This is a genomic window from Streptomyces sp. NPDC032721 (assembly GCF_055579625.1).
Window position 1 is genome coordinate 1 of record NZ_JBVIMX010000034.1, and the last position, 54,164, is coordinate 54,164.

The window sequence follows — 54,164 nt, forward strand, 5'->3', positions numbered from 1 at the left end:
CGCCGCCGGGACCGTTGCCGCCGCGTTCGCGCACCACCTTCACCAGCTTCACGAACCGGTCCATCCGCAGCCCGGTGAAGGTCTCCACCCACAACGCCTCAGCCCGCAACACCCCACGCATACACGGGAGATGCCCGCTAAGGAAGCTTGTGCAACAACTTTTAGCAGGGAGGCGAACTCGGGGGCAACGGCTTTGAGGAGTTCGGCGTGGAGCCGGGAGCCGATGACTTCCAGAAGCAGCTGTCGGGTGGTGTATACGGCGAACCGGCCGACCATGGGCTTGGATGCTCCAGGGGCGGCTTGCCTGATCACTCCGAGCTCCGGAACTGTGCGGGTAAATGGCTTACCTTCCCGCACAGTTCGGCAGGAGCCAGCAGGGATCAGAAATGCGGGTCAAGCAGCGAACCGAAGCTGTACGAGCCAGCGCTCCAGCGGTGATGGAAGTCGTCGTTCAGGTAGGCGGTTGCCGAACCGGGCTTGTTAAGCGATGACTTCTGCTGGTAGTAGCCGTTGTAGGCCTGGATGCAGTCCCTCCAGGTATACGTGCCGGCCGCCAAGTAGATGTCGCGGGTCGGTGCGTGCACGGAGCCGAAGATCTGCGTCCAGGTGTACGTGCCCGTTGCCAGGTATATGGTCCTGGTGGTGCACGCAGGAGCGTCGGTTGCCGCGGGGATGCCATCCAGATACACGTTGCGAGTGTTGTAGGCGACATCCGCTGCACTCGCCGGGCCGCTGCCCAGCGCCACGATCGCTGCCGCCGTCGTGATGACCGTGGTTAACTTACCGAGCGTTGCAGTCATGTTCATACTCCTTCAGTTCGCGCATGTGATGCCAGTGGCCGATACCTGATCAGACTGTTTGATCTCTTTGCCGATGCACTTTCGCTGAAATTACGCTTGAGGTCGGCAGAAACCGTAATTGCCGCCGAATTGCACCTGGTGAGACGGCAGTAGGAGCGGTTGTTGCGGGAGTCGTACGCCTTGGTCCGAGTCCGCCACCGTATGCGGTCTATCGGCTAGCGCCGCGTCCACACCGGCGGACGGTCCGGCTTGATTCCCTGAGGCAGTAGCGATTCCAGCCGGGCCCACTGGCCGTTCGTCAGATCACCACGTTCCACAACGCGTGATCACCCACGGCCAAGATCCACTTTCGCACCAGGCCCTAGATCAGGCCCTGGTGCCGGTGGGCCGGTTACGGCCAGTCGACCCAGCCGGAACAGCCCTTGTGGTCCTCGCAGACGCGGAATGTCTTGATCCGGCTGGAGAAGTCGGTCCACGGGCCCCAGGTGCCGTCGTTGCCGTTGCCGTCCCAGATGTAGGAGTGGCCGCCGGCCTCGGTGTATACCTCGGTGTACACCCCGTTGCCGTCGCTCTCGCCGTCGTAGGCGCGTGCCCCGTACGCCCATGCCTCGCCCTTGTCGTCCCCGTGGGAGATGGTCGCGGCCGATGCGGATGTCGCTGAAGTGATGGCGATCAACGCTGCTGCGGCGACCACGGTCATGGATCTTGCGATTCCTCGGATCTGCTTCATGAGCTTTCTCCTTATTCTTCGCCGATGGAGTCCTGCTGTGCTGGGGTCCTGCCTGCGCCGGGCGGCACGGACACTGTGACCGCTGACTGCCGCCCAGGACGACGGGATTCGGGCTACACCGAACCCGTGCGGTACGTGAAGGTGTCCTCATAGATCAACGACGGGGGACTTGCGATGTTCAGGATCCACTTCACGTTGCAGGACCTGGCGCGTACCAGGGCGATAGCGGACCCGCTCGCGATGATCGAACTCAGCGGAGTGATAAGACGGTTCAGAAGCGACGCTCGGCAGGCAGCGCTCACAGGCGCTACGCCCGCACGGGAACGCGCCGGCCTGCGTGCCGAAGCACAGATGATCTTCGACCTCGTCCCCTCGCACGGCTGGACACCCCGTTTCCTGAGCCAGCCGGCGCCGGGGGAGCCAGCAGAAGTACTGGACAGGGTGCGGGCCACCTCCCGTACAGACCTGCGTCAGTCGCTGCTCGACAGCCGAATCGACCGCCGCCTGCCCTCATGGGTGCGTGGGCTGTGGGACAACCCGGACCTCTTCCAGCAGCTCTGCGACAGCCTGGAGCACGTCCACGATCGGCTGCTGACCCCGCACTGGACGGACATCGCCGACTGGTCGGTCGCCGACGCGGCCCTGCGCGGCCGCCACTTCGCGAGCGGGGGACTCGACGCGCTGCTGAGCACGCTGGCCCCGCGGTACATCCGGTGGAAAGCTCCCGTACTGGAGGTCGATTGCGCATCGGGGGGCGACCAGGACCTGCACCTGGAGGGGCGCGGCCTGCTCCTCGCTCCCTACGCTTCCAGTGCCCGGCCCGCGCTCTCGCCCGACGCACAGCCCCAGCCGCAACTGTTCTACCCGATGGGTCACCCCTCCTCCGCCGACACCGGCTCGGCTGGCTCTTCGTGTACGGCGGCCGGCTGTCGCAGTGCCCTGGAGTCTCTGATGGGACCCACCCGCGCGGCGGTCCTCACCGCAATCAGGGACCACCCGGGACGCTCTACCCAGCAACTGGCCTTGCTCGTCGGCATTTCCAAGTCCAGCGCCAGCGAACACGGCACCGCCCTCCGCAACGCAGGGCTGATCAACACCCTCCGCCATCGGGCAGCCGTCTCCCACACGATCACGACGGCCGGAATCACGCTTCTCCATGCCCCGCACTCCTCCGGAACACGGACCAGCGCGCGCAGCGGTCCATGAGCTGCTCCGACACGGTGTCCTGCTGCTGGGGGGCAGGGAGATAACGGTGCTGGTGGCAGGACCCGCGCGTGGCGCGAACCGGGAAGCGTCATTCTCCCGCCAAAGTCCCCTTCGACACGTGCCGGGCTTGTGCCGCCCGCCGCGCCGGCCGCACGCGGTGGTGGCGGAGCTCACCGACGGCAGCCGGCTGACGACCACGGTGCGCCTGGATGCGGTCGCGGCCGCACAGGTCGCCGCGGCCATCGCTGGTCATCTTGCCCCTGGCGGGCGTACCAACGGCGGGCGGGCGGTTCACCGGCAGTCCGACGGGCCAGCGCCGAATTTCAACTCCCTCACTGGACGCCGCCGTACGATGGGTTTCCCCGCTTCAAGCGTCGTGGCCGCACCCGCGAGTCCTTCCGCATCGTCCACTCACTGGCGAAGCCCGACATCCGCATCAAGGGCAGCAGGCGCCCTCGGATACCCGGCGGGAGCGGCCAGCCGGCCTTCACCGTCCGGAAGCGTGCCAGAACAACGCAGTGGAGGTAGAGGGTTCCGCCCTGCATACTCGCCCGATGAGCGACAGCACACAGCCGGGCTGCTGGGACAGCCCCTGGTACCGCATCCGCACGGAGCAGTTCGAGGCCGCGTTCCTGCCGGATGCCGGTGAGGACCTGGAGTCGGTGGACGACATCGACGTCGAAGTGAGGCTGCCCGACGGTTCGAGGTGGAGCGCGACCATATGCACGGTTGCCCGGGTCGAGGTCCTGATGAAGCGGTGGGCCGAGAGCGGAGAGGCCCTGGAGGGCCGCTACTACTGGTGCTCGGACGGTCTCATCGTCCGCGATGCCGGGGTCAGCAACATGGCCCAAGTCCTCGCCGGTCTCATCGAGAACGGCGAATACAGGCAGATCCTTCAGCGTCTGAAGGACTGAAGGCAAACACCCGGGTCTCCACACCGCATTCTGAAACGATCAGTACGACTCAAGCTAACTGGAACTGGTGTCGCTCGTTCGTTACGAACCAGCGTATGGCGGTTGCCGTTCGCCCGGGTTGCCGACGGAAGCGACGGCGCCTGCTGGGTGTTCTGCGGTGTCCGGCATGCTGGCGGGATGACCGCGCCAACAGAGCCCTGCCTCACTCTCAGGCCCTCCGATGAGGACGAATCCTGGTCGCCGGCCTGGGGGGGTCCTGCGCCCCTTCCACAAGCCGACGGTGCTCGCGCTCACCCAGGACCACTTCCTCCGGCACTACTTCAAGGTGGACATCAACTGCACCATGGGCGATGCCGTCTTCTCCGAATCAGACGTCTGCGTGCTGGACTTCGTCCTGATGCTGAAGACGGCGAGGACGGCTTTGCGGACCGAAGACCTTGCTGTGCTCAGCCTGTCCGACCGGCAGGGTGAATGGCGCTTCACGAAGCGCGGCCGCATGGTCGCCCTGCACACCCAGCGCGGTGCTCGGGAGAGCCGGCGTTCCGGTCCGGGCGAAGGGCTGTGCCACGTCACACAGTTCGACACGCTCGTGGACGAGGCGCTGACCGACGCCCTTGCTCTGATCTTCTCCTACCAGCCCGACACCGAGCAGAACTCCTACCTGCGGGACCTGGCCTCGACAGCTTCTTCGCAGCCTGCGCCGGGCCCCTCCTGCTTTAGGTTCCGGAACACTGCCCAGGCGTTGTAAGTGTTGCGTCACCCTGGTGGGGCCGAAAGATCGGTCAGCACGTTAAAACTCCAGCCGGCCTGACTCCGCCCGCCCCAGTGGGCCAATCCATAGACCCGTGTAAACAATTGTTTACAGCCTTCGGGCGCCGTTCGGTCCGTATGCATTGAGAGCGACCGGGCAGTCCACCGCGCCCCTGGCGCTGGCGGGGGTTCGATCCGTAATGAGCATGGGGGTTCGGTCCGGGCTGTACGCGTAGGGGGTAACCGTGCCGGAGGTCGGTGTGCCTCGGCTGTCGCCGGTAGGCCTCCGCCGAAGCTGGGGGCGTGGACACCGAACCCCAGCCCCTGCGCCCGCCTCTGGAGGTGATGCGTCCGAGCGTGGCCCCGGAGATTCCTGCGCAGGGCGCGCTGCCCGGAGGGGCGCAGTTTTCGATCAAGCTCGATGGTTCTCCAGACACTTCAAGGGTGTCTCACACGGCAGGTGTAGCAGCATCCCTGTAGCTGAGTTTCCTCTGTGACGTGGAGCTTCGGCTGTTCTCCTTGCTGGCTGCTAGTGGGGCTGGTCCGGTGAGAGGGACAGCACGGCTGGTTGGCCTTGCTGGCTTCGGAGGCCGCCCAGTGCTGCTGTTCTTTTCGGATACGCGCAAGGTGTGGAAGGTCGGCCAGGTCGCGGGCCTGGAACACGACGAGCTGACCACCCTGCTGGAACGGCGTCGTCTTCCTCAGGGCACGCCGATTCTGCTGGATGAGGTCATGCGCCCCGTTGAGCCGTTGACGTCGTGGTTTCGCTCGATGGCCCTGGACCGTACGCATGCGAAGACGATGCGCTCGTACGCCTACACCGCGTTGATGCTGCTGAACTTCCTGATCGCGAGAGGACTCGACCTGCGCTCTGCCGCTGAGCCGGACCTGCTGGAGTTCCGGCTGTGGCGGCGGGTGGAAGGGCGGCAGGTGGTGGGTGAGGCGGCCTGGGACCGAGACGCGGCCGCGCTGGGAAACCTCTTCCGGTACCTGGTCGGCGTCGGGTACCTGGAGGCACGGCCGTGGCGGCTGGCGGGCCGCGGGGCTTCGCTGGGCAGTGGGATGTCGCGTGATCTGCGCGTGCGGCACATGGAGTTGGACCAGTACGTGTACCTGCGGGACGTGGGCTTCGGCGGGCTAGCGCCGGACGCCGGCCTGGACGAGACGTTCGGCGGGTGGAGCCCGCACCGCAACCGTGCCGCGTGCGAACTCGCGCTGCTGACGGGGATGCGTATCCAGGAGTGGTCGACGCTGCTGTTGTGCGAACTGGGGCTGCTGGACGGCGGGCGGCCGCTGTACGCGGACGTCGAACTGGCGGCCTGCGCGAAGTACGGGCGGCCCCGCCTCGCCTACGTTCCCGGCGGGGCCATGGACCTCTGCGCCCCGTACCTGCTGATCGAGCGCCCGGAGATCGTGGCGGCCTCCCAGCGGACGCTGCGCCGCCGGTCTCGGGAGCTCTTCGTGATCGATCGCATGGAGGCCGACGGCACCCGAGTCCGTGGAGTGTTGGAGGGGCGCACGGTGGTGCGGGTGGTGAAGGACATGAAGCCGGAGCTGCGGGCCATCGCGGTGCGGGAGACCGGCGGCGGTCTGGACCCGCTGGCGTTGTTCGTCGGCCGGGGCGGGCGGATGCTGAGCTTCTCTGGGTGGGACCGGGTGCGTTGGCGGGCATGGGACCGGCTGCAGGCATGGTCGGCGGATGCCGACGCCCCGCAGCTGCCGCGCCGCTGCTGGGTCTATCACGATCTGCGGCACACGTTCGCGCTGAGGCTGCTGATCTTCCTCACCCGTCAGGCGCTCGCGGACATCGAGGCCCAGCAGCTGCCGATGACGACGCTTCTGGACCACATGGTCGGCAACCCGCTGCTGGTGGTGCAGCGCAGGCTCGGTCACGCGCTGCCGTCCACTACCTACCGCTACATCCGCTACTTGAAGGACCCGATGCAGGAGGTGGATGCCGCCTTCCGGCACTGGACGGCGGTCGGCGGCGCCTCGTATGTGGACATCGCCCGCGCCCTGCTGGGTCTCGAAGAGGGAGGCGGGGAGCGTGCCGCGCAGAGGTGAGCATCGGACCGTGTTTCCCGTCCCTGCCACGTCTTCCGCCTCGGCGGATACGCCGTCGCGGATCGGGGTGCGGGTCGTGGCAGGCAAGGAAGGCAACGACGTCCGGTCCTCTACGACGGTGGACCCGGGGGATTTCGGGTGTGCGGGGCTGGCCGGTGAGCTGGCGGACGAGTGGGTGGAGCTGGCGACCGCGAGGGAGTTTCGGGCCGGCACCAATCGGACTTACCGGCGGTCCATCCGTGCGTTCTGCGCGTTCGTCGACCACACCCTGGAGAACCCGCGCGCGGCGTCGCTGGGCCGGGCGGACCCGGATCTGCACGCGGTCGCCATGGAGTGGGTACGTACCCTGCCGTCGGGATTCGCCCCCGGGTCGCGCAGTCCCGGATGGCTCGCGGGCCATCTGCGGACGCTGGTGGAACGCCGCTCCTCCCACCCCGACAGGGTGGTGGTGGGGCATCTGAACGGGTGGGCCCAGGGGGCAGTGGGGGTGCGTCGGGGGCAGAACACGGAGCTGGACGAGTTCAGCCGCCGCGACAAGACGGCGCTCCTCAAAGCTGCCTGGACGGACTACTGGGCGGTCGTGCGCCGCATCGAAGCCGGACGCGAGCTTGCCGCGGGCGGCGGCGATCCTGCCGAGAACGGCTGGCGGAACCCGGCGAACCTGCTGTGGGCGATCACCCACCAGGTACGGACTCTGGCGGAGATCAGCACCCATCTGCCCCGCGGGTCGGAGCTGCCTGCGGAACTGCTGGCCCTCCTGCCGCCGGGCACCCCCACCAAGGAGGCGAAGCGTGCCCTGCTGCGCGCTCTCGTCAGCCAGCTGTACCTGCGCAATGTCGACCTGCAGCCGTTTCGCGTGCTGCTGATGGCGGCCACCGGACGGGCCCCGGAGGAAGTCACCCTGCTGACCGAGGACGACCTCGACTTCGGCCCGCACGCCGTGACGATCGACTTCACCAAATGGCGGGCCCACTCCCGCACCCGCCAGAGCTTCGGCGCCCCCGACGAGGGGGTGCTGCACCCGGGCGTACCGAAGCTGGACGCCGGGCAGATCCTGCGCCGGCTGCTGGAGCTGAGCCGTCCACTCGCCGCACGGCAGCAGATCAGCCCGGTGCCGTTGTTCCTACGCGGGGCGGGCCACTACCACCAGGTGACAGCGGCCCCGATGGACCGGCTGCGCGGCGGCACCTTCGCCGACTGGGTGCGCGTGCAGGGCCTCCAGGTGGAAGGCCCAGTGGACATCCGCCGACTGCGCAAGTCGGGGAAAGTGGAGAAGGCGCTCGCATTCAAGGGCCGCGTCAGCAGCATCGCGGACGACCACACCGAGCAGACCTTCCATCGCCACTACGCGCACGGCACCACCCTCCGGGTGATCGCCGGGAACGTCATCACCGCAGCCCAGCAGCACTGGTTCGACCAGGCCCTCGCCGGACCAGTGGTCCTGGACCACCAAGCCCAGGAAGCTCTGAGCGAGCCGAGGTTCGCCACGGCGCTGGGGCTGAGCGGCAAGGAAGTGGACCAGCTGCGCGACGGTCAGCTCGACATGGGACTCTCCAGCTGCCGCAACCCGATGGATTCCCCGTACGGGAAACCGGGACAGTTGTGCCCGGTGGCCCCGACCCGTTGCCTGGAGTGCCGCAACGCCTTCGTGCTGCCCTCGAACCTGCCACAGCTGCTGCTCTTCGCCGACCACCTGGAGCGGCTGAAGCTGCGGCTCTCCCCGCCGCACTTCCATGCCCTGTGGGGGCAGAGCCAGACCCATGTCACCGCCGCCCTGGACCAGCGCACCGACACCGAACTCGCCCTGGCCCGCACCCAGATCACCGACGGCACCCAGTCCTTGCAGCTCCCGCTGGCCTCACAGGTGGAGTTCGACGCATGACCCCACAGACATCCGCGGCCCCCGCGTCCTCCGTGTTCGCCGGCACCGAACCCGTCATCCAGTCCCACCCCCTCCTGGACGGCGCCCGCATCCCGCTGTTCGCCCACGACGACGTCTGGGATCTGAACGGGGTGCTACCCCGGGCCCCGAACCGGGCCGTCACCTTCCTGCGGGTCGTCTTCCGCGACCTGGAGGGGCCATGGAACCGGCGGTCTCGGGGGCGATGACCTGGCCGAGGTTCTTGCGCCAGCCCATCACGGGGGCGAGGTGTTCGGCGGGGCCGGTCAGGGCTCCGGCGGTCAGGTCGGAGTGCCCGCCGAGGTACTTGGTGGCGGAGTGCACGACCAGGTCCGCGCCGTGCTGGAGGGGGTTCTGGTTGACGGGGGTGGCGAAGGTGTTGTCCACCACCGTCAGGGCCCCGACGGTGCGGGCCTGGGCGGCTATGGCGGCGATGTCGAAGACGGTGAGGGTGGGGTTGGCCGGGGTCTCGAAGAATACGATCCGGGTCCGGTCGGTCAGCACCTCGGGCAGCCGGTCGACCTCGTCGGCGCGCAGGAACGTGGTGGTGATGCCGACTTGCGGCAGGTTGTCGCCGAGGAGTTCGAAGGTGCCGCCGTAGACCTCGCCGATACACACGATGTGGTCGCCGGTGCGGCAGTGCGCGAGGAACGTGGCGGCTTCGGCGGCCATGCCGGAGGAGAACGCCAGGGCCTGCTCGGCGCCTTCGAGGTCGGCGAGCTTGGCCTCGGTGGAGCGGATGGTCGGGTTGAGGCCGTAGCGGGTGTAGAGGTTCCCGGACTTGCGGCCTTCGACGACGTCGAGGAGGTCGGCGGTGGTGTCGAACGCGAACGTCGAGTGGTTGTAGAGCGGGGTGTGGATGGCCCCTTCGGCGTCGCGGCGTTCGCCTGCGTGGACACTGCGGGTGGACAGTCCGTGCGCGCTGTTCTCGGTCATGCCTCTCCTGCTGTTCGTCGGTTCCTCTGGCTTCGGGCCGGTCGGCCCGGTCACTGCGCGGCAGCCGCCTGGGTGAGGGCCGCTGTCGCCGTCTCGATGTCCCCGGCCGTGGTCCAGCGGCCCAGGGACAACCGCAGCGCGCCGAGCGCGCGGTCCCGGGGCAGGCCCATGGCGGTGAGCACGGGGGAAGGGGTATGGGTGCCGCTGTGGCAGGCCGAGCCGGTCGAGGCTGCGATATGGCCGACGGCGGCGAGCAGTTGATGCCCGAGGACACCGTCAATGCTGACGTTCAGGGTGTTCGCAGGCGGTTCTTCTCCGGGCCGTTGAGGTGCACACGGCCAGGCAGAGCGGCCGTCAGCCGCTGGTGGAGGCCGCCGCGCAGGGCTGCGATGCGGGCCGGGGCGCCGTCGGCGAGCTCGCCGACGGCGAGTTGCGCGGCAGTGCCGAGCGCGACAGCCAGAGCGACGTTCTCCGTGCCCGCGCGCAGGCCGCGCTCCTGCCCGCCGCCGTAAACGACCGGCTCCAGCCGTACCCCGTCGCGCACGTACAGGGCGGCAGCGCCCTTCGGCGCGTACATCTTGTGCCCCACAACCGTCAGCAGGTCCACACCCAGATCGCCGACACTGAGGGGAACCTTTCCCACCGCCTGGGCTGCGTCGCAGTGGAACAGCGCCCCGCGCTCGTGGGCGAGGGCAGCGAGGTCCCTGATCAGCTGGAGGGCGCCGGTCTCGTTGTTCGCCGCCATCACCGACACCAGCACCGTGTCCTCGGTGAGCGCGGCGGCCAGCGCGGCCGGGGCGACGAGCCCCTCCCCATCGACGGGCAGCACGGTCACCCGGGCACCGTGCAGCCGCTCAAGGGCACGGAAGGTCTCCAGGACGGCGGGATGCTCGGTGGCCTGGGTGATCACATGCGGGTGGGGTCGGCCCGAGGCGAGGACCGCACCGCGCAGGGCGAGCAGGTCGGCTTCGGAACCGGAGCCGGTGAACACGATCTCGCCGGGCCCGGCGCCGATCAGACCGGCAACCTGAGCGCGGGCCTCCGCCAGCGCCCGGCGGGGGGCGTCGGCGTAAGGGTGGCTGCTGGAGGGATTGCCGAAGAAGTCCGCCAGGTACGGCCACATCGCCGCGGCGACGCGTGGGTCAACGGGGGTGGTGGCGTTGTAGTCCAGGTAGACCGGCCCGCCGGCCAGTCCCGGATGCGGCGGCAGGTCGCCGCCCGGGGCGGTCACGTCAGGTCCGAGGCGTCGACGGGCAGCTCCGACAGACGCCACTCCAGCATGCCGTCGTTGAGACGGATCGCGCGGCGGCCGCGGTCGGTCAGCAGCCGTACCGCGTCGTAGGCCAAGACGCAGTACTCACCGCGGCAGTAGACGACGATCTCGGTGTCCTCGGGCAGTTCGTTGATCCGGTCGGCCAGTTCCTGGACTGGGATGGAGAGGGCGCCGGGGATGTGTCCGGCCTGGTACTCCTCCACCGGCCGCACGTCCAGGATCACGACGTCACCGGCCGCGGCACGGGCGCGCAGTTCCTCATGGCTCATCTCGCCGGTGGTGTCCTCGCCGAGATAGGCGTCGCGGGCGGCGGGCACGGCGGCCTGGTGCGCTTCGGCGACCTTGCGCAGCAGCGCGAACAACTGGGCGACGTCGTCGCCGGCGAGCCGGTAGTGGATGCGCACCCCCTCGCGGCGGGTCGCCACGAATCCGGCCTGCTTGAGGGTCTGTAGGTGCGCGGAGGCGGTGGTCAGGTTGAGGCCGGCCGCCTTGGCGAGGGCGTCGACGGTGCGCTCGCCCTGGGCGAGCAGGTCCAGCAGCTCCAGGCGCTTCCCGCTGGCCAGCGCCTTGCCGCTGGCCGCGAAGGCGTCGTAGAGGGCGGCCTTGGCGCCGCTTGTGGTGGCATCCCGCATTGCTTCCTCCAATAATCTATGGATTATTGTAACTGATGGCTGGCAGCGATGGCTGCCCGCTCGGTTGTTCCGTTGGAAGGACACAGGATGGGCTTCGCCGACGACCACCTCATACCTCTGGTCGACCAGGGGCTGGGCAACAGTGCCTATCTCGTCGATCTCGGCGACGGCCGCGCGCTCGCGGTGGACGCCAGCCGCGATCTGCGGGCTCTGAAGGCAGCGGCCGACCGGCGCGGTCTCACCGTCGCGTTCGCCGCCGACACCCATCTGCACGCCGACTTCCTCTCCGGCGCCGTTCAGCTCGCCCACGACGACGGAGCGGAAATCCTCGCCTCCGCCGCCGGGCGCCGGGCCTTTGGACACCGGGGCCTCGGTGACGGCGACGAGCTCGATCTCGGCGGCCTGACCCTGCGGGCCCTGGCCACCCCCGGCCACACCGACGAGCACCTCTCCTTCCTCCTCCACGACGGCGGCCGGGAGCTCGGGGTGTTCACCGGAGGCTCGATGATCGTGAACTCCGCCGCCCGTACCGATCTCCTCGGCCCGGACCGTACCGAGGAACTCGCGCGCGCCCAGTACCGCTCGCTCCAGCGCCTGATCGCCCTGCCCGACGCCACCGCGGTCTGGCCCACCCACGGCGCCGGCTCCTTCTGCTCCGCCGTACGCGGAAACGAGCGCACCTCCACCATCGGCGGCCAGAAGCAGACCAACCCCCTGCTCGCCGCCGCGGACGAGGACGCCTTCGTCAAGCAGCTGGTGGCCGGCCTGGGCAGCTACCCCGACTACTTCGACCGCCTCGGCGAAGCCAACCGGCGCGGCCCCGCCGCCCTGAGTGCCGCCCCGCTGCTGCCCGCGCTCGACGCCGGACAGGTCAAGGCGCTGCTCGCCGACGGCGCCCAGGTCGTCGACGTCCGCCCGGCGGCCGACTACGCCGCCGGCCACATACCCGGCTCTCTGTCCATCCCGCTGCGCGGCCAGTTCGCGACCTGGCTCGGCTGGCTCCTGCCGGACACCGACCCAGTCGTCTTCGTCACCGGCGACAACCAGGACCTCGCCGACATCGTGTGGCAGTCGTACAAGATCGGCTACGAGCGCCTGGCCGGACGGCTCGCGGGCGGCATGACCGCCTGGCTAGCCGACGGCAACCCGCAGACCACCACCGCCTTCCTCACCCCCGACCACGCCAAGGGCCGCCCCTACGTCGATGTCCGCCAGGACGCGGAGTTCACCGCCGGACACGTCCCCGGCGCCCTGAACATCCAACTCGGCGCCCTCGCCGCAGCCGCCGCCGACGCCCCCGAGGGCGCGGTCGTGGCCTGCGCCCACGGCGAGCGCGGCATGACCGCCGCCAGCGTTCTCGAACGCGCCGGCCACACCGACATCGCCGTCCTCGACGGCGGAGCCATCGACTACGCCCAGGCCCACGGCCAGCAGCTCATCCAGGGAACCGGGGACACCACCTCGTGAGCACCACGCACCCCGCCCCGACGACCGACGCCCACGGCCGGCCCGTACGGCTCGGCCTGCGCGAGAACCGCCTTCAGTTCACGCTGCTGGTCATCGTCAACGTCTGCGTCGGCGGCCTGGTCGGCCTCGAACGCACCACTGTCCCGCTGATCGGCTCCGAGACCTTCGGCCTGACCAGTGACCTGGCTGTCTTCTCCTTCATCATCGCCTTCGGCCTCACCAAAGCCTTCACCAACCTCGCCGCCGGCGCGCTGACCGCCCGCTTCCGCCGCAAGCAGCTCCTGGTGGCGGGCTGGCTGCTCGGCATCCCCGTCCCCTTCGCCCTGGCCTATGCGCCGTCCTGGGGCTGGATCGTCGCCGCGAACGTACTGCTGGGCCTGAACCAGGGCCTGACCTGGTCGATGACCGTCAACATGAAGATCGACCTCGTCGGCCCCTCCCGCCGCGGGCTCGCCACCGGACTGAACGAGGCCGCCGGCTACACCGCGGTCGGCGTCACCGCCCTGCTCACCGGCTACCTCGCCACCAGCTACGGCCTGCGCCCGGTCCCCGAACTCATCGGCGTCATCTTCGTCGTCGCGGGCCTCGCCCTGGCCCTGGTCGTCCGCGACACCGCCGCCCACGTCGCCCTCGAACTGGCCCACCACACCAAGCCGCTGCCCACCGGCGAGGACACCGGCCTCAAGGCCACCTTCACCCGTACCTCGTGGCGCAACCGGTCCTTGCGCGGCGCCAGCCAGGCCGGGCTGATCAACAACCTCAACGACGGACTGACCTGGGGCGTCTTCCCCCTGCTCTTCACCGACCACGGCCTGGGGCTCGCCGCCGTCGGCCTCATCAAGGGGCTGTACCCGATCCTGTGGGGACTCGGGCAGATCCCCACCGGCCACCTCGCCGACCGCATCGGCCGCAAGCCGCTGATCGTCTACGGCATGCTCGTCCAGTCCGCCGGCTTCGTCCTCGCTCTCGTGCTCCTCGACCGGCCCCTGCTCGCGGGCATCCTCTCCGCGGTCTTCCTCGGTTTCGGCACGGCCATGGTCTATCCGGCTCTCATCGCGTCCATCTCCGACCACGCCCACCCCGCCTGGCGAGCCAATGCCCTGGGGACGTACCGGTTCTGGCGCGACATCGGCTACGCCGCCGGCGCTCTCGTGGCCGGTGTGCTCGCGGACTGGCTCGGGCTGAACGCCACCGTCGTCGCCGCCGCCGTCCTCACCGCCGCATCCGGCCTGCTCGCGGCCCGCTGGATCACCGAACACCCCAGCAAATCCCCAGCCACCAGTCCGGACAAGTGAGCAGGGAGCGGTGCCCACACCTCGCCCTGGCCCAGAGTGTGCGGGCTTTCGCATCCGCGGCAGCAAGGCGGTGAGCCGCTGGTGTCGAGTCACCAGGTGACCGGCAGCTCGACGAGGCCGCCGGTCAGCACATCACTGCGGACCCGCAGTTCCTCGACCGGCACGGCAAGCCGCATCGTGGGAAAACGGGAAACCAGCTGGCCGAACGCCACTTGGAGTTCCATGCGGGCCAGGGGTGCGCCGATGCAGTAGCGCACGCCGTGCCCGAAGGTCAGGTGCGCGGTGGCGCGCCGGGTGACATCGAAACGGTCGGGGTCGGCGAAGACGGCCTGGTCGTGGTTGGCGGCACCGTTGTCCAGCATGACCAGATCCCCGGCCCGGATCGTGACGCCGCCGATCTCGATGTCGGTATGGGCGTAGCGCGGGATACCTCCCGCGCCCTTGCCCGGGACGCGCATGATCTCCTCGACCGCTCCGGGGACCAGACCGGGGTCGCCCAGCAACAACCGCCACTGCTCCTCGCTGGTCAGCAGGAGCAGCGCTCCCATGCCGATCTGAACAACCGTGGTCTCGTGTCCCGCGAACAGCAGCGCCATCGACAGCATGGCGATCTCGTCGTCCCCGACTCCGTCGGTGGCGCAGAGCCGGGAGATCACATCGTCGCCGGGCTCGTGCCGTTTGCGGGCAACCAGTGCCTGTCCGTAGGCGAAGAGGTCTCCGAGCCCCTGCTCCGAGCGGTCCCTGTCGAGTACGTCGGCGGCGGCCTGCGTCCACGCGCGGAACTGCGTGCGCTCTTCGTAGGGCACGCCAAGGAGTTCGCAGATCACCAGGATCGGCAGGGGGAGAGCGAGCGCGGCGTTGAGGTCGGCCGGAGGCCCCTGTTCCGCCAGGTCGTCCAGGAGGCGGGCGGTCAGTGCCTCCACCCGCCCGCGCAGGGCCCGCATGCGGCCCGGGGTGAAGTGCGGCTGAAGCAGCGACCGCATCCGGGCATGGTCGGCCTTCTCCGTGTCGTAGTTGCCCAGCGGGCCTCCGAACAGGGCTGATTCCCCGGAGCGCGCCGCGTTGCCCGGATCGGAGTGGGACCGGCCGAGCCTGTTGTCAGCGAGCAGGCCCCGTACCTCGTCGTACCCGGTCACCAGCCAGGCGTCGTCACCGACCCGGGTGCGAATCCGGTGGACGGGGCCCTGAGCCTGCAAGGTGCGGAGCGTCGGTGGCACCTGAAGCGGGCCGGTCTGGTCGAAGGGCAGTTGGACGGTCATGACGCCTCCCACAGAGAGCCATTTGTATACACGGCTTTATACAAAGCTACTTGTATGCTCAGGCGTACACAAGATGGAGGGTGGCGGATGGTGACAGAGCAAACGGCTCCCGAGGGGTCCGGTCCGGTCAGGCGCATGCGCAGGGACGAGCGGCGGGAGCAGATCCTCGACGCAGCGACCCGGGCATTCGCACGGGCCGGATTCACTGCCACGAGCCTCGACGACGTCGCCGGCGAGGCCGACCTCACCCGCGTCATGCTCTACCGGCACTTCGCGTCCAAAGCGGACCTCTACCGCGCCACCCTGGACCGCGCATGCACACGCCTCGCCGTCGCGGTGGGCAGCGACAACTTCGACGACGACTCGATCCCCTCCCTCCTGCGAGCCGCCTCGGCCGACCCCGACGGCTTCCGGCTGCTGTTCCACCACGCAGCCCGGGAACCGGAGTTCCGCGACCTCATCGACACCCTCACCACCGCCTCAGCCGAGATCGCACAGCGCAATCTCGCCCGACGCATCCCGGAAGGGCCCTGGCTGAACTGGGCAGCACAAGTGATCCCCGCATTCACCACCGAAGCCGTCATCGGCTGGCTGAACGCCGGACAACCCGACCCGCACCTTGCTGCCGCGCGAATCGACCGCGCCGTGCAGGGCATCATCGAAGCCGCTCAGCACACCTCGAAGTAGTCCCCCGCGACCAGTACAGCCGTCTCAACCGGCCCCACCCACAGGTGATGGAGAACGTGCTGCGGACAGTCATCGCAGGAGGTCGCCCGATCATGCCAATTCAGCGGACTCCGCCGCCCGGCGTCCACTGAACCGGGCTGCACCTCTCAGGGCCCTGTCTACCGAGGGAGCGATTGGGTGACCCGCCACAAGCGGCGGGGCAACTCGCCTTCCTCGAACGCGTCGACCTCCTGCAGATCCCAGCCCTCGGCGAGAGCATCGACGAGGGCACGGTCGAAGAAGCGCACGGCAAAACCCCCGTGCTCGAAAATTCCGTCCCCATGAGCGACACCCGTGCCGTAGTGGGCGTCACCGGTGTGCCGGACGGTGTAAACGAAAGCGCCGCCAGGCCGCAGCACGCGACCGACCTCACCCACCACCGCGTGGATCTCTTCCGTGGACAGCGCCATGCACAACAGCATGTGCGCGAACACCGCATCGACCGATGCGTCCGCCAGAGGCAGCGGCTCGCGGACATCGTGCACGACCGCGGACACCCGGCCCTCAACCCTTCGAGCGAGCGCAGCCCGGCGCAGCTGCTCCAGACCGGTCGCGGAGAAGTCGGCAGCCTGCACGGTGAAGCCTTCGGCCGCGAAGTACAGCGCGTCCCGGCCATGGCCAGCACCCAGTTCGAGAACGTCCCGCGCCCCGCCAGCACGGAAGGCCCCGGCGGCATGGACTGCCGCCGCGGAGGGCTTCTCGCCGTACATCCCGGGGTGGGTGGTGTAGGTGTTCTGCCAGTGCCGCCGCTGGTTCTCGGCCAGCTCCTGCTCATCCGTCAAGGTCTTCAATCTCCCGCTCGCCTCAGGGGGAGTTTAGGTGTTTCGTCATGGCTTGGTTGACTGTGATCGGCCCGGTGAGCTGTGGGAGCGTGTGGAGCAGTTGCCGACTACGCGAGGTTGACTGACAGCTCGGACGTTGCCGCTTCGCGTGCTCGCAGGCCAGAAGTCCGTCCGCTGCTGTCGTGTGGTGGGACCACCAGAGCAAGCATGATCATCGTCAGCGGTGTCTCATGAGACACCGCGTAGTCTGGAGAACGACGGGTTCCGGGCGCTCGTGTTCTCCGGTGCGGGCCGTACGGTCCTGCAGTCGCGCAGCGGACGTGACCTCGCCCCTGACTTTCCGGCTCTCGCCGCCTCGCTGGGCTCGGTCCTGGAGGACGGGGTTGTCCTGGACGGCGAGATCTGTGCCTGGAGTGGCGGCCGGTTCGATTTCACCGGGCTGCTGCGTACTCCTGCGGCTCGTGCGAAGGGCGGTGTCGAGGTCGGGTACGTCGCCTTCGATGTCCTGGCGGTGCCCGGCCAAGACGTCCGCCAGCTGCCGCTCCGGGAGCGCTGGGGTCTCCTCACCGTTCTCCTGGCCGACACGGCCCCCCGTGGTGCGGCCGGTGATGGCGACCACCGACCGCGAGGTCGCTCTCCAGTGGTTCACCGAGCTCGCGCCGCTCGGAGTCGAAGGGATTGTGAGCCGTGCGCTGGCCTCCCGGTATGTGCCCTCCGACCGCACCTCGACTCCCACGCCGCCGTACACCGCGCCCTGGACGCCGCCCCTACCCACGGCCTGAGCGCCGTGACCGACCGGCTGAGCGTTCTCACCCACGGCTGCGAGCAGCTCCTCGCCGCCCTCGGCACCACCCGCCGGCCCTCCGGCCCCCCTCGGACCCCGCCGACCGGCCCTGACTGCACAGGTGACAACCGGGGGGTGTCGGTATGAACCCCTTTTCTTGTCGCTGTATGACGAAGCTGCCCGCCGCATCGCGGTCCTCAACAACGCCCGCCGACCTTCCGGCCCCCACACAAGGCTGGACACCCAGGGCTATACAGGTGGGTCGGCAGGATCCTTCGTCCAGAACCGGACAGTCTTATCGGTGCTGGCGGTGACCAGCAGGAACCCGTCGGGAGAGAACACCACCGCCGTGATCGTGCCGGTGTGTCCGGTGAGGGGTTTGCCGACCGGCCGCTGGGTGGCCGGGTTCCACAGCAGCACCATCTGGTCGAAGCCGGCGGTGGCAAGCAGGGACCCGTCCGGGGAGAACGCCACCGACCGAACCTCGCTGGCGTGGACGAGAGACCGGCCTTCCAAGGTGTACGGGCCAGGCGCGGAAACTCTCGGAGGGGCTGCGGCATGCTCGGATGGTCGGTCGGCTGGTTCCTCTGCTGCGGAACCCTGAGCGGTCTGCTCCGGTGCCCTCTGCTGCTGATCCGCTGACGCAGCCGGCACAGTGGCGACGGGGGGCCGGCGACGCGTGGGACGCAGTGCGGTGACAGCCATCCACCGTGCGCGCCACTCATCGAGGTCCGGTGATCTGCGGTGAGGCGGCGGACATTCCTCGCCGTATTCGTCCCAGGACATCAGGGTGCGGACGAGCCACATCAGCTTGTCCAGGCCCACGTACCTGCCGCCGAAGGCAGCGCTCTGCGTGGCGATCGGCAACGACGCCTTCTCCTGAGCGAACAGTTTCCGTGTGCGCTCCTCGATCGCTCGCAAGGACGGATTGCCGCGCTCCAGCCGCAACCGCTTCAGGCGCTCCGCCTGGTCCCACAGACCGTCGTCAAAACTCCCCACGCCCCCTTCGGGATTGCCCTGGTCTGTCATGCCCGCCGCCCCCCGCTCGTGCTGCATGTCCAGCACGGTAGAGCCCTGCGGGCCGAACAGCACCGAACTTGCCGGAACAGCCCCGCACAGGCAGATCCGCAGCCAGACGTTCGGCCGAACACCCCGGCTGTACGGCGGTGTTGCCCGGCTGATCAGACTTCGACGAATCCGTTTGAGCCATGCAGGTCACAGACCTGAACGGCTCCAAAGTCGAAGCATGAAGACCCCACAGAACTCTCAGCCGTCGACCCCGCCCACCCTGTCTGACTCGAACGGATCAGCGCCTGCCCAGGAGCCGTTCCTGTCGCTGCACACCACCGTGGTCCTGCTCGCCGCCCTGGTGATCGGCCTCGTCATCGGAGGCCTCACCCTCCTCACCGGCGCCCCGGTGGCGGCCGCGGTCATCGCCGGAATGACCAGCGCGGGCGCCAGCACTCCCGTCCTGCGCACCCTCATCCGGCGACCGCCCACCGCCGGCATGCAGTGGTGGCCGAGTTCGCTGACGGCACCGGGCGGCAACGAGGCAGGTTCCTGTACGCGCCGCCCCTTAAGCTCAACTGCGGCAACGAAGGTCCCCGCACCGGACGTTCCCCTGCGGCAGCGAGCTTGTGAGAGTTCCCCTCGACGGAGACTCAAAGGCCTCTGACCTGGGGCGATGGTACTTGTCTAGGCCCTGTTCGTCGTCAGGCATGCTGCACTCCTCAGGTGAAGATGACTGCCCCATGCCCTGACGGACCCCGGCTGACCAGCAGCTTCCCGTCCCTCCGAGCGGCATCACCCCATCGGAGGCGTGGAACCCGGTGCCCACTCGACGCGACAGCCGGGCCACCCGCCTCGAGCGGCCAGTCCGCAACAGCGACTCGGCCCGTCGTAGCAACGGACAGACCGTCATGCAAGATCGAGGCAGGCAGTCACGAGGAGACCGAGACATGAGCTTTCACCTCCACCTTCGAGCGGTGGCAGAAGATGAGATCCGAGACGACTACGTGTCACTGGAGGAGTTCATGGGCGCGGCCTGGGACAACCACGAGACCGAGTTCGCGGCAGGCATCGCGGAATCCATAGCCAAGGACTTCGGCCCCCTCAACGACCTCTACTTGGCAGGGCCCACGCTCGTCGGCGGGACTTCCTCATGGGATCTGCCGATCTACGGGGGTCGGATCGTCCCCGCCCACATGGACCAGCAGCCGCCATTCGTCATCCTCGACCCGGATCAGGTCGCAACGGTCGCGGACCTGCTCGCCGGGGCCTCCTTCGACGCTCTCTGGCAGGTGGAGGGGGCCAAACTCACCGCGCCATACGCACAGTGGGAGGACCCGGGAGGCGCGGCCAAGGAGAACTACCTCGCCCACCACACCGGCCTCCGGGACTTCTACGGTCGCGCAGCCACTGCACACCGCGCCGTCGTCAAGGCGTTCTGGTACTAGCCTCGCCCTTGCGTGTGGGGCCCGTCCGACTGGTGATCGCGTAAGCAGAAAGTTCCTCTGACCAGCGAGAATGAGGATTGTAGGCCCTTGTTCCCGCCCCTGCCGGAGGAACTTTCCAGGTGAAGAAGCGTATCGGGCCCTATCCGCGTGTGCGCATCGAGGGCTGCGGCCAGGTGGTGGTGTCCCAGGCCGGGGACGTGCTGCTGGTCGAAACCGTCCGTAAGGCCGGGCCGGACCAGGCGGTATCGGCAGCGCTGGCGCCGTGGCGACGTCCGCGGGCGCTGCACGATCCGGGGAAGGCTCTGCTGGATGTGGCTCTCGCGGTCGCGCTGGGTGGGGACTGCCTGGCCGATGTCGGGATGCTGCGGAGCGAGCTGGCCGTGTTGGGCCGGTGGCGTCCGATCCGACGGTCTCCCGGCTGATCGACACGCTCGCCGCGGCCGCGGACGGAGCGAGCGCCATCCAGGCCGTCGCGCCGGTGCGCAGTGGACACGTCGCCTTCGCCGCCCTGGCCACGGCCCGCCCCCTCGTGAGCGAATCGGTCCTGATCACGAGCGCCGCGAGCGGAGTGGGGCGTCGCGCGGTCCAACTGGCCAAGATTCAGGGCATCGAACGGGTCATCGCGGTCGTGAGTTCGCACACCCAGGCGGAGTTCCTCCGCGGACTGGGCGCCGACGAGATCGTGACCTACGACAGCGCACACTGGGGGGAGCCGGTCGACGTCGTCCTGGACGGAGTCGGCGGAGATCTACTCCCACGCGCCGTCTCCGCCCTTGCACCCGGCGGGCGACTCGTCTTCTTCAACTCGGGCGGCGGCACCGTTCCCGCCTTCGACCTCCTGGCAGGGTCGAAAACCATCACCGGGTTCACCCTGGCGCGGTTCGCCAACACTCACCGCGAGCTCTATGACCAGCCTGGCGAGGAGCTGTGGAAGCTGCCCCTGTCCGGACAGTTGCAGCCGGTCGTCCATGCCCAAATTCCGCTGGCTGACGCGGCACGAGCGCACGAGATCATCGAAGCCCGTGCCAACCTCGGCAAGGTCATCCTGCTGCCCTGACGGTGATGCTGAGTCACGTCGGGAAACGAGTGGCTGCTGAGGGCGGGAGGCTTCCGCAGAGGAAAAGACACGACGGTGAGACAGAACCCCTCGGCCAAGCCATGAGACAGCCAGAGAAGCCGCAGGTCACAACATCGAGCTATGGCACGGGCGGTGAGACCCTACACACGTGTAACGAGTGGCTGTGACCAGCACGCTGCTACAGCTCGTAGTCCTGGGCCAGCTCCTCCCAGTGAATGCCGTGAAGCGCGTGATCAGCATCCTCGCCCGCTGATACCTCCGGTGCTGGCTGGAACCAGGCGACGACGAGGGAGGAACCGTCCATTGTCGGGTCAAGCGCCGTGGAGTCGAAGACACCGATGCAGGCCACTGAAGGCAGCACCTCAACGGGACCGAAAGCGCCGGCGGCCTCGTCCGGGTACGCGCGCGAGGGCGGAACAAGATGGACCGGCCTGGAGGGAAATGCGTGCTCGGCCTGCCGCTGAAGCCAGCTGACCATCCGGTCGTTGATGCGCTTGCACGGGTAGCCCTCCAGCATCCCCCCATAGGTCGAAGACATCCGAAGCTCGGTGAGCCGGATCGACCGACCCGACGAGAGGACTATGTGACCCAGTGACATGCCGACACCCTATGCAAACGGTTCACTTCCGATACACGGCCTAGCGGACCTTGGCGAAAGCCTCTCGGGCTGGCCTGGTCGGCGGGAGGATGTCCGTATGAGCCAGGGAAACGTGGAGCCGGTCGGATGGCCGGTGACGCTCAGAGTGCCGACCGAGCCGGCAGAGGCAGCGGTGGAGGCGGATGCCCTTGATGCCATCCGGCGGAAGGGGGCTCTCGGTGTGCGTGGCCCGGTGTTCGGGGTGGCCGCCCAGCAGGCGTCGGGTGACCGGTGCTGGCGGGTGGTGGCAGAGGTGACCGACGGCTGCCCCCAGCAGGCCCGCGACCGGCTGAACTCGCTGCTGTGGTACCGGGCCAAGGACGAGGCGCAGGACAGGGCGGAGCGGGGTGCGCTGCTCGATGCGGTCGCCCTCCTGGAGACAGACCCCGTTGTTGACGAACTCTCTGTGCTGGATACCCGCTACCGCATCGTGCGCGCCGAGGAGTACACCGTCCTGGACGTGCGGGGCGACGTGGAACTGCCGCGCCCCACGGACCGGGAGCCGGTGGTTCCCGACTGGTCCCGAGGTGTCAGGGAGCCGTGCCCCGACGAGGGGCTGGTCCTGGATCCGGACGCCCCTCTCACCCCGGCTCTGGCGGCCGAGCGGTTGTCGATGCGCGACATGGCGTATTCGGGATCCCGGTACCCGGATGCTGTGCTGCACGACTCCGGGCAGGCGCTGGAGACCCACCCCGATGTGCTGTTGCTGCCCGCGATGTTCAGGATCATGGAGCGCAACAGTGCCAACACCGCCTGGACACCCGCCAGCGCGCTGCTTCCCTCCGCCCACGACGCCCGCAGAAGCCTTGACTTCTCCCTCGTCTGGCTGGCGCCCCGCCAGCGTGGCCACCTGCCGGACGAGGATGACAAGGCCGACGCCCGCACGGTGGTCGCCGAAGGAACCGCCCCCACGGTCTGCGACCTGCGTGTGTACGTCGAGGCGGCAGACCGGATCCGCGCGCAACGGCTCAACCAGATCGAGCGTGAAGGCAGCACGTCGGCAGCCTGAACAGGCGTTAGTGCCGTGCGGCCAGCTCCTGGTTCCATCCCTCCTCCAACATCTCGGCGACGGCACTGACCCTGACCAGTGCCTCGTGCGCCATCTCGTCGTCGAAACTCCACGTCGGGGCGTGCTTCGGCCCACCGACACCGTCGTCAATGAGGCGGTGCGCGAAGGAATTGCGGCGGTCCTTCAGCCACACCAGATGCTCCCGGAACGGCACCTCGTCGATCGCCGCATGCCAGCGCGCTGCCAGTTCGTTTGCCTTCCGCATAAGGCCGGCCTTGTGGAGCCCGTCATCACCGGGGCGGTTCAGCAACTGGTTCATCAACGACTCGAGGGCCGCGACCGCTGCGGCGACGATGATGCCGGCGCTGATCTGCCGCGTTTCCGAGTCGAGGGTGGACATGGACTCCTCCAGGAGCATGTCGCTCTCCCCTTCCCAAGCGGGAATCCGGTGCGTGTTGTCCTTTCGCGCAGCCTGCATCTTGCCCAGCTCGATGTCGACGCTCTCGACGGTCCTGCGCCGCAACCAGGCCAGGGACGTCATGCGGTAGGCGAAGGGAATGAAGACGGCATGGCCGCGGCAGTAGAAGTACTCATCGTCGTACTCGAGCAGGAACGGCATGTTCCCGCTTTCCTGCTGCCCGCTCGTCACGTTACCCATCACTGAACTCCCCACTCGGCGGCCCGCGAACGATCAGACTCCCACGGCCCACTCCACAGCCGAATCGCTTTGCCAGGAACCTGTGGAGCCCGCGAGGGACCGAACCCCACAGGAGAGTTCACCGCGTTCGCCACCCTCTCGTCGGCCGCCTCACTGACGCCTGCGGCTGCCAGCCGAGTGGCGACTGATGCTGACCGACCAGCTCATCGCCGATCTTGGCCAGTGGGCCAAACCCACGGCAGCTACTTCAGGAGCACGTCCGCAACTGGTACGGCTGTGCTGATCGGCCCCGTGCGTGCCTGACGGCACAGGCACGGCACGTGTCGAAGGGGACTTTGGCGGGAGAATGACGCTTCCCGGTTTGTGCCACGCGCGGGTCCTGCCACCAGCACTGGTATGTGCCTGTCGGCCAGCAGCAGGACACCGTGTCGGAGCAGTTCATGGGCCGCTGCGCGCGCTGGTCCGTGTTCCGGAGGAGTGCGGGGCATGGAGAAGCGTGATTCCGGCCGTCGTGATCGTGTGGGAGACGGCTGCCCGATGGCGGAGGGTGTTGATCAGCCCTGCGTTGCGGAGGGCGGTGCCGTGTTCGCTGGCGCTGGACTTGGAAATGCCGACGAGCAAGGCCAGTTGCTGGGTAGAGCGTCCCGGGTGGTCCCTTTCACGGCCTGAGCCCGTTCTGCTGCACGTCGAAACAGATCAGACCCATGGACTCCGCGGCGGCCGCCGCGGAGGCCGACGCCTCTTCAGCCATGCTCCACCGCATAGCGAAGTAGATCAGCGGACCACTGGCTTCGCCGATCAACGGCCCGGTTGACCAGGGCGAGGTGTCCTCCTCGTCTTCGGTGATGTCGCACCACCGCTCAAGCAGCACAGCCACGTAGGCCGCGATGCGTTCGGATGGAGGCTCTTCCACTTCGCCGTCGATGTAGCGGTTGTACAGGTTGCTGAAGACCTGGCCAGCGGTCTTGTCATCCGCGGGCCTATCGCCTTCCCAGACAGCAAGGTCGTAGCTCATGCCAGGAGGCTCTCACGCTGCTCTGACAGGCATAAGAGACGACGTCTAAGAGGTCGATTCATCCTGTTGTTTCATCCCAAGATGCGGCTTTGATGTGCTGGTGTCGGGTCGCGCCAGGAGATGGTGCTCTCGCTGGTGAGGCGGCGGGCCATGAGGTCGGTCATGGCGAGGTGGATCATGGCTTCGGAACGGTGCGGAAGGATCTCGTAGTCGCGGGCCAGGCGGCGGTACAGCATCATCCAGCCATAGGTCCGCTCCACCGCCCACCGTTTCGGGATCGGCGTGAACCCCCTTGCTCCCGGGGTGCGTTGGACGATCTCCAGGTCGATGCCGAGAGTGGCGGCGTGGTCGACGAAGTGCTTGCGATACCCGCCGTCTACCCAGACTTTGCGCAGGGTGGGGTGGTCGGCGTCGGTCTGCTCCAGGAGGGTGCGGCCGGCGGTGGAATCCTGCACGCTGGCTGCGGTGACCAGCACTGCCAGCAGCAGGCCGAGGGTGTCGGTGACGATGCTGCGCTTGCGGCCCACGATCTTCTTGCCCGCGTCGATGCCCTGGCTCCGGGCAGGGACGCTGGTGGAGGTCTTGACGCTCTGGGCGTCGATCACGCAGGCCGACGGGTGGCGGTTCCTGCCCTCCTGCTGGCGGACCAGTTCGCATAACAGGCCGTTGAGCTGGGCGAATACACCGTCCTTCTGCCACCGGGCGAAGTAGCCGTAGACGCTCGGGTGCGGCGGGAAGTCGTGTGGCAGGTAGGCCCACTCGCAACCGGTGCGGTCCACGTAGAGGATCGCGTTCATGATCTCCCGCAGGTCATGCCGCGGAGGCCGGTCGAAGTCCAGGGCCCGCCCGCGGCGTTCGAAGCGCCAGGCCGACAGCACCGGCTCGATCAGCTCCCAGCGGGCATCGGACAGGTCACTTGGATACGCACGGCGTTCCGTCATGACCCCGGCCTACCGCCGCCCGGGGGCGCGCGCCCAGGCACACAATCCGCCGCGTGGAAGCACGGAACAGACCAGGGCGTCCTGGAATGAGACAGGCGTAAGCAGCCCGCCGCCTCATCCGCCACACCATCTGTCACACCAGGAGAGACAGCCCCCACAACCTCGCCAGCAACACAGCGAGAGGCCGAGCAAACCGTTCCATAGCGCCATACTCAAGATGAAAACGACCTCTCAAAGAGCGTTTTATCCCGTCCAGGGTGTTTGGCGGTCTTCTGGGTAGCAGGCCGGGCTAGGACTGCCGAGGTCAGGGTCGCTATCCGTGACGTGAGGGGCGGCTGACGCCATTACCGGGCACGTTTCCGCCCTTTCGCTCCTGTCTGATCCCAAGACGCCCCCACTCACTCCCGTTTGCACCCTGTGGCGGGATGTCGCTCGGCGGAACTATCGAAACATGTCTCGACAGCGCCCGTATCCGAGTGACCTGTCCAATGCCCGATGGGAACTGCTCGAGCCCATTGTGTCGGCCTGGCGGGCCGACCGGCGAGGGAAGGGCCTGGATATCGGGCGGCCGCCCGAGCACGACCTGCGCCGGATCATGGACGCGGTGTTGTATGTGGACCGGACCGGGATCCCCTGGCGCTACCTTCCCCACGACTTCGCTCCGTGGGAAACCGTCTATGGATACTTCGCCGCCTTGCAGAAGGACGGCGTGCTCGACCAGCTCAACGGCCTGCTCTGCCGACTTGTCCGGGAGGCTGCAGGCCGGGACGCCAGCGTCTCCGACAACGCCGGCGGTATTCATCTGCTCTCGCACACCGCCAAGGCCCACCCCAGAATCACCAAGGCATGGGCCGACAGCGGATATCGAACCAAGGCCATCGACCACGGCGCCACCCTCGGCATCGACGTCGAGGTCACCCGCCGCGACCCGGGCCAGAAGGGCTTCAAGGTCATCCCGCGGCGCTGGGTCGTCGAGCGGACGTTCGGCTGGCTTATGAATCACCGCCGCCTCGCCCGCGACCACGAAACCCACCCGCACCGCTCCGAAGCCATGATCCGCCTCGCGATGATCGACCTGATGAGCCGCAGGCTCACACGAGAGTCGACTCCGAACTGGAAGGACTCATAGCCGCCGGGCCACACTGACCGCGCGTCCTCGCCCCTCATAGCCTGCGGCCAGCGGTCATCAATGACACCCGCCGCTTCCCGGCAAGCGCGACAGGCATTCCCCAGCTGCGGCAGCCATCCGTAATCAGACGGCGACATGCCGACTTGCTGGACTCCGCACAGCGTCCTGTCGAAGATGCCGAAGGCGTGGGAAACGTCGAGGGGAAGGCCGTCCGCGACCGCCCTTTCCCAGCGCATCTCCACGGGCAAATACGGCTGGAAGCCGATGGCCAGGCCCTCATCGGGCAGGTTCGGGGCGGTGCGGGGGCTCACGTCATCGGCTCCATACGGGTCGCTCGGGCAACAGGTGCCACCCCATCTACGCCCGCCCACAGCCGCCTCGGGCCCCCGGCCGCCGAGGACGCCGTGGGGCGGGAGGATGCGGCGCACAACCAGGCTGCGCCTCCCGCCCCACGGACTGGGCGGCCCCGGGCAGTGCCGCCACGCCGGGCACCGGCCGCCTCCCGGCCGATTCCGCCTGCGGGGAGGGCGGGGGCAAGTCGCGGAGCCAGAAGGTGGGACCGCGGCCACCTGCAGGCCCCGGCACTGCTGTTCCCGCTCTGCGGACCGGCACCCCAAGTTGCCGTTGCAGGCCGCGGGAGCCGGGCGGCCGAGCCGATCACCGGCCGCGACCAGATGCGCAGCTTCGACCCTGCCAGGCCACTTCCGCGCCACACTCCTCGAAAGGCTCCTCGATGACCCGTGCTACGCGCCGCGCCGGTGTGCGGTCCGCCGCCAGTGACACCCCGTGGACCGCGTGCGGTGGTCGGGGCGAGTACCGCTCGCCCCGCCGGTTACGCGCAGTTATGGCCCTCCGGGATGGCGAAGCAGCGGGGCTGCCAGCTGGTCCAATAGCCGTTGGAGTGGCGCACACGGGCCCAGTCGTTGCCGTCCGAGCCGGTGGCGATGATGTAGAGGAGCGAAGTGCTGTTCTCCTGCTCAGGGGTCGCGTAGATGCGGCTCTGGACCCACCCGCCCATGGACATCCAGCCGTTCCAGGATCCGTCGGACCTGGTCCAGTTCGTCCACACCGCGTGATCGGCACCGACGACGAACTCCTCCTTCGTCCCGTTGGCGAATCTCATGGTCGAGACGCCGTACTCACAGATGTATGTCTGCCCCTTGGTCGAGCAGTAGGTCGCCGCCTGTGCCGGCGACGCCGCGACCCCCACCCCCGCGAAAGCGGCCAAAGCCGCGACTATCGCGAGGGCACTCTTGAATCCGCGCATGTCCATATTCCTTTGCCGAGTGGCGTGGTCATGTCGGGGAGCGGGAAGAACCAACCCCCCTGCCACCCGACGTGGATATCCTCGCCCTCTCCTCTAACGTCCCACTGGCGCTTCGCTTACGTCCTCGAGATGGAGGGCAGCCTGCCGCAAGCCAGCAAACCGCTTGTGCGATACAGAGCCGGCTACACCCTCGCCGTACTGGACCGCATCCTCAGCGAGGACCCATCACAGCCGGGACTCCTGAAGGCCCAAGACGACAAGGTCACAGACCCCACGGGCCGCATTCCGACGCCGCGAGGGCCCGTGACGGTCGAGTCTCTTCGATCCCCCCGGCCATCAAAGGCTTCCCATCACTGATGACGAAATCGTCGACAGAGCTGTGGCAGCTCAGACATTGGCGGGCAGCCCAGTCCCCCTGATCACCTACGACACCGGACAGGCCATGCGAGGACGCGCAGCCGGCCTCAAGGTGTGCAAGCTCAGGCTCGAACTCGGGGAAGAGCCTCCCTCGAACCAGAAGTATCCAACGCCTGTGGCACGCCGACAGCGTCCTCGTGAGCGGTCACTTTCTCCCCAGTCGGAATCGGTCAGCGATTCCTCCGAAGAGGGCTTCGGCAGCGTCGACGTGGGCGGCGTTGTGCTGGCCCCGCTCTGCCGGGTCGAGCCCAAAACCGTCCCAGGCCGAGCCGTACTGCTCATCCAGGCCCAGCATCACCGCAGGGGGCCGCTCCCGATAAGCGACGAACGATGGCACATTCCGCACCCCCTCAGACGTGTTGAAGCTGGCGCACAGCGGGCCTTTTCCGAACTACCGGGGCGTCCGTGATCCGGCGACGGGACGATCAGTCCCGAGAGGAAGGGCCGGAGAACGGCTGCGATCGGCGCGGGTGTTAGTTTCCTGCCTGTGTTAAAACACCAGGATGAGACCAGGGCGGCCTACGACGGGGTCGTCGAGCTCTATGCGTCGATGTTCACTAGTCGGTTGGAGACGCAGCCGTTCGCGCGGAACATGATCGGCACCTTCGCCGAGCTCGTGCGCGCTTCGGGGAACCTGCGGGTAGCCGACGTCGGGTGCGGACCCGGTCATCTGACAGCCATGCTGCACGACTTGGGGCTGGACGCCTTCGGGCTCGACCTCTCCCCGGCCATGGTCGACCACGCTCGGCGGGCCGAGCCGGCGCTGCGGTTCGACGAAGCGCGCATGGAGGCCTTGCCGGTCGAGGACGGCGCGCTCGGCGGGGTGCTGGCCCACTACTCGATGATCCATACCCCACCTGGAGAATTGCCCGCACTGCTCGCTGAGCAGGTGCGTGTCCTGGCACCAGGGGGGCTGCTCCTGGTGTCCTTCTTCGGGACGGAGGGGCCGGAACCGGTCCGCTTCGACCACAAGGTGGCGCCCGCCTATAGCTGGCCGGCGGAGCAGTTTGCCGAGTTGCTGGCCGGTGCCGGCCTTGTCACGGTGGCTCGGTTGCTCCACGACCCAGCGTCCGAGCGTGGCTTCCTCGACACCCACTTTCTGGCCCGCCGCCCGTAGAGCGTGCCCGTGGCCTGGGTCGGGGTGGTGTAGATCATCCGCGTGGAAGAAGCTCGTCCGCGCCGCCGCGTTCTGTGCCGACGTCCACTGAGCATCGCCAGAGGTGACGACCGTCCTGGTCACGAAGGCTCCGGCGGTGTGGCCACTGTTGTGGTGTGAGCAACGATCTCCCGGAAGGTGGGAATTCCCAGGTCAACGGACTCCTGCTGGGGAGATCTGTACGTCGAGCTGGCTGAGTTTCTCCTCGGCGCCAGCCAGGCTGACCTGGAGACCTTCGACCTCGCCGAGCCAGCCTTCCGTCTCGGCTTCGGTGACTCGGGCGATCAAGTTGTCGCGGATCTCGGCAAGCCGTGCCCGTTGGGCCGGGTCAGGTCGGAGGAGTGAGCATCTGACACAAGCGTGTTCATGAATGCATGGGGTCCCGAAGGCGCGTGCGCAGGTACCGATGGACACCTTCCGTTTCTCGAAGTGGGCGAGGAAGGCGTCCCACTCCTCGTTCGTAGGGGTCCGGTATTCCTCGCTGGGACGAAGTGATCGACGGCGGGCGATGAACGCGCGGTGGGCTTCGATGGCGTCCGTCGGGTAGATGGCGTTGTAGCCCATCGTGGTGTTGATGTCGGAGTGACCTGCGAGGACCTGCGCGATGTGGGGCGGCAGGCCGCTGCGGATTGCGTCGGTGATGAAGATTCTTCGGAAGTCGTGCGGCGCGAAGTCGAAGGGCTGGGCCGCGGAGTCGGTGAGCCCGGTCCGTTTCAGGACCTCGTTGAGACCGTCGCGGATCATTTGTCGGGACACTGGCGTGCGCTGGCCTCCGTATGTCCACTGGAACAGCAGCGGCATCGGCGGGTTCCAGATCTTCTCCGCGACGTCGTAGTTGGGCAGCATCGGGATCGCGCCTGTTCGAGGGTCACGGACGCGGGCGATGATCGTGCTGAGGAGATCCTCCAGCCTGGCCAGCAGCACCTTCACCGCCACCTGCCGCCCCCCCCGTTCGTCGAACGCCTTCCACACCGCACCGAACGCACCCCGCCCCAGCTCCACCACCAGCCGGTAACGTCCGTCCAGCACCTCTCCCTGCTCCACCCCAGCCCCCACACTTCCCCATGACGCACACCCGTACGCCCGCACCAAGGCCACGACCCTCTCACGACAGCGAACCCACGAACACGCCTTGCCACACAGCCAGTTAAGCGCAAACACCCGGCAGCACGACCGGCGACCGGGACGGCCGGCCGCAGTTCCGCCGTAGCGTCGCGAGGGCAGGGAATTGAGACGCTGAGATCTGAGCTTGCTCCTTAACCGCCCCTGCTGCGCCCCTGGGGACGACCCTCCTCCTGACCGGGCATTGGGTCATGTCGAGGGCATCGACGACGAGCTCGGCGCGGTGGTGGTCGGCCATGGCATAGCCGACGACCTCGCGGGTGGCCAGGTCCAGCCAGCAGGCGAGGTAGAGCCGGCCCTCGGCGGTGGGCAGGTAAGTGGGTGATGTCGCCGACCAGCTTGATCCCGGGGCGCTGGGCATGGAAGTCTCGGCCGATCAGGTCCGGGGCCGGCTTCGCCTTCTTGTCCAGCCGGGTCAGCGAGCGGCGCCTGCGCCGGGTGACGCCTTGGATGTCGCGCTCGCGCATCACGCGGGCGAAGCGCTTGCGGTTCACCCGCCGTCCCCGCCGCCGCAGTTCGGCGTGAATCCGCGGAACCCCGTAGGTGTGGTGCGAGGCGATGTGCAGCACCCGGCAGAGCAGCACGATCGGGTAGTGCGCCTTCTCCGCATGGATCAACCGGTACAGCGCGCTCACCGGTCGTTCTCCTTCACGAAGAAGGCGGTCGCTTTTGTCGGCTCTGTCAACGATCTTGTGATGGCATCCGGTTGAACTGGGCATCTACTGGGTGTGCGGTTAAGGGAATTTGGGGCGGCTACTCCCTCATTTGGCGGGTGTGGTCGTGGAGTCCGTCGAGCGGGTTGCCGGGGTGGTCACGTTTCGTACGTAGTGCCGGACGCTCCCGGCGAGATGTACGTCGTGCGCGATGCCGTCCTGGCGGGTGCACGGCCGGTACCTGCGCTGTCTCGCTGACGCGTCCCTCGGTGCGGCCCCCGTCGTGATCGAGTTCTTGGTGCGGCACTTCAAGTGCCTCAACTCTCACTGTCTGGTGGTGACATTCGTCGAGCAGATTCAAGGGCTGACCAGCCCGCACGCCCGCTACACCCCACTGCTTCGAACGGTGCTCACCTCGATCGCCCTGACGCTGGCGGGCCGTCCCGGGGCGCGGCTTGCCGGCGCGTTGAGCATCCGCGTCGCGAAGGACACCCTCCTGCGTCTCCTTCGCGCTGTCCCCAAGCCGCCTCCGGCCCAGGCCAGAGTGCTGGGCGTGGACGATTTCGCACTGCGCAAGGGCGATTCGTACGCCACCATCCTCGTCGACCTGGAGGCCCGCCGGCCGCTCGATGTCCTGCCCGGCCGGGACGCCGCGCCGCTGGCCGACTGGCTGCGCGGGCACCCCGAGGTGGAGATCATCTGCCGGGACCGGGCCGGCGCCTACGCGGAGGGCGCCCGCGCTGGTGCCCCGCAGGCGAAGCAGATCGCGGAGGGGTGGCATCTGTGGCGGAACCTCGCCGAGACCCTGGAGAAGAGGGTCGGCGCCCACCACGGCTGCATCCGGGCCGCGTTCGCGACACCCCTGGTCACCAAGGTGGACGCCGCCGGGGACCTGGTCACCGAGGAGTCGTCCATCGCGGACAGTGTCCCGTTCGTTCCGCCGGACGGGACACTCGACTTCGCGGGGCGCCCCCGGCGCCTGGTGGCCCGCACCACCGAACGCTACGAGGCAGTTCACCAGCGGCTGGCCGAGGGCAAGACCCTGGCCGCGATCCGCCGTGAACTGCGGCTCGACCACTCCACCGTTCGCCGCTTCGCCCGCGCCAGCAGTCTCGACGACCTCCTGGTCAAGGCCACCAACCGTGCGACCCTCCTGGACGATTTCAAGCCCTACCTGCACCAGCGGTGGACCGAGGGCTGCCACAGCATTCCCCAGCTCCACCACGAACTGCGCGAGCAGGGCTCCACCGGCAACATCCAGTGCGTCCGGCGCTACTTCCGCCCGTTCAAGAAGCCCCACAGCACCCTCCTGAAGGATCCGCCAGGACCTCCTCCCGAACCCCGTCCGGCACCGAAGCCCCGCCGTGTCGTCCGCTGGATCATGACGAACCCCGAGCACCTCGCCGAGACCGACGCGGCCGAGCTCAAGGAGATCCGGGCCGCCTGCCCCGAACTCGACGCCGCTGCACGCCACGTCCGCGACTTCGCCACCATGATGCGCGAGCACCGCAGCGACCTCCTGCCCGGCTGGCTGGTCCGGGTCCTCGCGGACGATCTGCCTGCCCTGCACTCCCTCGTCAACGGCCTGCGCCGCGACATCGGCGCCGTCACCGCGGCCTTTTCCACCTCCTGGAGCTCAGGCCAGGTCGAGGGTCACGTGACACGCGTCAAACTCCTCAAGCGCATGGGATTGGGCCGGGCCAACCTCGATCTCCTCCGCAGACGCGTACTTCACAGCCCGTGATCTTTTCGATGTCTCAAGATCGTCGACAGAGCCCGAACCTCCCCACCCGGCATAGGGTCTGCGGTGACCGCCCTGTCATGCTGATCGGCCGCCAGGGCGGGACGGTCTCTGGAAGAGTATGCGGAAGAAGAGAAGACACTATGCGAATTCCATGGCGCCGACGGCCGGCCGGGCGGCCTCGGCGACTGCTTGACGCTGCAGGGATCGGGCCCGGATCGACAGATGACGGCAACGACCAGGCCGTCGGTCGAGAGGTTGCCTATCGAGTCGCCCAGCGCAACTCCGGCGCGATCACTGAGGTTCTGGCGATCGTGGAGGAACTGCTCGAGGACGAGCCGAACTACGAGTTCGTCGTCTCACTGCTGGAGAACATCCAAAACCTCGTGTCGCACGGTCTCGACACGTTCTGGTCGCCGGACGAGGTATACGCCCTGCTAGGCCCCCGCAGTGCAGCCTGCTGGGGCACCCTGACCGGCTTCTGGACCGCAGTGGCCGATTGGTGCGCCCGTACCGGCCTGCCGTTGGAGCCTGTCGAACCGCTTCTCACCATCCAAAACGAGCAACTGAAGGTGCTGTTGTGGACAGGGAACCGGACCCTGTCCACTGGGGAGAAGCTCGGGCTCGCACAGGCAGTCCGTTACGAGAAGGCCAACGGAGCGTCCATACCCAGCTACAGCCACATCGCGGTGGCACTGCGCAGTACCGGACAACAATGATCCTGCTCAGCGTGCTCGATCGGCAGACTTCACAAGATTATCGCCAGAGCCCTTTTTCAGGATCTCGATCGTCTGCGGCTGTTCACGGTTCTCCCACCGCAGCCGCTTGAGCTCCTCACGCTCGGCACTGCTCCATTCGCCGGAGGTGCCCTCGCTCCAGTCCGCCGTGGCCTTGCGGTACCAGCCGCGCAGGGACTCGGAACTGATGCCCAGCTCCCGGGCCACCGCGGTGACCGTCTTGCCCGAAGAGTCGACGAGCGCGATCGCGTCCCGCTTGAACTGAGGAATTCCTGGAAGGTAATTCGCCTCTTGAACAGGCATGAATTCCCCAGCTGATCTTGTCGTTGGGTACGAACCCGAGACATAGTCATCGCCCTAGCCTGAGGTGGCGATAGCAGAGAGGCGTTGTCGTAGACGTTGCCCCATGCCGGGGGCAGATGCCGGTCGGGGCGAGGACGACGAGGCGGACCGTGGACGCCCATGAGAGGCCGGCACCGCGGTCGCCTAACGAGTGCAGCGCCCCAGCCTGGCGCTGGCACGTTCGCCCGCAGGCTGCGTGGAAAGACGGGGACTTCTTGTACCTCTGGCGAATCTCCACCCGCGATAGAGGGTGGGGCTCGCTAGTTGACGACGAGGACGCCCAAAGTGAGCCCAGCCATGCTGGCGGGCCTGGTGGAGGAACCAGCAAATGGCCACCCCGGCCGTACTGTTGCTGGCTTTCCCGGCAGTGTGTCAGTTGCTTATCTGTAGGGAGGGCTTCATGGAAGGCTGTACCCGTTCAGACAGCGTGAACGTCGATCGCCCTGTAGCGGAGTGCGCTCCAGGTGTTCAGCGGGCGCCGTACCTGAGTGCGGCGACTGGTCGTTCGTGGCCTTGGACTTCCTCGGGTCAGTGCGGCGGCTCCGCTGTGGTCTTGGTCTGCAGATAGGTTCGGAACCCCAAGTGCACACACGACACGCGAATCGCACCGAAGGGTTTTGTCGGAGAAGTGGTGAATTGGACCTACTCTCAGTGCTGTTGCAAAGGCTAGTCAGAGTGTTCTCGCTGCTCAAGCAGTGTGGCGGTCGCCCTTCGGGACGACCGAGGATCGCAACGCTCGATGGGTGCGCATCACGTACCCGGATCAGGAGTGGCGGTCGCCCTTCGGGACGACCGAGGATCGCAACCTCGCGCTCGCCTACGTCGCCATCATGCAGGCCGTGTAGTGGCGGTCGCCCTTCGGGACGACCGAGGATCGCAACCAGAAGTGGGAGAGGCTGTCGACGAAGACGACCGGGTGGCGGTCGCCCTTCGGGACGACCGAGGATCGCAACAGGTCAACGTCGCTGTTGTCGGTGCCGGCGGCGACGGTGGCGGTCGCCCTTCGGGACGACCGAGGATCGCAACCCCGTTCGTCGGCGGGTGCGCCGGCCGCGGCGGGGCGTGGCGGTCGCCCTTCGGGACGACCGAGGATCGCAACCCTGCTTAACCACGCGCGCAACACGCCGGGCCATGAGGTGGCGGTCGCCCTTCGGGACGACCGAGGATCGCAACATCACTCAGGCCACCGGCCAGCGCCAGCGTTGGGGGTGGCGGTCGCCCTTCGGGACGACCGAGGATCGCAACACCACGGCGGCAGAGCGCGCGGGAGTAGGGCGGGGAGTGGCGGTCGCCCTTCGGGACGACCGAGGATCGCAACAACCTGTCAGGCTATTTGCTGCACCCGGTGCACCCGTGGCGGTCGCCCTTCGGGACGACCGAGGATCGCAACAACGCCCGGTTGGACGCCGCCCGGTTCGGGCAAGCACAATGGCGGTCGCCCTTCGGGACGACCGAGGATCGCAACGGCGATGTTGGAGTACACCCACGGCCCCTCCCCGGGGATGGCGGTCGCCCTTCGGGACGACCGAGGATCGCAACGCCGCCAAGAAGGCCGCAGCGCGGGGCGGAAAGCAGATGGCGGTCGCCCTTCGGGACGACCGAGGATCGCAACGCGTCATCACGGGTCTCCGGCGGAGCATGCTCGATGAATGGCGGTCGCCCTTCGGGACGACCGAGGATCGCAACCATCTTGGTCGGCATCAGTCGAGCCCTTCTACGTGCTATGGCGGTCGCCCTTCGTGACGACCGAGGATCGCAACACGGAAGCGCCGCGGCCCGTCGAGGAGCAGCTCCGGATGGCGGTCGCCCTTCGGGACGACCGAGGATCGCAACGTCGAGGCCGCGTCGCAGATCGAGGGCACGGTCGAGATGGCGGTCGCCCTTCGGGACGACCGAGGATCGCAACCCGCCCGGCTCGCTCTCGCAGGAGGTGGAGCGAAGTATGGCGGTCGCCCTTCGGGACGACCGAGGATCGCAACAGGAACCCCGCCACCGACATGTCCAGTTGCTCGCAGGTGGCGGTCGCCCTTCGGGACGACCGAGGATCGCAACCACCGACACCGCGGCGGTCTACGCCGACTTCACCCCGTGGCGGTCGCCCTTCGGGACGATCGAGGATCGCAACAGCAACAGCAGTGAGCACCTCCTAGACCTGCGAGGTGGCGGTTGCCCTTCGGGACGACCGAGGATCGCAACGGATCTCGGGCGAGGCCCTGTACGCGGCACTTGGCGGGGCGGTCGCCCTTCGGGATGACCGAGGATCGCAACTCGGTCATCCCGGAAGGTGATCTATACCCCACATGGGCACCTGGTCGTTCTCGGAACGCAGCGCGCCGTTCCTCGGACACCCTGGCCTCGGCGGCCAGAAGCCTCTCGGCCACTGCGAAAGAGTGCGAGAAAGGCAGCTCGCGGCTCATTGTCGGTGGCACCGGATAGGTTCCCCCCACTTCATCAGTTCGGCGCACTGGCTGCGCCCCGAGCCATTCGGAAGATGATGTCCGATAAGCCCCTGTACGCCCATAGTTGCAGTTCAGTTTCAGGGTCCCGGCATTCTCTGGAAGATCACCTTCGTGGGTCGGCGGAGCTTGCCCGACGCTTCGGGGAGGTGTTCGGTGCAGGAGAACTGGCGGCTTACCTTGCCTTGATCCATGACGTAGGAAAGGGATCCTGCCTCTGGCAGAAGCGGCTCCTGGACGTGGAGGCCAGGGGAGGTGGGAAGGTGGGAATCGGGCACAAGCATGCGGGGACCTGGCTCGCCCGTGAGTACGTGCAGGGGGCATTCGGAGCCGTGACCTTCGGCCATCACGGCGGGCTGCCGGACATGGAGCGGCTCAAGGAAGAGCTGGCTCACGCATCGGCTGGAGGCAAAGAGGCCAGTGCGGTTCAGGAGGCCATCGAGGCCGTGGCCAACGTGGTACCGGAGATCCGGCCTGAGGGCTGCCTCCAGCTTCCCTCCTGGCTCACTCAGTTGCCGCGGGGTGAGTACCCCTTCGGTCTCGATCTGCTGCTTCGGATGCTGTTCAGCTGTGTGGTCGACGCGGACTTCCTCGATACCTCGGCCCACTTCGAAGGCCGCTCGGCGCGAGTCAGTGAGGACAGGGACATGGCCGCGTTGGCCGAGCGGTACGAGTTGCGCCGGGCGAAGATGCTGGCCGAACGCGAGCCCTCGCCCGTGGACGAGTTGCGACAGGGGGTGTATGCGCAGGCGTGTGCAGCAGCGGAGGGGAAGCAGGGTGTGTATGTGCTGCACGTGCCGACGGGCGGGGGCAAAACGATGGCCGCCGGGGCGTTTGCCCTGCGCCACGCGGCGGCCCATGGCCTGGGACGCGTGATCCTCGCTGTGCCGTACGTGTCGATCACTGAGCAGAACGCTGGCGTATACCGCGACCTGCTGGATCCCCGGCAGGAATCGGGCGAGGAGCCGGTGGTCCTGGAACATCACAGCACCGTGGACCTTGACAGCGACGAGAAGCTGACCGGCCTGAGTGACGAGCAGCGCGCCGAGCTGGAAAAGCGTGCGCACCTTGCCCGGCTGGCTTCGGAGAACTGGGATGCACCCTTCGTGGTGACCACCACGGTGCGCCTCTTCGAGTCGTTGTTCTCGCACAAGCCGGCTCAGATGCGGCGCCTGCATCAGCTTGCCGGATCCGTCATTGTTCTCGACGAGGTACAGGCGTTGCCCGACCGGCTCCTCGTGCCCGTCCTGAGCGTTCTGCGGGGACTCGTCGATCACTTCGGGGTCACCGTCCTGTTGGTGTCGGCTACCCAGCCGTCGTTCTGGGAACTGGAGAAGTGGAAGGAGCTTGAGCGGAACCAGGTCGTGGACGATCCCACAGCACTGTTCGAGGCGCTGCGGCGGGTCGACTATGAGTGGCGTACGGGCGAGGACGTCACGCTGGAGAGCATGGCTGCTGAGGCGGCCGAGTTCCCGCAGGTGCTCACGGTGGTGGGCACTACCAAGGACGCTGCCCGGTTCCACCGGCACCTGGAGCGTTTCGCGGAGCCCGGAGCGGCGGTGCTGCACCTGTCGACTCGGATGACGGCCGGGCATCGCCGCGAAACCATCGCCGAGATCAAACGCCTCCTGCTCGCCAAGGCGCCGGTTCAAGTGGTTTCCACGAGTCTCATTGAAGCTGGCGTCGACTTGGACTTCCCGAGGGTGTACCGGGCATGGGCGCCGGCGGAGTCACTTCAGCAAGCGGCCGGTCGCTGCAATCGAGAAGGGCGGCTTGCCAGCGGCACGGTGGTGATCTTCCGCCCCAGCGACGGTCGCCAGCCCAGGAGCAACTCGTATTCCGCAGCCCTGGAAGCCAGCGACATCCACTTCGGCCCTGGCGTCGCCGACCCCGACAACCTGGAAGCGCTGGAGGGCTATTACCCGCTGCGTTACAACCTTCAGCGAGGCAAACCCGGCGCGGGCCTCGGGTCGGAGGTGGAAGATCTGCGTCGTCGCCTCAACTTTCCCGAAGTCGACCGGAGCTTCCAGATGATCGAGGACGGACTGAGCGTCCCCGTGGTAGTGATCCGCCAGGAGGCAGACCGGGACGAGATCGAAAGAGCAGTTGCACAGCTTCGCGACCCCTACCACCCCTGCGGCCCCGAAGTGCTGCGCAGCCTGCAGCCGCATACCGCGTCCCTGCCTCGCTACGAGGCAGAAGAGGCTCTGCAGTCCGGCCTTGCCGAGTTGGTGACGGGCGACCTGCTGCGGTGGGACGGGGTCTACCACACCGCCCGTGGTCTGGACCCGGAAGAACTTGAGGATCGGAGTGTTTACAGCCTGTAAGTACTCGTACAGATGTCGACTGCTGCGGTGATGCGTTTCGTGGCACGCTATGGGGAGGCCAAGGGCCTGTGTGGCGGCTCTCTCGCCAGGTCAAGAGCGTGAGAGGCGAGGATCGCAATCATGTAGGAGGCGGGGCTCCTCTTTGAGTCCGTCAGCCAACAGTGCAGTGGGCCAGGGCTGAGAGCCCTGGCCCACATGTACAGCATCGGTCGTATCTGGGCTGTGGTCTTCCTCCAGAGGCGGAGCCCCTGTCCCACCATGTTCTGGTGGAGAGAAGGGACAAGAGGGCCCCTCTCCGACATGGAAGTCAACTAGGAGGCGTCATGCTTGCCATCGCTCTGACTGGCCCCGACATCTCAGTGGTCATCCTGATCCTTGTCGTGATCCTGTTGATCCGTCTTCGCCATGCGCAAATCACTCTGAGCGTCGGCTGATTGACGCCGTTAGCAGATGAGTGGCCCCTGCCCGTGGTGTTTGAGCAGGTAGGGGCCATTGTCAGTGGCCCCCCTTAGCGTGTGTCGTGACAGAAGTGCATGGCAACTCTCGTGGCCTCAGGGCCACTTGAAGGACGGAATGGTGGCTCATGGTGACTTCAGCTGTCCGCGCCCCGAGGGCGAGGCGCGGCAACGACGGGTGGGTCTTCCCGGACCTGGTGGTGGAGGTGGCCGGCCCCCTGGCCTGCTTCACCCGGCCGGAGCTGAAGGTGGAGCGGGTGTCGTACCCGGTGATCACCCCGTCGGCGGCGGTCGGGGTGTTGGAGGCCATCTTCTGGAAGCCTGAATTCCGGTACGTGGTGACGGCCATCGAGGTCCTCAAGCCGATCGAGTGGACATCGGTGCGGCGCAACGAAGTCAAGTCAGTGATCTCCGCAGGAGAAGTGGCGGCGCTGCGCAAGGACTCCCGGAAGCGTTACGACGTCGAGAGCGACCGTGATCAGCGCCACGCCATGCTTCTGCGCGATGTCGCGTACCGGATTCGCGCGCAGATTGTGCTCGCTGCGCACGCGCAGGGCGAGTCGGAGGAGAAGTACCGGGAGCAGCTGCGCCGCCGGGTCGACAAGGGCGCCTGCTTTTCCCAGCCCTTCCTGGGATGCCGGGAGTTCAGCTGCGATTTCGGCCCTGCTACGCAGAGGACGGCGGTCGGCCGGGACGAGGACTTCGGGGTCATGCTGCACTCCATCGTCTATCCCAAGGCCGGAGCGGAGGAGTACCGCTGGTTCCACGCCCGGATGCACGGAGGGGTGATGGATGTGCCCTTGCAGCCGCTGGGGGCTCAACAGGTCGCCATGCCGGGTTCCGGGTGGCGCGCCGACGGGCGGGGGGAGTGAACAGCACATGCTGTTAGCCCAGTTGAAGGGATATGCCGACCGGGCGGAGGCGCTCCCTCCGGCGTACTACCGCCCCAAGAAGATCCACTGGGTGCTCCTGCTGCCGGCTGGCGGAGGCTCTGCCCGGCTGTTCGGCCCGAGGCCCGCCAAGGGTTCCAAGGACGGGGCGATGGTGTCGGAGACTCCCTACGCCTACCGGTCCGGCAAGATGCCTCCGCCGTATCTGCTGACCGATACCGCCCAGTTCGTTCTCGGAGTGCCGAAGGCTGCTGCTGATGGTGCGGTGAGCGAGGCTGCCGGGTCCGAAGCGGTGCGCCGACGTGGTGAGTTCGCGGCTCTGCTCCGCGCCTGGGCGGCGAGCGTCCCCGATGACGTAGCGGCTCAGCGAGTGGACGCCTTCGTCGCTGCCGGCGGCCTGGAGCGGGTACCGCGTCCCGAGGGCCTGGTCCACAGCGACAACATCGCGCTCGCGGACCACCAGGGCAACCTCCTTCACCAGTTGCCGTCCGCCCAGGAGATGTGGGCGGCCACGGTCCGTGCGCGGAAGTCGGGTGGGGGCCCGCTGGGGCTGTGCCTGGTGTGCGGGGAGGACGGTGAGCTGCTTGCCACTATTCCGGAGAGCATCAAGGCCGGGTCGATTCCCACCAGCGGGCTCGGCCGGGATGCCCAGCTCGTGAGCATCAACGCCAGCGCGCAGGGTCGGGGTGGTGTGCTTCAGCTGCTGAACACTCCGGTGTGCGAGCGCTGCGGGTCCCGCTCGATGGCCGCCCTCAACCACCTCCTCGCCGAGGAGCGTCATCGCCGACGGGGCGCCGACTCGGTGACGGTGTGGTGGACCCGGCAGGAGGCCGAGTCCTACTTCGACATCCTGGACAACCCTCAGCCTGAAACCGTGGGGCGCCTTCTCGACAGCCTGCACGAGCGTCCCGACCCCATCACCGTCGACCGGGTCGACGACAACGACTACTACGCCCTCACCCTCGCCCTGAACAACGCACGGGTGGCCGTTCTGGACTGGCTGGACATCCCGCTGGGGAAGCTCCGCCGTCACCTTGGCGCCTGGTTCGAGGATCACAAGGTCTTCGACGGCTGGGAGGGTACCTGGCGGTACCTGCCGTTGTGGCACCTCGCCATGGCGGCCGGCCGGTGGGACCCGAAGGCCGGTCGGTATGTGTCCCGCAGTGCTCCGCGCGGGCTGGAGAGTGAACTGCTGCACGCCGCCCTCTCCCGAGGGCCGGTGCCCGCCCGCCTGCTGCCGCACCTCCTGCAACGTATCCGTGCCGACCGGCGTATCGACGCGCCCCGTACCGCGCTGCTGCGTCTTGCCCTCCACCCCGACCGTACGAACGAGGAGCTGAGCGGCCCCATGCCCCGCCAGGACGACACCAACCGCGAGCCCGGCTACCTCTGCGGGAGGACCTTCGCCGTGCTGGAGGCCATCCAGCGCTCGGCCCTGCCTGACATCAACACCACCATTGGCGACAAGTACTTCGGCACCGCCATGACTGCCCCCGCCGCCGTCCTCACCAACTTGCGCACCGGCGCCAACGCTCACCTCAAACGGCTCCGCCGGGACCGCAAAGGCACCTACTACGCCCTGGACGCCCGCCTGTCCTCCGCGTACGCGGACCTTGCACAACTCGACGACGGCATCCCCGTCCTGCTCAACGCCCGCCAGCAGGCGTGGTTCGTGCTGGGCTACGAACAGCAGCGGGCGGCCGACAACGCCGCTCGTGCCGCCCACAAGGCGGCCAAGGAACAGGAACATGCCGAGGCTGAGGACGGCCAAGAGCCGACCGTCACCTCCGCCTGAACCACTCCCCACGCACTGCCCCAGTACCTGCTGTGCGCCCCTACGTCACCACCAGGAGCCCCTCACCATGACCGCACCTCACCTCGACCCCACCCGCAAGATTGACTTCGCGTTCCTCATCGAGGCACGGGACTCCAACCCCAACGGTGACCCGGACGCCGGCGGCATGCCGCGCACCGACCCGGTCTCCGGGCAGGGCCTGATCACCGACGTTGCCCTCAAGCGCAAGCTCCGCAACACCGTGGCACTCCTCAACGAGGACGAGAAGAAGCCCGGATATGACATCTACGTCGAAGCCGGAGTTGCTCTCAACGCCCAGCATGAGCGCGCCTACGCTCCCGACGCACTCGGTGGCGACGCCAGCCAGCTCGATGCCCGCCAGTGGATGTGCCAGACGTTCTTCGACATCCGGATGTTCGGCGCCGTCATGACCACCGGCAAGAAGAACCGACAGGCCGGCCGCGTCCAGGGGCCACTCCAGCTGACCTTCTCCCGCTCGGTCGACCCCATCACGCCGCTGGAGTACGGCATCACCCGCGTCACCCCCACCAAGCAGGAAGACATCGACTCCGGCAAGGCCACCGAGATGGGCTCCAAGCACATCGTCCCGTACGGGCTCTACCTCGGCGAAGGACACTTCAGCGCCCCCCTCGCCGCCCGCACCGGCGTCACCAGCGACGACCTCGCCATGTTCTGGCGCGCCTTCACTCTCATGTTCGACCACGACCGGGCCGCCGCCCGGGGAGAACTCAACCTCCGCGGCCTGTACGTCTTCACCCACGACGACAAGTACGGCAAGGCCCCGGCACGCCAGCTCCTGGACCGCATCACGATCAAGGGTCCTGGCGACGCAACCGCTCGCTCCTTCCACGACTACCAGGTAGAGGTTGCCGAGGCCGGGCTCCCCGACGGAGTCACTCTCACCCGCCTCATCGGATGAGCAGCCCGCTCCCTCGGCCCGGAGGGGGAGACCTGCTGCAGGTCCCCCTCTCCGCGCTGGAGCACTACGCCTACTGTCCCCGCCAGTCCGGTCTGATTCTCCTGGAGGACGCCTTCGCGGACGACGCAGCCACCGTCCGAGGCACCCTGCTCCACCAGCGTGTCGACACACCCGGCAACCGAGGGCGCGGCAGCGTACGCACGCTGCACGCACTGCCCGTCTGGCACGACGGATACGGGCTGACCGGAATCTGCGACACCGTCGAACTCCATGCCGACGGCAGAGTCCTGCCCATCGAACACAAGTCGGGCCGTTACCGCCCGGGCGGGCCGGCCGACGTCCAGGCTGCAGCTCAGGCCATCTGCCTGGAGAACATGTTCCACCAGGACATCCCCGAAGCCGTCATCTACTCTGCCGCAGACCGACGGCGCCACACCGTGGCAGTCGACGAAGCCCTGCGCGATCGAGTGCTCCAAGTCGCCGACACCGTACGAGCCATGCTCACCAGCAGCCACCTGCCCCCGCCGGTCGCGGACGGTCGATGCCGACGCTGCTCCATGGCCACGGGATGCATGCCGCACGTCCTTGCTGACACACCGCGCTACCGACAGGCCCTGGCGGACCTCTACCGCTCCGACAACCTCCCCGAGGACAACGACGCGTGACCACCGAACTCCTCAACACCCTCTACGTACAAACACAGGGCGCGGACCTGCGACTCGACCAGGACACACTCCGCGTCCACCTCCCTGACACGCCCGGCCGCAAAACGCTGCCCCTGCGAAGGCTCGACGGCATCGTCGTCTACGGGCACATCAACCTCTCCACCGAACTCATCACCCGCTGCGCCCAGGACCATCGCCCTGTCACCTGGATGAGCAGAGGAGGCCGGTACCTCGCCCGCCTCGACGGCGCTGTGCACGGCAACGTGCTCCTGCGCCATGCCCAGCACCAGGTCCACGACAGCCCGGACCACCGGCTTGCGCTTGCCCGCAACATGGTCGCGGGCAAGATCCGCAACAGCCGCTGGGTCCTGTTGCGTGCCGCGAGGGACGCTTCCCCCGCACCACGAGAAGAGATCAGACAACACGCCGCAGAACTCGCCGAGGCGCTCGCGAAAACGGCCAGTGCGCAGAGCCTGGACATTGTCATGGGGGTGGAAGGCAACGCCGCCCGCAGCTACTTCGCCGCTCTCCGCCATGTTCTGCGACCCACCGACGGCCTCCCCGCTTTCGCCCACCGAAACCGACGTCCGCCCACGGATCCCGTCAACGCCCTACTCTCGTACACGTACGGGCTACTGCGCGGACTCGTCCATGGAGCTGCCGAACAGGTTGGCCTCGACCCCTACATCGGCTATCTCCACGGCATCCGCCCCGCGAAACCCGCCCTCGCGCTGGACCTGATGGAAGAGTTCCGCCCAGCTCTCGCCGACCGGTTCGCCTTCACTCTGCTCAACCGGCGCCAGCTACGTGCCGAACACTTCGAGACCCTCGCCGGAGGAGCGGTCAACCTCACAGAGGACGGCCGAAAGAACGTCGTCAGCGCGTGGCAGGAGTGGAAAACCCAGCCCTGGGAACATGCCATAGTCGGCCGCCATGTCCCCGCCGGGCTCCTTCCCGTCATTCAGGCTCGTCTTCTCGCCCGACATCTCCGCGGGGAACTCCCCGGTTACCTCCCCTGGACGGCCTCCTGATGGACCTCCTCCTCACCTACGACGTCGACACCACCACTCCGGCAGGGCGGCGCCGACTTCGCCAGGTCGCCAAACTTTGCGAAGGTCACGGACTTCGCGTCCAGAAATCCGTCTTCGAGATCCTCGCCGACGACAAAGACCTTCTGAGGCTCCTGGCCAAACTCGACGACATCATCAACACCGACACAGACAGCATCCGCATCTACCGTCTCCCTTACGCTGGCTTCGACGCAGTCCAGACACTCGGCACTGCTCAACTCCAGCCCCACCGCGAAGACCTCGTCCTCTGACGCCTTCGGAACCCCAAGCACACACGCGACACGCGTATCGCACCTAAGTAAGATGCCCGAAGGTTCCTACTTGTTCCACGTGGTTTCACCCCTCTGAAGCAGTTAGGGAAGCCTTGCCGCTGGTCAACCAGTGTGGCGGTCGCCCTTCGGGACGACCGAGGATCGCAACCACCGAAGTTGAAGAACGAGCCCGCCCCGGCACCGCGGTGGCGGTCGCCCTTCGGGACGACCGAGGATCGCAACGCGTGGGAGGAGCACGAGCGGTGGACGCGTGCAGCTGCGTGGCGGTCGCCCTTCGGGACGACCGAGGATCGCAACATCGGCGGTCGCCTTGTGCTCGGCAAACCGGATCGCGAGTGGCGGTCGCCCTTCGGGACGACCGAGGATCGCAACGCGTGTCTGGGCGGATATCACCAACTGTGCGACATTGTGGCGGTCGCCCTTCGGGACGACCGAGGATCGCAACGTGGTTCCGCAGCGGTGGCAGACGAGCCCGGCCGCCGGTGGCGGTCGCCCTTCGGGACGACCGAGGATCGCAACCCGTTGGCCGCTAGGAGGAGCACGTCCCGCTGGCGGCGTGGCGGTCGCCCTTCGGGACGACCGAGGATCGCAACATCAAGAGCACCGAGCTAGGCCCCGTGCTCGGGATGTGGCGGTCGCCCTTCGGGACGACCGAGGATCGCAACCGTGACGACAGCCCGCTGCCCCTCGTCGGCGCCACCGTGGCGGTCGCCCTTTGGGACGACCGAGGATCGCAACGCGCTCGTCGCTCATGGCCCGACGCTAGCCATCCCGTGTGGCGGTCGCCCTTCGGGACGACCGAGGATCGCAATTTCTGGGCGCGAGCCACAAACTCCGCGGCGTTCCAAGTGGCGGTCGCCCTTCGGGACGACCGAGGATCGCAACCTTCGGACCCCTCGATGATGAGCGCCGCGAACTCACGTGGCGGTCGCCCTTTGGGACGACCGAGGATCGCAACACCGACGCCGCCCCCGGCGCGCAGTTCACCCTGTCCGGTGGCGGTCGCCCTTCGGGACGACCGAGGATCGCAACTCCGCCGAGGTGCGGATCGTCGGCCGCAGCGTGTCGTGGCGGTCGCCCTTCGGGACGACCGAAGATCGCAACCGTCGGGCCAGCGGACGCCGAGGGCGACGATGCCCGTGGTGGCGGTCGCCCTTCGGGACGACCGAGGATCGCAACAGGAGCACCTCACGCGGCTGGCAGACCAGATCACGGGCGTGGCGGTCGCCCTTCGGGACGACCGAGGATCGCAACCCGGGCCCAACGTCTGCCGCAGCCCGGAGGTGACTCGTGGCGGTCGCCCTTCGGGACGACGAGGATCGCAACAGCAGTGCGACCAGGTACGCGCCGATCTCAGGCCACGTGGCGGTCGCCCTTCGGGGCGACCGAGGATCGCAACTCCGATGTAGACGTGTGCCGGGTCGCTGGAGGGAAGTGGCGGTCGCCCTTCGGGACGACCGAGGATCGCAATTCCTGGGCCGCCCTCGACCAATCCCTCCATGCCCGCGTGGCGGGAGCCCGATCGCAACCCCACGCGCTTGTGAGGGTGTTCCGCCGGACAACGGGACATCGCCGACCACCGCAGCTGTCGTTCTCGCCGAGGGCGATGCCTTCGGGTTGGGGGAGTGCCGGCGTTCGTAGGTGTTTGTCGAGTTCGTTGGGCTGGGAAGAAATGGTGCCGCGCGAAAAGGTGGCGCTTAGAAGACGCTTGCCCTTCTTCAGTCGTCTACCACGTTGACCTGCATAAACGTCGGATCGTGGAACGAAATCCGTGACGCCGTTCCATAGATGTTCCACGGGCACCTGGACGGCAGTGATGTTCCATGGCCCGGGTGCGAACCCCCGCTGCCCACCAGTGTCGCCGACTGCGCTCCTCCGCGTACCTGCGGGGCGGCAGGGAACAGGGGACGCGAAGGTCCGGTGCGGAAACAATCTTGATGTGCCCAGTGTTGTCGTCCATTCAGGCGACGAGAGCACGGGGTGACGATGAGGCTGTTCACGGTGACCGATGGGGTGACGGCGGAGGGCGGTGCCGGTCCTTCCGGCTCGTCGGCGGAGGTGACCGGGTGCCGAACGAGGCGGTCGCGTTCGTACGCCGGCAGTTGCTGCACCTGTACGAGCAGGGCGGCGCCCAGGCCGCGCTGGCATGGGGTGCGGGGAAGCGGTGCGCGTTACGGTCGTACTGCCATGTCATTCACGTGGTCACTCGATCGGTTGATTCTTGGCAATGTCGCCATCCTCAAAGGGTTCTCCATGTAGACGAGTTGAGCGCATCTCCCGTTGCTGTCGGTGACCCATGTGACAGCACGCGATAGTTCGCCAAGGGGGAGCCTGGCCATGGAAGGCGTGGCGAGGTATAGAAGTAGGGGATTCCTCCGGTCCACCGCCAGGGTGGCAAGGACGTTAAGCCCGTAGCCACCACCCAGACACCGCTGCCTTCTGGTGGAACGGTCCTCAACTGGCGCGCGTTCGCAACTCGTCCTCATCCGGCGGGCCACTCTGCCCTGGAGTCGGCCCCTCATCCGCATCGCCCGCTGACCGATCTTCCCCATCAGGCCTACCTCGAAGAGACCTGTGGGCGCGCCGCCAGGCATCTACGACTTCTGGAATCTGGTCGAGGACCTGTCGCACTTGGGTCATGAGAACCGCAACAACGGTGCCCGCAGCGAGAATCCACAGGACGAGTGTTGCTTCCACTGTGCCCTCCGTCTTTCGGTGACGGGTCAGGCAAAGCGCAAGCTCAGCCTGACCAACGAATTGGTCGAAGCTGAGATCGCGCCAGCGCAGCGACTCAGGTGGTGCGAATCGGTCTCATGGTCTGAGACCGAAACTGGGTTGTTTCGGAGTGTTTGCAGCATCGTGATCGCTCGTTCACGTACAGAGAAGCGCCACCACGGGGCGCTGACCCGTGGTTTTGCGGTATCGGAGCCGCTGCGTGGGGCTCCCGACTCTGACGCCCCCTGGGGGACGACGCTGGGTTTCGGCGACCATACCAACGGATTCGTAGCCGTGCAGGCATTCCGTGAATGCCGGTGCGATCATGGACGCGGGTGCGGGGGCGTACCTGACGGAGGAGTTCCGTGGCTCGCCCCACCAAGGCCGCGCGCGCAGCGATCACCAAGCGCCGTGCCGACGTGATCGACCTGCGCCAGGCCGGGGTCGACTGGCTCACCCTCGCCCGTAAGCTGGCCGCGACCCCTCCCTGAACTCGGACGGTGTCGCGTATCCGCAGGGGTATGGAGTCGAGCGGTACGCCCAGGGGCAGGAGCCGCCGACGGACGACGCGTTGATCCGTTCGGCGTGCAAGGACGTCCGCGAAGCCCTCAAGGAGCGTCGGGCCGCCCTGGACGACGAGGTCGACGAACTCCGCACCGTGGAAGCCGAACGCCTCGACCGACTCTTCTTCGTCGCGTACAAGCAGGCCGTACGAGACGGTGAACTCCCGGCGATCGACCGCGCGTTGCGGATCATGGAGCGCCGGGCCCGTCTGCTCGGCCTTGACGGGCCTGCCCGTACGGAAGTGACCGGCGCGGACGGTGGTGCCCTCCGGGTGGAGGCTGTCGCTCTCGATGAACTGGACGCGATTATCACCGCCACGGAGAGGGCGGCCCAGGGTGAGGAGTGATCGCACCCTCCAGTTCATAGCCCGTTACAGGAACCTGGACGGCGAGCAGCGCCGGATGCTCGCCGCCCGGGCCACCCCCGAGCAACGGGCGCTGCTGCTGCGTGCGGAGAAGCACCTCGCCATGGACCGCTCGCCCGGGTCCCTTGCCGGGGTCGTCACCAACCTGAAGGAGTGGCAGGCCCCGCACCTCGACCTCGTTGACCGGGCGTGGATCGGCATGGCCGAAGGGCGCCTCGACCGGGTCATGCTGACCATGCCCCCACGCCACGGCAAGTCTCAACGAGCCGCACGGTGGGGTCCGTTGTGCCTGCGCCGGTATCAGGGCCGTCGCGTGATCATCGCCTCCCACAGCTCGGACCTGGCCGAGGGGCACGGGCGGTTCATCCGCGACACCATTGCCGAGCATCATGACCTTCTCGGTGTCCGCCTCAACCCGGGGTCGAAGGCCGTGCACCGCTTCGACCTCGCCGGGCGCAAGGGAGGCCTCCTCGCCTCCAGCATCGGTGGCGGCCTCACCGGTCACGGTGCGACGGTCGCCATCGTCGACGACCCCGTGAAGGACATGGCAGACGCGGACAGCCCCACCATCCGCCGCAAGACGTGGGACTGGTGGCAGTCCGTTCTTCAGACCCGCATCGAGCCCGACGGGGCGATCTGTGTCATCCAGACCCGCTGGCACGAAGACGATCTCTCCGGCCGGATCATTGCCGACGCCGAAGCCAACGAGTGGACCGTCATCGACCTGCCCGCCATCGCCGACAGCACCACCGACCCCCTCGGCCGGGTGCCCGGTGAAGCCCTGTGGCCCGAGCGGTTCTCCGAAGCCCACCACGCCAAGACCCGCAAACGCGTCGGTGAACGCGTCTGGGCTGCCCTGTACCAGCAGAAGCCGCGTCCGCCTGAGGGAGGAGTCTGGTCCCGGGCCTGGATCGACGACAACCGCACCTCGGTGGTGGCCTTCGGCGCCCTCGCCATGGCGCGCATCGTCGTCGCCGTCGACCCCGCCGGGGGCGAGTCCACCGTCTCCGACGAGACCGGAGTCGTCGGCTGCGCGAGAGGCTTCGACGGGCACACCTGTACGTCCTCGACGACCAGTCCGGCAGCATGGGCGCGAACGACTGGGGCCTCACCGCCTGCCGCCTCGCCCTCGGCCTGCGCGCGGACGCGATTGTGGTGGAGTCCAACTACGGCGGCGACATGGCCCGGCAGATCGTTCGCCAGGCGTGGGATCAGCTCCAGCGCAGTGGCGAAGCCCGCGGGTTGTTGATGCCGATGGTCCTGGAGGTCACCGCGAAGGTCGGCAAACGGCTCCGCGCCGAGCCCATCGCCCAGCTCTACGAACAGGGCATCGTCCACCACGTCGGCCAGTACACGAAGCTCCAAGACCAGATGGTCACCTGGGTCGCGGGCATGGACTCCCCTGACCGCATGGACGCAGCGGTCCACGCGCTAACCGAGCTCGCCGATCCTGACCAGCTCGACACTGGCATCAGCAATCTCAACGACCGGAGGCTCAACGGTAGGCGCTGACCAGCGGTTACGGCCCCAGCAGCGGAACGGATGCGCGTCTGGGAGTTGCCGAATTGGGTTTCGGTATGTACATCCATCGAAAACGAACTGCGTAGTGCGTTAGTGCGTTACCGTGTGGACGACAAAGCAACCTGTGGTGGCAACCACAGATTGCAATCGCGGAGCGCCCGGCCGCCACTTCTCAGGGCGAACGGCCGGACGTCCGGTACTAACGGTTTGGCAGGTGGTCCTTCACCTCCCGCCATACCGACAGCAGGAATGCGCCGGCCGCCATGAGGCGGCCGGCGCTTCCGTGCGTGCAACTCAGCGGCTTCGTACGGCGTTTGCGTGCAAGCCGTAGCCTGTCGAGTCGACTCACTGGCTCAGCCCTCCTATGCGGGCACTCCCGCCAGGGAAGGCGGGGCGATCCCGCACCGCAGGGCTGCACCAGTTACAGCAGCCTAGCTTTCGGTGCTTCAGCGTGCGTCCAGATCCGTTGATCCTGCAGATAGTCTCTTTGCGGACGGCGCTTAGCTGCAGGGCGACATTACTTCGCGGCACGGGTCCGGCCCGCTGCGGCTGCTTGTCGGCCCGGGTGCACGACTTCTACCAGCGCAGACTGAAGGATCTGCCGATCGGCGGACAGCGCGTGGTAATCCTGCTGCGGGTCCGGCGCTTCATCTGCGACGGTGCGAACTGTCCGCGCCGTACCTTCGCCGAGCCGTTCGCACAGCTGACCACCCCATACGCGCGCTTCACTACCAGGCTCAACCACACCCTGGAACGCATCGGGCTCGCGCTCGCTGGACGGGCCGGCGCCCGACTGGCTGCCCAACTGCACCTGGACGCTGGGCGGATGACCCTGCTTCGCCGGATCATGGCACTGCCAGACCCGCAGGTCACCACGCCGCGCGTGCTCGGGGTGGACGATTTCGCCACCCGCCGCGGGCACACGTACGCCACCGTGATCACGGACGGCGAACGCCACCGGCCCATCGACATCCTGCCCGGCCGCGAGGCGGCACCACTGGCAGCCTGGCTGACCGCACACCCAGGAGTGGAAGTGATCACTCGGGACCGTGCGGGGGCGTATGCCGAGGGCGCCGCACTCGGTGCCCCGAACGCGCTGCAGGTCGCGGACCGGTTTCATCTGCTCCAGAACCTCAACCAGGCCGTCGAGAAGTGCGTCGCCGCGCACCGCGACTGCCTGCGCACCACCGTCCCGCAGCCTGGTCAGGCAGTTACCGCTGCGCGGGCCGAGGGTGACCGCGATACCGAGCCGACACCGCTCGCCTTCCCGTCCGATCGGCGGGCCGAGCGGATGCGCGCCCATCACGCCCTGGTCCACGGCCTGTTGATCGAGGGCATGGGGCTCCGAGCGATCGCCCGCCACCTGGGCTGGGGGCGGCATACCGTCCAGAGGTATGCCCGCGCCGCCCGCTGGCAGGACATGGTCACCGGACGCCGCAGCCGCACCAGCCGTTTCGACATCCACCAGCACCACCTGCAACAACGTATCGACGAGACGGACGGCAAGATCACCATCATCCAGCTGCGCGAAGAGCTCGCCGCCCATGGCCACCGAGTGCCTTACAGCAGCCTGCGCGACTGGGCCCGCAGCCGCCTCCAGTGGCCCGATGCACCCTTGCAGGCGGCTGCGGCGCCGTCCGTCCGCACCGTCGTCGGCTGGATCACCCGCCATCCCGACACCCTTACCGAGGACGAAGTCCAACTGTTCAAGGCGGTACGCGACGCCTGCCCGGAGCTGGAGCAGACGCACGGACTCGTCCGGAACTTCGCCCAAATGCTCGCCCAGCGCACCGGCGCTGACCTGCCGGACTGGATAAGTACCGCCCGTGATGCCCGGCTGCCCGGGATCACCGGTTTTGCCCACGGGCTCACCGCTGACCTCGAAGCGGTCATTGCCGGGCTGACCGTGCACTGGAATTCCGGCGGCACCGAGGGCGCCGTGAATCGGGTGAAAAAGATCAAGAGGCAGCTCTACGGGCGGGCCGGATTCGATCTGCTCCGCAAGTTGATCCTGCTTCAGTAGCAGCCACGGCCAGCACCACAGAGCGTTGTTGTTCCCACCCGTTCCGCTGTGTGGACACAGGAGGGGATACCAGCGTGGGCCAAGAGCACACGAGGCCGACCCCCAAGGGCCGCTAGCCTGCGTCCGCGTTCTCCAGCGGGGCATCACGTGGCACGACACCGCGAGCACGAGCGTCCTTCACGGCCCTGTCCACCTGCAGTCCACCCGAAGTCCCCCAGTCCAACAGACCGTTGACCGCGTGCGCGGGCACCCACAGCCGGCGGTACTTCCGCCCCGTACTCGGGTCCACGGCGCGTGGAAGCAGCCGTCCCAGCAGAGCTGCGAGCCTTACTTGCGCGAACACCTCCTCCTCGCTCTCGATCAACTGGTACCCGAGATACCGTGCGGCACGGATCTCGACCTGGCTCTCCTCCAGTGCCTCTCGTTCCAGGGTCTCGGTGAAGGTCTCTCCCACTTCGGGCTTTCCACCGGGCAGGTTGTACCGCCCCTGGTCGTCCTGGCACAGGATCCGTCCGTCTGACTTGAAGATGAAGCCGTACACCTGCCTGACCGGAAGACCTGCCGGCACCTCTTCGTCAACCCATGTCAAAGCGAACAACGAGGGGCCTCCGGGGGGTCAGGGGTTCGTGCCGACTGGCTTTCCGAGGGCCCGAATCGGCGGTGGAATCGATTGACATGCAGTCACGTCTGTTCGTCAAACTCACAGCTCTTGCTGATCGATCGATACATTTCGTGCTCTACGCCGAATCTTGCCCTGATCGCGCGCTCGTTCCGATCGGGCGAGTGGCCTGTCGTCGCGGGCACCCGTTATCCAGGCCAGGAGCGTTCAGCGACCCAACAGTGGAAATGATGACGAAGCCCGTGGTCCCTGGGACTGGCCGATAACTTCGATCGGCAGTCTCGGGGTGGTGCGCAGGGGACTGCGAGCAGCTCCTACCGACCAAACGACCGAAGTTCGTGCTCAGCCCAAGGGTCGAACACCGGGGTAACGCTCCGAGACCGCTCCCTAAGATCTTGTGACAGAACCCGACTCAGACCGTTAAAGCCACCGAGTGGAACCGACGATGTTCAGCATCCAGTGGCGATGCACAACATCAGTGGGCTCCACCCGGTGGGCTCCACCCGATGGGCTCCACCCGATGGACTCCATGGAGTGGACGCCACTGTGGTGCGCACCGGATGCGATGGACGCCACTCTGCTGCGCACCACGATGTCCGTCACCGCACCCGGTGCGCACCATCCGACGGTGTGCGGCATGCGTGTGCGCACCGCAGGCTCACCCCTTGTCCAGGTCGCGGCGGGCGCGTATCGCTCCTAGACCAGGTTCGCTACCCCGCAGGTTTCCCCTTGCCAGACCCGGTGCGGGCTTTCAGTCAGGTCGCGGTCTAGGGGGTGTGTGATAGAGGAGCCCGCCCGGCCGTGGTGCGCGTCCGGTGCGGTGCCAGGGCCGGCGGCGCGCACCGCGATGGATGGTGCGGTGCGCTGGTGCGGGCACCACCGATGTCGTCACCGCACCTGGTATGCACCGGCCGGTGGGGTGCGCATCGAGGGCCTGGCTCATACCGACAGCCTTCAGCGGGCGCAGGGTGTGGGCGACGTTTTCACTCGTCCAGCGACGAGGGCTGAACATACCCGTACTCTCCGGCACGCTCTCGGTCGCCGCCGCAGACCACCGCGCCCTTCAGGGGATGCGGGCGCCGGACAGCGGCGACGATACGTTCGGCCGGGAGCGTGGCACTTTCCTCGGTCACCGCGAACCCGATCTTCAACTGGACGGCCTGAACGGCGTTCTCACGCGGAACATGCAGGGAAACGAGGACCTGTCCGGGGTCCGAGTCCCACACGGAGACCCAGAACGGGTCGCTGTTCCACACGGCCAGGGGATTCGGCACGACAAGCAACTGCTCGTGCACCAGGTCTGCAACCTCCCACGCCAGCGAAGGCCGTTCCGCTAGAGCCATAGTGCTTACTTCCTTCGAACCTTCCCGCCCGGCACCGGCGTGACCCCGAGGTCGCGGTGTCATCGCCGCGACCCTACCGGCGCGTCGGCTGGTGCCACGGGCGGTGCCAAGCCCGTCAATCCGCGAACACGGTTGATCACGGGGGGCGCCGCATTGTCAGTGGCGGCTCCTACCCTTTCCCGGTGAATATTGATGATCTTGAGTGGCAGGCGGACCGGATAGGAGGAGTCCCTCCGCAGGTGGTGGACTCTCTCCTGGAGCACGGGCAC

Annotated in this window: 49 protein-coding genes, 4 pseudogenes and 2 CRISPR repeat arrays; of the genes and pseudogenes, 33 read left to right on the forward strand and 20 right to left on the reverse strand. The window is 67.5% G+C overall.

Annotated features, from left to right (window positions below):
• The 3 genes and pseudogenes from ACZ5PB_RS40705 to ACZ5PB_RS40715 all read right to left on the reverse strand — a co-directional run.
• Positions 1-121: pseudogene (locus ACZ5PB_RS40705) on the reverse strand (IS5/IS1182 family transposase); the annotation flags it as partial.
• A 259-nt stretch (positions 122-380) separates the two neighbouring features.
• Positions 381-800, reverse strand: a complete 420-nt coding sequence (locus ACZ5PB_RS40710; protein ID WP_468698517.1) for a hypothetical protein — start codon at positions 798-800, stop codon at positions 381-383.
• A 391-nt stretch (positions 801-1,191) separates the two neighbouring features.
• The gene (locus ACZ5PB_RS40715; RefSeq protein WP_468698518.1) at positions 1,192-1,530 is read right to left on the reverse strand and encodes a hypothetical protein; all 339 of its coding nucleotides are present in this window, start codon (positions 1,528-1,530) and stop codon (positions 1,192-1,194) included.
• Positions 1,531-1,881: 351 nt separating this feature from the next.
• Between ACZ5PB_RS40715 and ACZ5PB_RS40720 the strand changes: the two genes are divergently transcribed.
• From ACZ5PB_RS40720 to ACZ5PB_RS40740, 5 genes are all read left to right on the forward strand, one after another.
• A complete protein-coding gene (locus tag ACZ5PB_RS40720; RefSeq protein WP_468698519.1) occupies positions 1,882-2,736 on the forward strand; it encodes a winged helix-turn-helix domain-containing protein in 855 nt (284 codons plus the stop codon).
• A gap of 554 nt (positions 2,737-3,290) precedes the next feature.
• Positions 3,291-3,650 (forward strand): hypothetical protein, encoded by a 360-nt coding sequence (locus ACZ5PB_RS40725; RefSeq protein WP_468698520.1) that lies wholly within the window; start codon positions 3,291-3,293, stop codon positions 3,648-3,650.
• A 280-nt stretch (positions 3,651-3,930) separates the two neighbouring features.
• On the forward strand, positions 3,931-4,398 hold the full coding sequence (locus ACZ5PB_RS40730) for a hypothetical protein (protein WP_468698521.1): 468 nt from the start codon (positions 3,931-3,933) through the stop codon (positions 4,396-4,398).
• A 599-nt stretch (positions 4,399-4,997) separates the two neighbouring features.
• A complete protein-coding gene (locus tag ACZ5PB_RS40735; RefSeq protein ID WP_468698522.1) occupies positions 4,998-6,464 on the forward strand; it encodes a hypothetical protein in 1,467 nt (488 codons plus the stop codon).
• Positions 6,465-6,540: 76 nt separating this feature from the next.
• Positions 6,541-8,346, forward strand: a complete 1,806-nt coding sequence (locus tag ACZ5PB_RS40740) for a hypothetical protein (RefSeq protein WP_468698523.1) — start codon at positions 6,541-6,543, stop codon at positions 8,344-8,346.
• A 159-nt stretch (positions 8,347-8,505) separates the two neighbouring features.
• On the opposite strand, the gene ACZ5PB_RS40745 is transcribed toward ACZ5PB_RS40740, so the two are convergent.
• The 4 genes from ACZ5PB_RS40745 to ACZ5PB_RS40760 all read right to left on the reverse strand — a co-directional run bounded on the left by ACZ5PB_RS40745 (position 8,506) and on the right by ACZ5PB_RS40760 (position 11,205).
• Positions 8,506-9,300, reverse strand: a complete 795-nt coding sequence (locus tag ACZ5PB_RS40745; RefSeq protein ID WP_468698524.1) for a trans-sulfuration enzyme family protein — start codon at positions 9,298-9,300, stop codon at positions 8,506-8,508.
• A gap of 50 nt (positions 9,301-9,350) precedes the next feature.
• Positions 9,351-9,482, reverse strand: coding sequence for a hypothetical protein (locus tag ACZ5PB_RS40750; protein ID WP_468698526.1), 132 nt, complete (start codon positions 9,480-9,482; stop codon positions 9,351-9,353).
• Positions 9,483-9,589: 107 nt separating this feature from the next.
• Complete coding sequence (locus tag ACZ5PB_RS40755; RefSeq protein ID WP_468698528.1) at positions 9,590-10,531, reverse strand: cysteine desulfurase family protein; 942 nt, start codon at positions 10,529-10,531, stop codon at positions 9,590-9,592.
• Positions 10,528-11,205 carry an ArsR/SmtB family transcription factor gene (locus tag ACZ5PB_RS40760; RefSeq protein ID WP_468698529.1) on the reverse strand — a complete coding sequence of 226 codons (678 nt, stop codon included), beginning with the start codon at positions 11,203-11,205 and terminating at the stop codon, positions 10,528-10,530. Before ACZ5PB_RS40760 ends, ACZ5PB_RS40755 begins: the two co-directional genes overlap by 4 nt.
• Before the next feature lie 87 nt (positions 11,206-11,292).
• Between ACZ5PB_RS40760 and ACZ5PB_RS40765 the strand changes: the two genes are divergently transcribed.
• Both ACZ5PB_RS40765 and ACZ5PB_RS40770 read left to right on the forward strand, forming a co-directional pair.
• Positions 11,293-12,672 (forward strand): MBL fold metallo-hydrolase, encoded by a 1,380-nt coding sequence (locus ACZ5PB_RS40765; RefSeq protein ID WP_468698530.1) that lies wholly within the window; start codon positions 11,293-11,295, stop codon positions 12,670-12,672.
• Positions 12,669-13,967, forward strand: a complete 1,299-nt coding sequence (locus ACZ5PB_RS40770) for an MFS transporter (RefSeq protein WP_468698532.1) — start codon at positions 12,669-12,671, stop codon at positions 13,965-13,967. The genes ACZ5PB_RS40765 and ACZ5PB_RS40770 overlap by 4 nt, the downstream gene beginning before the upstream one ends.
• An 89-nt stretch (positions 13,968-14,056) precedes the next feature.
• Here ACZ5PB_RS40770 and ACZ5PB_RS40775 read toward each other — a convergent pair whose 3' ends face one another.
• Positions 14,057-15,226: a cytochrome P450 gene (locus tag ACZ5PB_RS40775; RefSeq protein ID WP_468698534.1), complete on the reverse strand. Its 1,170-nt coding sequence runs from the start codon at positions 15,224-15,226 to the stop codon at positions 14,057-14,059.
• Between the two features lie 135 nt (positions 15,227-15,361).
• On the opposite strand from ACZ5PB_RS40775, the gene ACZ5PB_RS40780 reads away from it, so the two are divergent.
• On the forward strand, positions 15,362-15,913 hold the full coding sequence (locus ACZ5PB_RS40780) for a TetR/AcrR family transcriptional regulator (protein WP_468698535.1): 552 nt from the start codon (positions 15,362-15,364) through the stop codon (positions 15,911-15,913).
• 158 nt (positions 15,914-16,071) lie between these two features.
• Here the strand turns inward: ACZ5PB_RS40780 and ACZ5PB_RS40785 are convergent, their stop codons facing one another.
• Positions 16,072-16,734: a class I SAM-dependent methyltransferase gene (locus ACZ5PB_RS40785; RefSeq protein WP_468698537.1), complete on the reverse strand. Its 663-nt coding sequence runs from the start codon at positions 16,732-16,734 to the stop codon at positions 16,072-16,074.
• 223 nt (positions 16,735-16,957) lie between these two features.
• On the opposite strand from ACZ5PB_RS40785, the pseudogene ACZ5PB_RS40790 reads away from it, so the two are divergent.
• Positions 16,958-17,299 (forward strand): annotated as a pseudogene (locus tag ACZ5PB_RS40790) (ATP-dependent DNA ligase); the annotation flags it as partial.
• Between the two features lie 43 nt (positions 17,300-17,342).
• Positions 17,343-17,516: a hypothetical protein gene (locus ACZ5PB_RS40795; RefSeq protein ID WP_468698587.1), complete on the forward strand. Its 174-nt coding sequence runs from the start codon at positions 17,343-17,345 to the stop codon at positions 17,514-17,516.
• A gap of 251 nt (positions 17,517-17,767) precedes the next feature.
• On the opposite strand, the gene ACZ5PB_RS40800 is transcribed toward ACZ5PB_RS40795, so the two are convergent.
• On the reverse strand, positions 17,768-18,574 hold the full coding sequence (locus tag ACZ5PB_RS40800) for a WD40 repeat domain-containing protein (RefSeq protein ID WP_468698538.1): 807 nt from the start codon (positions 18,572-18,574) through the stop codon (positions 17,768-17,770).
• 190 nt (positions 18,575-18,764) lie between these two features.
• Between ACZ5PB_RS40800 and ACZ5PB_RS40805 the strand changes: the two genes are divergently transcribed.
• From ACZ5PB_RS40805 to ACZ5PB_RS40820, 4 genes and pseudogenes are all read left to right on the forward strand, one after another.
• The gene (locus ACZ5PB_RS40805) at positions 18,765-19,193 is read left to right on the forward strand and encodes a hypothetical protein (protein ID WP_468698540.1); all 429 of its coding nucleotides are present in this window, start codon (positions 18,765-18,767) and stop codon (positions 19,191-19,193) included.
• Positions 19,194-19,476: 283 nt separating this feature from the next.
• Positions 19,477-19,974, forward strand: a complete 498-nt coding sequence (locus ACZ5PB_RS40810) for a DUF1877 family protein (RefSeq protein WP_468698542.1) — start codon at positions 19,477-19,479, stop codon at positions 19,972-19,974.
• Between the two features lie 119 nt (positions 19,975-20,093).
• A pseudogene (locus tag ACZ5PB_RS40815) lies at positions 20,094-20,461 on the forward strand (transposase); the annotation flags it as partial.
• An 81-nt stretch (positions 20,462-20,542) separates the two neighbouring features.
• A complete protein-coding gene (locus ACZ5PB_RS40820; protein WP_468698582.1) occupies positions 20,543-21,031 on the forward strand; it encodes a quinone oxidoreductase family protein in 489 nt (162 codons plus the stop codon).
• Positions 21,032-21,230: 199 nt separating this feature from the next.
• Here the strand turns inward: ACZ5PB_RS40820 and ACZ5PB_RS40825 are convergent, their stop codons facing one another.
• Positions 21,231-21,650, reverse strand: coding sequence for a hypothetical protein (locus tag ACZ5PB_RS40825; RefSeq protein ID WP_468698543.1), 420 nt, complete (start codon positions 21,648-21,650; stop codon positions 21,231-21,233).
• Between the two features lie 97 nt (positions 21,651-21,747).
• Here ACZ5PB_RS40825 and ACZ5PB_RS40830 point away from each other — a divergent pair, with 97 nt between their 5' ends.
• Positions 21,748-22,698: a DUF5954 family protein gene (locus ACZ5PB_RS40830; protein ID WP_468698545.1), complete on the forward strand. Its 951-nt coding sequence runs from the start codon at positions 21,748-21,750 to the stop codon at positions 22,696-22,698.
• 7 nt (positions 22,699-22,705) lie between these two features.
• On the opposite strand, the gene ACZ5PB_RS40835 is transcribed toward ACZ5PB_RS40830, so the two are convergent.
• From ACZ5PB_RS40835 to ACZ5PB_RS40845, 3 genes are all read right to left on the reverse strand, one after another.
• Positions 22,706-23,356, reverse strand: coding sequence for a hypothetical protein (locus ACZ5PB_RS40835; RefSeq protein WP_468698547.1), 651 nt, complete (start codon positions 23,354-23,356; stop codon positions 22,706-22,708).
• Positions 23,357-24,014: 658 nt separating this feature from the next.
• Entirely contained in the window at positions 24,015-24,371 is a 357-nt protein-coding gene (locus ACZ5PB_RS40840) for a hypothetical protein (RefSeq protein WP_468698548.1), read from the reverse strand.
• Between the two features lie 71 nt (positions 24,372-24,442).
• Positions 24,443-25,312 carry an IS5 family transposase gene (locus tag ACZ5PB_RS40845; protein WP_468698549.1) on the reverse strand — a complete coding sequence of 290 codons (870 nt, stop codon included), beginning with the start codon at positions 25,310-25,312 and terminating at the stop codon, positions 24,443-24,445.
• A gap of 451 nt (positions 25,313-25,763) precedes the next feature.
• Here ACZ5PB_RS40845 and ACZ5PB_RS40850 point away from each other — a divergent pair, with 451 nt between their 5' ends.
• Positions 25,764-26,441 carry a transposase gene (locus ACZ5PB_RS40850; RefSeq protein ID WP_468698550.1) on the forward strand — a complete coding sequence of 226 codons (678 nt, stop codon included), beginning with the start codon at positions 25,764-25,766 and terminating at the stop codon, positions 26,439-26,441.
• Between the two features lie 832 nt (positions 26,442-27,273).
• Here the strand turns inward: ACZ5PB_RS40850 and ACZ5PB_RS40855 are convergent.
• Complete coding sequence (locus ACZ5PB_RS40855) at positions 27,274-27,708, reverse strand: DUF8189 domain-containing protein (protein WP_468698553.1); 435 nt, start codon at positions 27,706-27,708, stop codon at positions 27,274-27,276.
• 904 nt (positions 27,709-28,612) lie between these two features.
• Between ACZ5PB_RS40855 and ACZ5PB_RS40860 the strand changes: the two genes are divergently transcribed.
• On the forward strand, positions 28,613-29,242 hold the full coding sequence (locus ACZ5PB_RS40860; protein ID WP_468698555.1) for a class I SAM-dependent methyltransferase: 630 nt from the start codon (positions 28,613-28,615) through the stop codon (positions 29,240-29,242).
• A gap of 192 nt (positions 29,243-29,434) precedes the next feature.
• Here the strand turns inward: ACZ5PB_RS40860 and ACZ5PB_RS40865 are convergent, their stop codons facing one another.
• Positions 29,435-30,325, reverse strand: a complete 891-nt coding sequence (locus ACZ5PB_RS40865) for a site-specific integrase (protein WP_468698557.1) — start codon at positions 30,323-30,325, stop codon at positions 29,435-29,437.
• Positions 30,326-30,537: 212 nt separating this feature from the next.
• Complete coding sequence (locus ACZ5PB_RS40870; protein WP_468698558.1) at positions 30,538-31,122, reverse strand: IS3 family transposase; 585 nt, start codon at positions 31,120-31,122, stop codon at positions 30,538-30,540.
• Positions 31,123-31,255: 133 nt separating this feature from the next.
• On the opposite strand from ACZ5PB_RS40870, the pseudogene ACZ5PB_RS40875 reads away from it, so the two are divergent.
• The 3 genes and pseudogenes from ACZ5PB_RS40875 to ACZ5PB_RS40885 form a co-directional block, all read left to right on the forward strand.
• Positions 31,256-31,858, forward strand: a pseudogene (locus ACZ5PB_RS40875) (ISL3 family transposase); the annotation flags it as partial.
• 579 nt (positions 31,859-32,437) lie between these two features.
• Entirely contained in the window at positions 32,438-32,800 is a 363-nt protein-coding gene (locus ACZ5PB_RS40880; protein ID WP_468698583.1) for a transposase, read from the forward strand.
• A gap of 311 nt (positions 32,801-33,111) precedes the next feature.
• Positions 33,112-33,516, forward strand: coding sequence for a hypothetical protein (locus tag ACZ5PB_RS40885; protein WP_391805455.1), 405 nt, complete (start codon positions 33,112-33,114; stop codon positions 33,514-33,516).
• A gap of 6 nt (positions 33,517-33,522) precedes the next feature.
• Here the strand turns inward: ACZ5PB_RS40885 and ACZ5PB_RS40890 are convergent, their stop codons facing one another.
• A complete protein-coding gene (locus tag ACZ5PB_RS40890; RefSeq protein ID WP_468698560.1) occupies positions 33,523-33,837 on the reverse strand; it encodes a transposase in 315 nt (104 codons plus the stop codon).
• 736 nt (positions 33,838-34,573) lie between these two features.
• Positions 34,574-36,144: a CRISPR direct-repeat array (repeat unit 37 nt; unit sequence GTGGCGGTCGCCCTTCGGGACGACCGAGGATCGCAAC).
• 226 nt (positions 36,145-36,370) lie between these two features.
• Here ACZ5PB_RS40890 and ACZ5PB_RS40895 point away from each other — a divergent pair.
• The 12 genes from ACZ5PB_RS40895 to ACZ5PB_RS40950 all read left to right on the forward strand — a co-directional run bounded on the left by ACZ5PB_RS40895 (position 36,371) and on the right by ACZ5PB_RS40950 (position 51,933).
• On the forward strand, positions 36,371-38,659 hold the full coding sequence (locus tag ACZ5PB_RS40895; RefSeq protein ID WP_468698585.1) for a CRISPR-associated endonuclease Cas3'': 2,289 nt from the start codon (positions 36,371-36,373) through the stop codon (positions 38,657-38,659).
• Between the two features lie 583 nt (positions 38,660-39,242).
• Positions 39,243-39,986: a type I-C CRISPR-associated protein Cas5c gene (gene cas5c / locus ACZ5PB_RS40900; RefSeq protein WP_468698562.1), complete on the forward strand. Its 744-nt coding sequence runs from the start codon at positions 39,243-39,245 to the stop codon at positions 39,984-39,986.
• A 7-nt stretch (positions 39,987-39,993) separates the two neighbouring features.
• The gene (cas8c, locus tag ACZ5PB_RS40905; RefSeq protein ID WP_468698563.1) at positions 39,994-41,799 is read left to right on the forward strand and encodes a type I-C CRISPR-associated protein Cas8c/Csd1; all 1,806 of its coding nucleotides are present in this window, start codon (positions 39,994-39,996) and stop codon (positions 41,797-41,799) included.
• 67 nt (positions 41,800-41,866) lie between these two features.
• Positions 41,867-42,739, forward strand: coding sequence for a type I-C CRISPR-associated protein Cas7/Csd2 (gene cas7c / locus ACZ5PB_RS40910; protein WP_468698565.1), 873 nt, complete (start codon positions 41,867-41,869; stop codon positions 42,737-42,739).
• Complete coding sequence (gene cas4 / locus ACZ5PB_RS40915) at positions 42,736-43,404, forward strand: CRISPR-associated protein Cas4 (RefSeq protein WP_468698566.1); 669 nt, start codon at positions 42,736-42,738, stop codon at positions 43,402-43,404. Before cas7c ends, cas4 begins: the two co-directional genes overlap by 4 nt.
• Positions 43,401-44,435 (forward strand): type I-C CRISPR-associated endonuclease Cas1c, encoded by a 1,035-nt coding sequence (cas1c, locus tag ACZ5PB_RS40920; protein ID WP_468698568.1) that lies wholly within the window; start codon positions 43,401-43,403, stop codon positions 44,433-44,435. The genes cas4 and cas1c overlap by 4 nt, the downstream gene beginning before the upstream one ends.
• Positions 44,435-44,725, forward strand: coding sequence for a CRISPR-associated endonuclease Cas2 (gene cas2 / locus ACZ5PB_RS40925; RefSeq protein ID WP_468698569.1), 291 nt, complete (start codon positions 44,435-44,437; stop codon positions 44,723-44,725). Before cas1c ends, cas2 begins: the two co-directional genes overlap by 1 nt.
• A gap of 132 nt (positions 44,726-44,857) precedes the next feature.
• Positions 44,858-46,001: a CRISPR direct-repeat array (repeat unit 37 nt; unit sequence GTGGCGGTCGCCCTTCGGGACGACCGAGGATCGCAAC).
• A gap of 1,825 nt (positions 46,002-47,826) precedes the next feature.
• Entirely contained in the window at positions 47,827-47,952 is a 126-nt protein-coding gene (locus ACZ5PB_RS40930) for a hypothetical protein (RefSeq protein WP_468698570.1), read from the forward strand.
• Positions 47,953-48,032: 80 nt separating this feature from the next.
• Complete coding sequence (locus ACZ5PB_RS40935) at positions 48,033-48,371, forward strand: hypothetical protein (RefSeq protein WP_468698572.1); 339 nt, start codon at positions 48,033-48,035, stop codon at positions 48,369-48,371.
• On the forward strand, positions 48,361-49,638 hold the full coding sequence (locus ACZ5PB_RS40940; protein ID WP_468698574.1) for a terminase large subunit domain-containing protein: 1,278 nt from the start codon (positions 48,361-48,363) through the stop codon (positions 49,636-49,638). The genes ACZ5PB_RS40935 and ACZ5PB_RS40940 overlap by 11 nt, the downstream gene beginning before the upstream one ends.
• A complete protein-coding gene (locus tag ACZ5PB_RS40945) occupies positions 49,638-49,901 on the forward strand; it encodes a hypothetical protein (RefSeq protein WP_468698575.1) in 264 nt (87 codons plus the stop codon). Before ACZ5PB_RS40940 ends, ACZ5PB_RS40945 begins: the two co-directional genes overlap by 1 nt.
• Positions 49,902-50,274: 373 nt before the next feature.
• The gene (locus ACZ5PB_RS40950; RefSeq protein WP_468698576.1) at positions 50,275-51,933 is read left to right on the forward strand and encodes an ISL3 family transposase; all 1,659 of its coding nucleotides are present in this window, start codon (positions 50,275-50,277) and stop codon (positions 51,931-51,933) included.
• Between the two features lie 112 nt (positions 51,934-52,045).
• On the opposite strand, the gene ACZ5PB_RS40955 is transcribed toward ACZ5PB_RS40950, so the two are convergent.
• Complete coding sequence (locus ACZ5PB_RS40955; protein WP_468698578.1) at positions 52,046-52,474, reverse strand: NUDIX domain-containing protein; 429 nt, start codon at positions 52,472-52,474, stop codon at positions 52,046-52,048.
• Positions 52,475-53,072: 598 nt separating this feature from the next.
• On the opposite strand from ACZ5PB_RS40955, the gene ACZ5PB_RS40960 reads away from it, so the two are divergent.
• Positions 53,073-53,252 carry a hypothetical protein gene (locus ACZ5PB_RS40960; RefSeq protein WP_468698580.1) on the forward strand — a complete coding sequence of 60 codons (180 nt, stop codon included), beginning with the start codon at positions 53,073-53,075 and terminating at the stop codon, positions 53,250-53,252.
• Positions 53,253-53,535: 283 nt separating this feature from the next.
• Here ACZ5PB_RS40960 and ACZ5PB_RS40965 read toward each other — a convergent pair whose 3' ends face one another.
• A complete protein-coding gene (locus tag ACZ5PB_RS40965; protein WP_468698581.1) occupies positions 53,536-53,847 on the reverse strand; it encodes a hypothetical protein in 312 nt (103 codons plus the stop codon).
• Positions 53,848-54,164: the final 317 nt, after the last annotated feature.

Coding starts and splice junctions, on each gene's coding strand:
- ACZ5PB_RS40710 (WP_468698517.1), bottom strand. CDS start 800: ATGACTGCAACGCTCGGTAAGTTAACCACGGTCATCACGACGGCGGCA.
- ACZ5PB_RS40715 (WP_468698518.1), bottom strand. CDS start 1,530: ATGAAGCAGATCCGAGGAATCGCAAGATCCATGACCGTGGTCGCCGCA.
- ACZ5PB_RS40720 (WP_468698519.1), top strand. CDS start 1,882: ATGATCTTCGACCTCGTCCCCTCGCACGGCTGGACACCCCGTTTCCTG.
- ACZ5PB_RS40725 (WP_468698520.1), top strand. CDS start 3,291: ATGAGCGACAGCACACAGCCGGGCTGCTGGGACAGCCCCTGGTACCGC.
- ACZ5PB_RS40745 (WP_468698524.1), bottom strand. CDS start 9,300: ATGACCGAGAACAGCGCGCACGGACTGTCCACCCGCAGTGTCCACGCA.
- ACZ5PB_RS40760 (WP_468698529.1), bottom strand. CDS start 11,205: ATGCGGGATGCCACCACAAGCGGCGCCAAGGCCGCCCTCTACGACGCC.
- ACZ5PB_RS40765 (WP_468698530.1), top strand. CDS start 11,293: ATGGGCTTCGCCGACGACCACCTCATACCTCTGGTCGACCAGGGGCTG.
- ACZ5PB_RS40775 (WP_468698534.1), bottom strand. CDS start 15,226: ATGACCGTCCAACTGCCCTTCGACCAGACCGGCCCGCTTCAGGTGCCA.
- ACZ5PB_RS40780 (WP_468698535.1), top strand. CDS start 15,362: ATGCGCAGGGACGAGCGGCGGGAGCAGATCCTCGACGCAGCGACCCGG.
- ACZ5PB_RS40795 (WP_468698587.1), top strand. CDS start 17,343: ATGGCGACCACCGACCGCGAGGTCGCTCTCCAGTGGTTCACCGAGCTC.
- ACZ5PB_RS40800 (WP_468698538.1), bottom strand. CDS start 18,574: ATGCAGCACGAGCGGGGGGCGGCGGGCATGACAGACCAGGGCAATCCC.
- ACZ5PB_RS40805 (WP_468698540.1), top strand. CDS start 18,765: ATGAAGACCCCACAGAACTCTCAGCCGTCGACCCCGCCCACCCTGTCT.
- ACZ5PB_RS40810 (WP_468698542.1), top strand. CDS start 19,477: ATGAGCTTTCACCTCCACCTTCGAGCGGTGGCAGAAGATGAGATCCGA.
- ACZ5PB_RS40825 (WP_468698543.1), bottom strand. CDS start 21,650: ATGTCACTGGGTCACATAGTCCTCTCGTCGGGTCGGTCGATCCGGCTC.
- ACZ5PB_RS40830 (WP_468698545.1), top strand. CDS start 21,748: ATGAGCCAGGGAAACGTGGAGCCGGTCGGATGGCCGGTGACGCTCAGA.
- ACZ5PB_RS40835 (WP_468698547.1), bottom strand. CDS start 23,356: ATGGGTAACGTGACGAGCGGGCAGCAGGAAAGCGGGAACATGCCGTTC.
- ACZ5PB_RS40840 (WP_468698548.1), bottom strand. CDS start 24,371: ATGAGCTACGACCTTGCTGTCTGGGAAGGCGATAGGCCCGCGGATGAC.
- ACZ5PB_RS40845 (WP_468698549.1), bottom strand. CDS start 25,312: ATGACGGAACGCCGTGCGTATCCAAGTGACCTGTCCGATGCCCGCTGG.
- ACZ5PB_RS40850 (WP_468698550.1), top strand. CDS start 25,764: ATGTCTCGACAGCGCCCGTATCCGAGTGACCTGTCCAATGCCCGATGG.
- ACZ5PB_RS40855 (WP_468698553.1), bottom strand. CDS start 27,708: ATGCGCGGATTCAAGAGTGCCCTCGCGATAGTCGCGGCTTTGGCCGCT.
- ACZ5PB_RS40870 (WP_468698558.1), bottom strand. CDS start 31,122: ATGCCCAGTTCAACCGGATGCCATCACAAGATCGTTGACAGAGCCGAC.
- ACZ5PB_RS40880 (WP_468698583.1), top strand. CDS start 32,438: ATGACGAACCCCGAGCACCTCGCCGAGACCGACGCGGCCGAGCTCAAG.
- ACZ5PB_RS40890 (WP_468698560.1), bottom strand. CDS start 33,837: ATGCCTGTTCAAGAGGCGAATTACCTTCCAGGAATTCCTCAGTTCAAG.
- ACZ5PB_RS40895 (WP_468698585.1), top strand. CDS start 36,371: ATGTCCGATAAGCCCCTGTACGCCCATAGTTGCAGTTCAGTTTCAGGG.
- cas5c (WP_468698562.1), top strand. CDS start 39,243: ATGGTGACTTCAGCTGTCCGCGCCCCGAGGGCGAGGCGCGGCAACGAC.
- cas8c (WP_468698563.1), top strand. CDS start 39,994: ATGCTGTTAGCCCAGTTGAAGGGATATGCCGACCGGGCGGAGGCGCTC.
- cas7c (WP_468698565.1), top strand. CDS start 41,867: ATGACCGCACCTCACCTCGACCCCACCCGCAAGATTGACTTCGCGTTC.
- cas4 (WP_468698566.1), top strand. CDS start 42,736: ATGAGCAGCCCGCTCCCTCGGCCCGGAGGGGGAGACCTGCTGCAGGTC.
- cas2 (WP_468698569.1), top strand. CDS start 44,435: ATGGACCTCCTCCTCACCTACGACGTCGACACCACCACTCCGGCAGGG.
- ACZ5PB_RS40945 (WP_468698575.1), top strand. CDS start 49,638: ATGCCGATGGTCCTGGAGGTCACCGCGAAGGTCGGCAAACGGCTCCGC.
- ACZ5PB_RS40950 (WP_468698576.1), top strand. CDS start 50,275: ATGCGGGCACTCCCGCCAGGGAAGGCGGGGCGATCCCGCACCGCAGGG.
- ACZ5PB_RS40960 (WP_468698580.1), top strand. CDS start 53,073: ATGGACTCCATGGAGTGGACGCCACTGTGGTGCGCACCGGATGCGATG.